This window comes from Sphaerospermopsis sp. FACHB-1094 (genome assembly GCF_014696195.1).
Lineage (GTDB): Bacteria > Cyanobacteriota > Cyanobacteriia > Cyanobacteriales > Nostocaceae > Sphaerospermopsis > Sphaerospermopsis kisseleviana.
The window spans coordinates 1-41,546 of the sequence record NZ_JACJPT010000041.1; the positions used below are offsets into that span (position 1 = coordinate 1).

Sequence of the window (41,546 nt, forward strand, 5' to 3'; positions counted from 1 at the left end):
CCGGTATACCCTTCAAAACCCTTGCACTAATTTCTGTGTTTATCAGCCTCTAACCTTTGATATATCAAGGTTTTAGGTTTATTCAGCAAACCCTAATTAGGCTTATTGAGTCGTTTTTAGGTGAAACATTCTGCTCTTTTTTCTCGTTTCTCGTTCTCATACTCTGTATTTCTCATTCCCAGTCGGAGACTGGGAACGAGAGAGCCAGACAAAGCTTTTGCGTGAGAATATGGTTCTACAGACTTTGGAAATATTTATCCAAAGCTTCGTGTACTAACTCTGTCATGGGTTTATTGAGTTTTTCTGCGGTTTCTTTGAGTTGGGAATAAACATCATCTCGTAAACTCACCCTATGACGTGATTTTCCGCTGCTGGTGGGTTCTCCCGGTGTATAAGTGGCTGAAAATTCACGGATAGCATCAAAACCAATGCGATCGCAAAAATCACCAAAGCTTTCTTTTCCTTTCCGTGATTTTTTAAAGAAGACAAAAATCGGCTCTAAAAAGCTTTCGATGTCGTTGTGGTGCAATTTTTCAATGATCGGTTGTGCTAACCGCGTTTGATCTGGTGAACCACCTAACCACACTTGATAAGATTCCGGCGCACTACCTACAAATCCTAATTCTGCCATATAAGGACGAGCGCAACCATTGGGGCAACCTGTCATCCTTACCACAAAGTGGTCTTTTTGTAAACCGACTTGATCCAATAAAGTCCGAATTCTTTCTAAAATACCAGGAATTGCTCTTTCTGACTCGGTAATAGCTAAACCACAGGTAGGTAAAGCGGGACAAGCCATAGCATAGCGGGTTAAAGCTGCAATTTGACTAGGATCAGCAATAATACCGCATTTATCTAAAATTTCTTGAATTGCTTCTTGATCTTCTGGTGCAATATCGTAGAAAATCAGGTTTTGATTTGGTGTGAGACGAATAGGTAGGTTAAACTGTGCAACAATTGTCCGCAAAGCGGTTTTGAGTTGAAAAGAACCTTCATCTTTTACCCGACCATTATCAATGGAAATACCTAAGAACAGTTTACCGTCCCCTTGTTCATTCCATCCCAGAAAATCTTGATATTTGAATTTGGGTAATTGTTTAAAAGGTTCGACAGCTTTACCAAAGTATTCTTCCACCTTGCTGCGGAATTTTTCCACACCCCAATCATTGATTAAATATTTTAATCTAGCGTGTCTTCTGTCGGTGCGATCGCCATAATCTCTTTGAGTGGCAACTATGGCTTTGACGATATCATAAACATCATCTTTTGCCACATAGCAAATGGGATCAGCTAGTCGCGCAAAGGTTTCTTCTTTATTGTGGGTTCTTCCTAAACCACCACCAGCAAAGACGTTAAAACCTTGGAGTTCCCCTTTTTTATTGGTCATTACTACCAATGTTAAATCTTGGGAATACAAATCTACAGAATTATCACCAGGTACAGTTACGCAAACTTTAAATTTGCGTGGCATATAATGAGTACCATAGATTGGTTCTACGGAATCATGAAAAATAGTCCCAGTGCCATTTTTTTGTCGTGCTGCTTTCACATCTGGGTGTTCTTCAGCACTAATGGCTTTTTCCCCATCCAACCAAATTTCATAATAAGCACCGGTTTGGGGTGAAAGCAAATCAGCGATATTTTGGGCATATTCCCAAGCATACTGATATTCTGAGCGATTTTTAAAGGGTGCAGGGGGAGCCATAACGTTACGGTTGATGTCACCACAAGCACCCAAAGTAGAACCGAGATTTTTTACAATAGTAGCGATCGCCGCTTTGAGATTCTTTTTCAAAATCCCATGTAGCTGAAAACCTTGGCGGGTAGTGGCTCTTAATGTATGATTACCATATTCATCCGCCAATTTATCTAAAGCCAAATATAGCTGCGGTGGTACCAACCCACCAGGATTTTTTGTCCGCAGCATCATTTGATAATCTTTTTCCTGTCCCTTAACACGATTATCACGGTTATCCTGTTGATAAGATCCGTGAAACTTCAGAATCTGTATAGCATCTTCACTAAAATGGGTTGTATCCTGAAGTATTTCAGTCGCTACAGGTTCACGCAAAAAATTACTATTTTCTTTGAGACCTTCAACTTTAGAAGGTTTACGGGTACTAACGGGAGAAGGCGCAGAGTTAATCATTACAGTAGTATGTTTGTCAATAATGCAGCAGTTAAAGAATAATTAAAAATTTAGCTACACTTTTTCTGCTGGTAGAACACCAAAAATCCGCTCGGAATTATGAATAATAACTTAATTTTAACACAGTTAAAAGCCGGCTTCATTAGTGATATCACACTTAACAAAACCAGCTATTTCAGTATTTTAGATGTAAATCAACAGTCAGGAGGCAGGAGTTCAGGAGTTCAGGAGTTAGAAGAATAAATAACTAATGTTTCTTTCCCAGTCCCCAGTCACCAGTCCCCAGTCCCCAATCACCAATCACCAACTTACTTAAAGCGATAACCGATACCACCATTAATGCTCACAGCAGAAGCATCACTACTTTGATAAGCACCGAGTCCTACTTTAGCGTTAGTGTAAACCAGGAAGTTTTTAGTAACTTCAGATTCGACTCCAGCACCGACAACTACAGAATCTTTATTACCCAAGGGAGTGGGTTTACCGTCATTTTCTACGAAAGAATAGCCACCAGTAACAAAGACATTGGTTTTATTAGCAATGGGTAAATCTACAGAAACTTCAGGGATGATAGCAGCTGTTTCATCACCCCAGAGGACGTTACCCCGTGCGGAAAAAGGAGTATTTCCCAATTTTAAACGACCTGTGACATTGCCGCCAAAGGTAGCATCATCGTTACCTTGTCCACCACTGGTAACACCAGCAGCTACACCAACACCAATATAACTAGCATCTGTGCCTTTTTGAGTTTCGGCAGCAGCTTTACCCACGGAAAGAAATGCAGGAGTAATTACTAAGGAAGATAAAGCAGAAATTGTCACTAAAGACTTGAGTAAGCGTTTCATAAGTTTTACCACAATTTAGAAGTTTTACTGTTAAATTCTAAGTCGAATCGGAAGTTGAAATGTTCCAGATGATTTGAAAATTTACTAAATTCATTGTTACTATTAATGCAAGATGTTGAACTTATCGGTATTTAGTAAACTTTTGCATCCTTGGTTATAGTTACACTGCCATCTTTGAGTATTCCAGGTGATCAGGTGACAGTTTACTAATCGTCACTGAGTAATATAAAATGATGATAAAAACTACAAAGGTATTATCGGGTTTGCTGGGTGTGTGTGTTGGTGATGCTTTGGGTGTACCGGTGGAGTTTACAAGTCGTGCAGAACGCCTAAAATCTCCGGTCACATCTATGTTAGGTTATGGTACGTGGCATCAACCACCAGGAACATGGTCTGATGACAGTTCTTTAACTTTGTGTTTGGCAGAATGTTTGTGTGATGGTTTTTCCCTAGATGCTATAGCTCGTTCCTTTTCCCGCTGGTACACAGAAGGTTATTGGGGCGCTCATGGTAAAGTTTTTGATATTGGTGGAACTACCAGACAAGCTATTATTAATTGGCAACAAGGAGCAACACCCCTAAAAGCAGGTGGTACTGGTGAAAATAGTAATGGCAATGGTTCTTTAATGCGAATTTTACCAATGGCTTATTTTGATCAAACCTGGAGTTTTCCAGAACTGATAAAAAGAGTCCATCAAGTTTCTTGCATTACTCATGGCCATCTGCGATCGCAAATGGCTTGTGGCATTTATATTAGTATTGCTGTAGAGCTATTGGCAGGAATAGAACCCAAAGCAGCTTATTTGCAAGGGTTGGACAAGATTCAATTACTCTATTCTAGTGGGGAATATGCCTTGGAAAAACCCCATTTTGATAGAGTTTTCAGTGGAAAAATTGCTGATATACCCATCAAAGAGATTAATTCTGGTGGTTATGTAATTGATACCCTAGAAGCATCTTTATGGTGTTTTTTAAATAGCTCATCCTACGCCCAAGCTGTACTTCAAGCCGTTAACTTAGGCGGAGATACGGATACTACTGCTGCGGTGACAGGTGGGTTAGCGGGAATTTATTATGGCGTGGAAGGTATTCCTTCAGAATGGCTGGATCAAATTGCTCGGAAACAAGACATTATAGACTTGAGCAGTCGTTTGTCATTATTTATAGGGAATAGGGAATAGGTAGGGTTTGCTGAATAAACCTAAAACCTTGATATATCAAAGGTTAGAGGCTGATAAACACAGAAATTAGTGCAAGGGTTTTGAAGGGTATACCGGAAAAAGTGTGCATTTTTTGGGATTTCAAGAGATGGCAAAGAAATTTTCCAATCTCCTCCTGACTCCTGACTCCTGACTCCTGACTCCTATGCCCTCACGGAAAGACTTTCTCAGCAACCCCTAGGTAATAAATGAACTCCTGATTTCTGACTCCTGACTCCTGTAAGGGCGAAGCATTCGGGCGAACAATTATTAATTTTTCTCCAAAGCTATTTTCCGAATGCTTCGCCCCTACTTTGCCCTTACGACTTCTGACTGCTGACTGCTATACATAACGAAAAGACTATTCTATTTTTACCTGTTCATTGATCCATTGTTGGTAGTCAGTACCAGCAAGGAGAATAGGTAGAGCGATAATTTCTGGCAGTTGATAGGAATGAATTTCTCTGATTTTGGCTGCTAATGTAGAGAATAACGCCAAATTAGTCTTAATCATTAACTGCCATTCATTCTTTTTGTGAATTTCTCCTTGCCATCGGTAAATAGAGTAGACGGGTGACAAACTGACAGCAGCTGCGAGTTTAGCTTCGATCACAGTTTGAGCGATCGCCTTAGCTTCCTCTTCAGTGGCAGTTGTCACCATAACTACACCATAACCAGTTGGTTGCTGCAACATTGCTAAACCAGAGACAGAGAGTAGACTTGACCATCAATTAACAAGCGAGTGATACCTTTGGCTTGGAGATGGTTACTAGCCTTATGCAGCATTCTACTGTCAGGAACTTTAATCACGCGATCGCGTTTGGTAGAAAAGCGTTTGGCCACGCGATGATTATCAAACACTGGCAGAGTTTTCTGCTGGGTTTCAATAGTAGGAATAGCTCCCAAGTCCCCAAAATCCTTGAGTGGTCTAGTAATTAATTCCGCAGAGCGATCAATTACCAGATAACAAGTTTTCGGCAAAGATGCCACCGACAAGGGTAAAACTTGAACTGCTCCTTCTCCTGGTCTACGTCTGGTAACTAGAGGTGTAGGTTCTTCAAAATCTTCGTCTTCAAAATCCTCCTCATCTTCAAACAAATCATCGTCTAAATCATCCAAATCATCAGACTCATCCAGTAAATCATCATCGAACATATTGCTGATGACGTTTTCTTCTGGCTCCTCATCCTCTAGTATGGTTCTGGGGATGCTGGGTATTTCAGGTGGCCGATGTCGGACGATTTCTATTTCCCTAGCTACCGGCAATTCTGGTTTTTCCGTGGCAGAAGAGCGTGTTTTCACCCTTCTAATAGCCGGGATAGGAGGTGGAATTTGTTCAGACTTAGGAGCCTCTTTCACCTCTTTGATGACCGTTTTAGGTGGTTCAACCTTGGGCAACTCTAAGCTAGGTTGATCACTGCTTACAGGTGCTGTTTCGATTTTTGGTTGTTGACTCAACAGGGGTAACTGCTCGTAACTTACCTGCGCTCTGCCTTCAGGGGTTCTGGCAGCGCGTTTTAAAGAAACAAGATATTCGTAATCTTCTTCGGGTAAGGTACTTTTAAGCAGTCGGCTAATGGTTGAGTTACTTACTCCATAGCGTTCTGCCAAAGTCGAGGTAGTTTCGGCAGTTTCTCTATATAACTTGAGAATTTCTTGCTTGTCAGAATCTGTTAATTTTCTCACGGTAGACACCAAAATTTGTTAACTGCGTTTGCGTCCACTGGTACGCCGCTTGAGGCTCAATGATGCTTCGTATTCCAGAGCAGCGCCCATACCAAATAACACTCCACTAAACACCTAGAACACTTCTAGTATGTCTCCACTTTGATAATTTGGAAGATAGTTAGTGGCATATTTAAACCACATATCTGCAATGTAGAGCGAAAATGCTGCGGCTGCAATCATTCTCCATGACCGGGAAACTTTTCCTCCCCAAAACGCTAATAACATGATTGTAGCGATAATTAATAACAACACATCACTAATTACATAAAACCAATCTAAAATCAGTTTTATTTGCATCAAAATACCAATTGTTTGAGCGAATGGTGCTGCATTTTGCTGAGAAATGAACCAAGCCACAAAACTTCCTAATGCACCAACAGCAAACACAATTAACCATTGCCATTTTTCTAAGTTGATGCGTCGGGAGAACAAAGCTAGAGCCATACCTCCACCCAGGAAGATATAAGTCATGACAAAAAACACATCTGCTATAGACACATCCGGTTCTTCGCCTAAACCTATTTCTACATAGCCAAAAACTATCCCACCGATAAAATAAGCCAGCATACCTAAGCCGATAAACAGCCAAACCTTTCGGCTGCTGATAATTTGGGTACTTTGCCAGTTTCGCCAACAGAGAACAGCAGAACCCAAGTAAGCTGAAGCTTCAAAGATATTGGTTCCTAATAAATACCAAACTTCACGAATTTCTTCGCCGTTGGGACTACCAGGGATTTTGGCGCTGAACAACAAGAAGTATAACAGGGCTAACATTACCCAGCCAATACTAATCAAAATGATTCTTTGAGTCGTGAAAATGGTTTTTGCTTTGTAAGAATCGTCGTAGGATTTACTCATAGGTTTTCACTAGGTAAATGCACTGTACTACTATTTTTGACATAATTAAGGTCTTATGTAATTGAAATAGTATTAATTGCTCAATGTGATACCTGAAGTTGGGTAACACTGAAATCATTTGTGAGCCAATAATATTCATCCTACTGCCAAAGTTTACTCAGTGGAGATTGATTTAACCAACCGATAAATATTAATAGTTCTTCTTCTGGCATATCTTGTAGCCTATCCTCTAATTGATGAGCAAAGTTTATATCACCAAAATATGTTTTTCCTAGTCGGTGCAGTTCTTCCAGGAGAATAATTACATGAGTTTCTTGCCAAGGAGGCAGTTTGGGCATTTGTGAGGGTTCAACAGTTAGCAGAGCTTTGGTTGACTCTGGGGAAGATGCTTGGGGAAATTGTTTTTGCTGTAATATCCCTGTGATATCTTTTTCAAATAAACCTGCTTGTCGATTACCTAATAAATCTTCAATATCCATATAAACGGCTTGCAGGAGTAAAATACTCGCCAATGTCAAAATCTCAATATTGCTATGGCTACCTGTATCACTGTCTAGCTGTTCCAAGCGAATTTTGCCCCAGACGCTAAAGCGTTCGGGTTCTTCCAGCAAGACACAGGCTTTACCTCGATTGTCAGTCAGCGATCGCCACATCCTTTATGTCGACAACCTTTGACTAGCTTTAAAAACACTTATCAGGCGAAAGGTTGGCCCCTGATAATGGAGGATCGGCACCTTCTGATCCCGCGTTGGGTGCTGAACGTTAGATATTTCAACATCCTGGCGTTTAAGAATAAACATGGCACTAGCAACTAACTCCTCACAGGGGCTGTTTTGATTTGGGATTTGTCTTTCATTTGGGCAAAATGGCCTCAAGTATAATAATTTATATTATGGTGAAATAAAATTAGACGTTTGCCAAATACTTTACCAGATATCTGCCAAATATCTGTATGAGAGGATTAGCACTCAAGGTAAAGTTACCCCTTGACATCTGCTATATATCGTAAATACCTACTTGGTTTCGTTTTTTAGTTTACATCTACTGGTTCATGAGGTGATGGTTCGTCATAAAAATTGTTAAATATTTAATTCTATCTTGCTTTTTACTAGGAACAGCGTATATAATAATCAAGGATGGTTTGTTCAAAAGCCAGATACGAGTCTTGGGCGCGTAGCTCAGTGGATAGAGCAATTGCCTTCTAAGCAATCGGTCGCAGGTTCGAACCCTGCCGCGCTCGTTTTAATTCAATATCAACTCTCTTGCTTGTAACTATGAGCCAGAAGTCGTGGTTAATTATTCTTAATTGAACAAGGTATGTGCTGCACCATAGACATATAATTTTTCTTTATGCTTTAGCGAATAACATTTAATTAAGTATGAAGATGAATTAATTTTTTTAGAACCTAGTACCGCTTCGCGGAAGTTAAAAGTCAAAAATCAAAAATAATAGGTCGTAAGCTTTTTAGCGATTGAGAATGGTTGGTTTATTTACGCCGTGCTGTACTAGTATCCTTAATCATGCTAGGATAACGAGTTTGGTAATTTCAGTCACATAAAATCAAACTTAGTAAAAAAGGTAACTCTGAAATGTTGAAGAATGACAAGTGGATCATTGAGCAAGCAAAGAAAGGCATGATTGAACCATTTGAATTTAGCTTAGTTCGCACGGTAAAATTGGAAACTGGCACAGAAGTCCCAGCTTTGAGCTATGGTTTATCTTCTTATGGTTATGATATACGGTTGTCACCTAAAGAATTTTTAGTGTTTAGGCATATTCCTGGCACGGTTGTTAATCCTAAAAGATTTAATCCGAACAATTTAGAATCTGTACCTTTACAGCAGGATGAAGATGGAGATTTCTTTATAATTCCAGCGCATTCTTATGGGTTAGGAGTTGCGTTAGAAAAATTACAAATGCCTCCTAATGTAACTGCAATCTGTTTAGGCAAAAGCACTTACGCCCGTGTTGGACTAGTAGCTAATGTTACTCCGGCTGAGGCTTCTTGGAATGGCTCGCTTACTTTGGAATTTAGTAACTCATCAAGTGCTGATTGTAGAATTTATGCGAATGAAGGTATCGTTCAATTATTATTTTTAGAAGGAGAACCCTGTCAAACTACCTATGCAGATAGAGGAGGTAAATATCAAAATCAGCCGGAAAAAGTGACTTTAGCTAGAGTATAGTTATTGTTGATTATTGACACATAAAATATCAATTTCACCAAGTCACAAACGAGGGAAATGAGGCGATCGCATTCTGTGTCTATTAACCCAAGTTGCTAGTTAAGAATAGGAGTCAGGAGTCAGAAGTCAGAAGTCAGGAAAAAGAATGAATTATGATTGTGTTCCCTGCTTTATTGCTATCTACTTATCCTTGTTACTTCGATTTGAGAGCCTTTCTTGTATAACTAGCAACTTGTTTACAGTAGTTACAAATACCCAAAGGAAGGTATGGGGTGATCTTGAGTCAAAAATTGTGTAGCTAACTGTAATTACATAGGGGTTGCTGAGAAAGTCTTTCCGTGATGGCATAGGAGTCAGGAGTCAGGAGTCAGGAGGAGATTTGAAAATTTCTTTGCCATCTCTTGAAATCCCCAAAAATGCACACTTTTTCCGGTATACCCTTCAAAACCCTTGCACTAATTTCTGTGTTTATCAGCCTCTAACCTTTGATATATCAAGGTTTTAGGTTTATTCAGCAAACCCTACATAATCCAAATATGATACTATAGTGCATTAGCACTATAAATATAGCAGCTAGGTTAAAAATTGACAGAAATTGAGATAAAAACGAATTATAATTAGCCGATGGAAAATTATGATAACTCCATAAAAAGTCTAACTTTCATACAAAACTTATATATGTTTATATTGCCAACCTAAAGGAATTAGATAATCTTATGATAATCGGGAGAAATAAGGATTATGCTGGATAAACTCATCAAATATTTTGTCTATGCGACAAAAGGATATATCACAAAAACACAGCTAATTAAATTCTTGTATTTGGCTGATCTTTACACTGTCAAATGGACAGGAAATCAATTAACTGATTTAGATTGGTGCTATTATCGTCATGGACCTTGGAACGAGGAAATAGATAATGTTTTAAGGACAATGAATGGAAAAGAGATTATTCAAGAATCTCAAGGTAATACAATACTGATTAAACTTGGTACGGAATCAGGTAATGTTGATGATTTAGATTTACCTTTAAGTCTCAAGCTAATTCTTGATAACATTAGAAGAGAATGGGCAGGTGCAGGACAAGATAAAATAAATCAATTACTAGAGTATGTGTATAGCACTGCGCCAATGGTTGAAGCTCAAAAAAACCATCAACCAGAAGAAAAAGTAAAACTAAATCTGCAAGCAGAAAGAGCAAAATTAATCAGTGAATTAGGATCATAAAAGTGGCTGGACAAAAACCTAGACAGGGTTGGATTTATTGGATTAATCCTTACAGAGTATCTCTTCGTTGCAAACTGGGTCATGTTCATATTTATAATTTAGATGAACCAGGAGAAGTAGAATGTCAAACCTGTAAAGAGAATATTAATTCCAGTAGGGTTTTTAGAGGAACACATCCCTATATCATCTGGACAAGTGATCAATTTCAAGATGAATCTGGATATATAGCAACTTTTTCTGTGATTCCTCTAACTTCACAAACAACATTTAATGGTTTACCAACCACCTATCCAATTAATCGTACTGCTAGAAATGGTCTTGATAAAAATTCCTATGTCCTAGTTCATCAAATATGTACAGTTGATGCTAATTCTTTTAAAGATTCATCGGAAAATTGGTTAAATCGAATTGGACAATTAGATAAACCAGATAAGGAAGCTATAGAGGAACGATTAAAGTATTTTTTGAATATTCAAGATAATCCTAGTGAAGATTGGTTTGCTCAAAATGCGTCTCCCGAAATTGTTAAAAAAGTTTTTGATTATTTATCGGAAGAAGATAAAAGTTCAGTTATAGAAGAATTAATTAACAATTTAAACTCTTAATCAACAAGATATTTGAAACAAATCATTTAAGGGTTGCCAAAAATCTTTTCAATTAATTGATGAATTTTTTGGGAATTAATACTACCATAAGGACTGTCATTGGTATAATCGTCTTCACTTAATATTAAAACCCCATTTTTACCAACACCTTCTTCATAAAGAAATATATCATTTTTTCTATACCAATTTTTCTTTTCTTCCCACTTATGACTATATTCAGAATTGTTTAACATTCCAAGATGTTCCCAATAATAGGTTACTCCTCCTTCTTAACTTCATCTGCAAAGGGTGGGAGTTGTCTAGGATCTCCGACTAAAATTCCACGTTTGGCTTTTGAGATAGGAACAAGAGCTTCTGTTACTGTTGCTTTTGAGGCTTCATCTATAATGCACAAATCAAAATCAACATCTTTATATTCTTTTCTAGCGATTCCAATACAAGTTGCAGTCATCCAGAATAATTTGACGAACCTCTTGTAAAGAATTTACTTGCAGAATATGTTGAGCTTTCTGTGACCAATCTTTATTGGCAAAATCAACATAACAAGTTTCTTTCTTGCGTGTATCTGGAGTTTCTTTTTGCTTCTGAGCAACTTTCAAATCTGCCAAAAGGATTTCCGCCGTATCTGGTCTATCTTCTGGATTAAAAGAAACACATCTTTCAATAATTTCTTTTATTTCTTCTGGAACTTGAAGTTGATTAAGAGATTTAGAAATATCATCATAATCTGCTAATTCTACATCTGTTAGGCAATAAAGAACTAATACTCCGAAACTATAAACATCTCTCTTATAGTCATATATTCCCCCTGTATGTTCATTGGGTTTAGGTGTATAAGGTTCACATCTTCCAGATGCTAAAACAGTACGACTAGGTTCGAGATATTTCTTAAACTTAGATATGCCAAAGTCAGCAAGTTTAATTTTGCTATGACTACTAATGAGAATATTACTAGGTTTAATATCACGGTGAACAATTTGGCGACGGTGAGCAAAATCCAGAGCTTCTAGTATAGGTAAAGCTATATCATGCCAAAAATCATCCCAACCTTTATCTTTATAAGAATTTTCTTGTAAATACTCAGATAAATTTTTTTCCATCCACTCAAGGACAAGAAACTCATGACCGGTTTCTTCATCTTTGCCATCATCAATAAGTTTAACAATATGGTCGTGTTCTAATTCATTCAGTGATTGTTTTTCACGTTTATATGATTCAGCTAAAATTTCTTGATCTAAATTACGATTTTCAAAAAACTTAAATGCCACTTCTTCGTCAGACTCTAGATCACGCGCTTTATAAACATTAGCCATTCCTCCTTTTTTGGCATCATCTTTTAACCAGTATCTTTCGTTAATTATACGACGAGGTTTAGACTGCGATTTACTTGTGTTTTTTCGTTGCATAGATTCTCTAAATCCTTACTTAATTAATTTTTGATTCAATTTTTGATAAATAACATCTAACCACACTGGAATAACAGCCTTACCTTGATCAAGGTGTGCGATCGCTATTTTACTGTCGAATTATAATATAGAACGTGAACAATAACAATTTTACAAAGTCTAAAATTACTGCGAAATAATTATACCTTGCTATAGTTAATCATTAATCAGATCCCCGACTTCTTCAAGAAGTCGGGGATCTATCCATCTTTGATTTTAAGGTGCTAATCTGCCTTTACCCAAGCGAGATTTTTTGTACCATTCAGCTATTGCAGGAATCCATTCTTCAAAATGAGGCCACATTAATTCACATAACTTTTGAATTTCTAGTTGAGCATCTTTCTTATTTCTTAAGTCAGCAAAATGTAAGAAAGACCTGACATTAAAACTCACAACAAAATGCTGACGATAATCAAAAGGCATTTTACCTCTGATATGTTCCTCAGACATTCCTGCTTCAAAGTCAATTTTGTATTGTTTGGCAGCTTCTAAACACCATTGTAAGTCTGCTGCTCTTTTTTCTGGTGAATAATAATATTTTTTACCTTGTCTATCTGTGTAATAGCCCACAGGACGTAAGTAGAAAACATCTTCTATGTCTTTTTTACCTTCTACCACTTCAATAAACTGGTTGCCAGTATACCGAAAAGATTGCACATCAAATGATATACCTACCCTGTGTGTGCGTGCTTGCTGCATGACGCTATGAGGAAAGTAACCACAGTTAAACATTATTTGCGGATGTTCTAATGGTCCGTAATGTCCTCTTTCTCCTGCTAGGAGTTGCTTGACGATAATTTCACCACATTTGGACTCGGTAGGCCATTTGTCTCGCTGATCATATACAAACCCGTCTGTATAGTCTTGGTGCATCGCAGCATAAATGACTTGTTGGGGGTTTGGTGTTTTGGCAATAACTTCTACTCTAAATTTATCCATAACTACTCAAAATTAAGGTTTTTAATAAAGATAGCAATTAACCAGTTAGCAAGTTGATTGATGAGAAGGTAGAGAAATCAAACTCTCTGGATGATCATACATATATCCCAGATATTCAGATACTTTACAAAAATTAATTTATCTGTTACAGTTCTTAATATAGAGAAAAGTTAAGGAGATAACATAATGGCTACAAACGGTTCTATGATTGACGATCAAGGCAAAATGAATAACTTTGCAGTTGAACCTAAAGTATATGTAGACGAACAAGGCGATCGCACAGGTTTTACACCTTATGCAGAATTACTCAATGGTCGTTTAGCTATGATTGGTTTCATTTCTCTGATAGCCTTAGAAGTATTCACAGGACACGGTGTTATCGGAATTTTAAAAAGCCTGTAGAAAATAATTAAAATCTGCTTACATAACAGCTTACATAACAATTGATAAACTAGAGAGACGGGAAAATTCTCGTCTTTTTAATTTGGGAATGTGGGCAAAAAATTTATGGTATGTTGTTAGCATTAAGCAAAGGGGAATCTATGGTTTTAACTGCTTCAACAATGTTACCTCTAGGTACTAAAGCACCAGAATTTCATCTACCAGAAGTAGTATCTGGAGAAAATATTTCACTAGCTAATTTTGCAGATAAAAAAGCATTATTAGTGATGTTTATTTGTCGGCATTGTCCATTTGTGAAGCATATCCAACAAGAATTAGCCAATTTAGGAAAAGATTACTTGAATAGTAATTTGGGAATAGTTGCTATTAGTGCTAACGATGCTCAAAACTACCCAAATGATGCACCTGAATCCTTAAAAGAAATGTCCACAGAGTTGGGATTTAAATTTCCCTTTTGCTACGACGAAACCCAGGAAACAGCACAAGCTTACACAGCAGCTTGTACACCTGATTTTTTCCTATTTGATCAAGAAAGAAAATTAGTTTATCGCGGACAATTAGATGATAGCCGTCCTAGTAATAATAAACCAGTAACAGGTGCAGATTTACGCGCAGCAATTGAAGCCGTTTTAGTTGATCAAGCTGTCACCAGTGAACAAATTCCTAGTGTGGGTTGCAATATTAAATGGAAACCAGGGAACGAACCTAATTACTTTGGTTAAGAAAATTTTAATCATCTCCAGATTATTCACACATTCTGATTTCTGAACAGGTGGGAATTTCCCGCCTGACTCCTGAATTATTAACCCTAAAAATCCACAAATAATAACTAACCTATGAGGGGTGAAATTCTATTTTTCTACCATTGATTGGTTGTACTGGACGAGCATTTACTTGATAGAATTTTTGGAAAGCTGCAATTTGTTCTTCAGAAACTTGAGTTGTTTCTGTTAGTATATTCCATTTGACATTTTCGCTGCATGGTGGTGTAGTTAGTGAACCGATATAACTGAAAAAATCTTTATTTTTAGGTAGTAAATTGGCAGCGTTAATCGTATAATTTTCAATGTCATTGATTTTTCCCACTGCGGGAATATGCTGCCAAATCTGATCAATTAAGGGATTAGCTGAACCTTGATTCATCATCACTCCCACAACTGCTAATTGGTTTTTAACATTGCGGTGTACCAAGTGCATTTCCAGAGCAGATGCTTTATTATTAATAGTATGTTCGCTAGGTGTATGAAAATGAAACTGGATGAGTTCATATTCCTCATCGTTAATTTTCATAGTGCTACCTGGGTTGTAATTGATTTGGACAGTATGACCATTATTAACAACTAATAAAGGTGTGGGTTGATAGTTAAACTCTATTTTAATAGGAGTTCCTTCTACTGCATGATTTATATTGATGGGAGATTGATTTTTCCCTAGTTCACAAAGCGCAAACTCAGAACTGATTTCTCCCCAATGAGTAGGATTTGCTGCACCTGCATAACTCCAGTCTGGTGTATTTTCCTCAGCTATGACTGGTGTAGGAAATACAGCCATTAATCCTATTAAAAATACTACAATTACTATAATATTTACAAACAAAAGGTTTTTTATTTTCCAGCTTAGTTTCATTCTACTAAAATCTATACCTCAACAAAATATAATTCAAAATGCAAAGGATCACAATTCAAATTTCCCAAATTCAAGAGACAAAAATTTTATTAACACCCCAACAACAACATTATTTATTGCGAGTTTTGCGATTACAAGATGGAGATAAATTTATCGCAATGGATGGTATGGGTAAATGGTGGTTAACCCATTTAAAAGGAGAAACAGGAGAGATTTTAGAATTACTGGAAGTGAAAACAGAGTTACCTGTATCTATAACTTTGATGGTAGCTTTACCAAAAGGAAATGGTTTTGATGATGTTGTCCGTTGTTGTACTGAGTTAGGTGTAACTTGTATTGTACCAGTTTTGAGCGATCGCACCCTCATCAACCCCAGTCCCCAAAAATTAGAACGTTGGCGACGCATAGCTGCTGAAGCAGCGGAACAGTCAGAGCGTGCTTTTGTCCCTACCATTTTAGAACCTGTAGCTTTTAGCACCGCTGTAAATGCAAGTGCAGCAAATCAGCGTTATAAGCGTTATATTTGTGAAGCGCGGGGAAATTATCCACATTTAACAAAAGTGCTAAATAACCTCTCTGGTGAAATTGTAGGTGAAAATATAGGTGAAAATATAGGTGAAAATATAGGTGAAAATATAGGTGAAATTGTCATTGCCACAGGACCAGAAGGAGGATGGACAGATAAGGAAATTGAAATGGCTATAAAAGCAAAATTTCAGCCTGTTTCCCTGGGTTGTCGTATTCTCCGCGCTGTCACTGCCCCAATTGTAGCATTATCCTTGATTACGGCTGCTTGTGAGGCATAAACCGCAATACTTTGTGATAATTATTCAGAAGTGAATGTAATTTGCCGAATGTGGGTATAAATGATATATCTCACGCACCAAGATAAAGATAGCGCTGTTTGTGTCTTTACTTCTAGAACACCGATTCATTAATCGTCAGGGCGAAGCATTCGGGTGATAACCTATCGCTAAAACCATTGATATTCTGTCCGAATGCTTCGCCCCTACAAGGTAAAAACAGATTACCTAGCATTACTGAATCGACGCTCTAGGCGTGAGAAATTCATTTAAGTTTATATAAAGTCATGTTGGAAGAAGTTATCGCCGCCTTTGAACGTAAAGACTATCAAACCGCCGTTACATTAATTAAATCATATTCAATTATTTAGGAGGGAAAATACTAATTGGGATGCAGCTTTTCAGTTGTACAGTGGCATTGTGTTTCTGAAAAACTGGTCAAGTAATTGATAAATCGGTAAGTTGGAGATTTTGGATTAAAGGTAGGATTTGTCTTTGTGTTTGTAGTAAGGGCTTCAGCCCTGATTTTGAGGACTAAAGTCCTCACTACGAGCAATATATTCTATATTAAACAAGTTAATTAATCCAAAATCCAAAATCCAAAATCCAAAATCCAAAATCCAAAATCCAAAATTGATTTATCCAGGTACTTTCACTTGACCTGCCATATCCAGAAAACTACTCATGTTCGCACCTGGACGACGACGACCACCAGAAGATGGAGTAATTAAATATTTAGTTGCAAAATTTGTTTCAGTTGCTACTGCGGGTTTTGCGGGTTCTGCTTTTGCTGCTTGAGCGGGTTCTGCTTTGGGGGTTGGTGCTTGAGCGGGTTCTGCTTTTACTACTGCTGCTGGTGCTACGGGTGCTGCTGCTGGTGTAGTTTCTCCAACTTCTTCTTTTAGTTCCAAGTAGTATTCATCTTTTTTGCCAAATAACCCACCGATGAAGCCAAGAATACCACCGATTAAATTTTTGATAAATCCAAACATGACAATTTCTCCTGTTTTTAAATTTTTGTCATATCACCATAATTGTAAATTATTTCAAAATAATTTTACATTTTGTTGCCATAATCATTGCGGTAATAAGCAGTAATAACTTTAGGGATTTTTACTAAATCGCCTTGTAGTCATTCTATAGGCCAATTGTTATGACTTCATTACAACTATTAGCGACTGATGAAGACCAGCGAAATCATTATTAAATCTTACCGTATCTATAAGCAAGATTCTGAGATATTCCTTAACAAAATTTAACAACATTGGTTAATTGCAAAAACTGTCATAGCCTCTGGGTTGATAGCTCTGATACTTGGTTATATTTTCTACAGAAATAACTCAAATCAGGGTTTGCTGAATAAACCTAAAACCTTGATATATCAAAGGTTAGAGGCTGATAAACACAGAAATTAGTGCAAGGGTTTTGAAGGGTATACCGGAAAAAGTGTGCATTTTTGGGGATTTCAAGAGATGGCAAAGAAATTTTCAAATCTCCTCCTGACTCCTGACTCCTGACTCCTGACTCCTATGCCCTCACGGAAAGACTTTCTCAGCAACCCCAAATTAGATTTGATGAATACTGACAATTTTTTACAAACCTATTTCAAAAGTATTACTATGAATGATAAAGCAAACAAGCGTAATCCTGTTTTATTGGTACACGGAATTAATGATACTGGGGCGGTTTTCAACAAAATGGCGCGTTACCTGGGAAAGCAAGGTATGGTAGTTTGTACACTTGATTTAATTCCTAATAACGGTTCTGAGCTTTTAGATAATTTAGCACAGCAAGTAGCAGATTATGTAAACATGAACTTTGCACCAGAACAACCATTAGATATAGTGGGTTTTAGTATGGGGGGAATAGTCAGCCGTTATTATATTCAAAGATTGGGAGGAATAGAAAAGGTAAAGAGGTTTATTACCATTTCCTCACCCCATCGGGGAACAAATATTGCATATTTAACTTGGTTAAAGGGTGCTTTACAAATGCAACCTAATAGTGATTTTTTAAATGATTTAAATTCTGATGTAGAAATGTTGAATAAGTTAAATTTTACATCTATTTGGACACCTTATGATTTAATGATTTTACCTGCGGAAAGTTCAAGAATATCTGTTGGTAAAGAAGTTATTTTACCCGTTGCCCTGCATCCTTGTATGTTAACAGATAAAAGGACTTTTAAAGTAGTAGCAGCAGCATTAGATGAACCAATTAATTATTAGTTATTAGTTATTAGTCATTAGTTATTAGTCATTGGGCATTGGGTTATTCATCCTCCCAGTCACCAGTCACCAGTCACCAGTCACCAAATTACCAATTACCTATCACCAATTTCTGTATAGTCAGAACTGCCAAAAATTGCTTCTGGATAACGATAGTATTTAAATTCCATTAAGTTATAAAAAGGATCTTCTAAAAAGAAAGTGTGATGTTCTAGAGGAGAACCAACAAAACGGTTTTTGGGTTCTTCTCGAAAATTCAGTTGTTTAATTTTGGCTGTTTCTAGTAATTGTTGCCAGTCTTTTTCTTGGGTGAAAATTAAACCGAAATGTCGGGGATAAATGCCTTTTTGGGGTGTTAAAGGTTCTTTAGTGATGTGGGCAACTAATTGATGTCCGTAAAGGTTGAGAATTAAAGCGTGGGGGTTTTCTCTTCCGGGGATGCAGCCTAAACCGTCGACATAAAAGGCTTTGGTTTGGGGGATGTTGGTGACAGGGAAGGCGAGGTGAAATATGATTTTGTTCATGGTGGGGGTTGAGTGCCAAATTATTTGACCACTTGACAAATTAATGTCCACAAAAATATTAACTCCTAAACCCTTACTGTGTAAGGGTTTTGTTATTTTAACCTATATTTAGCCCCTTCAACATTAATTGACAAAATAACTGTCCGAATTTAGATATTTGACAAATTAATTGTCCTATATTGAAAATCCCCATTTTTCCAACTTTTGCCAGACTTGACAAATTAATTGTCCTCCGATACAGTACAATACAACTATGTTTGTAAAAGACATATATGCTGGAAATACAAGATGATCAACCCAATGATAACGAGGTTTATCGAGTTCTACAACCTATTATCGAAGCACAAGAGCAAAAAGCCAATGTTAGAAGTCGTGGTTGGCGTGGTTCTAGATTATCACTGAAAACTCGTGACTAGGTTTTAAATTTATTCAACTGAAGATATACTATTAGTAGGCGTAGCAATTATTTTGAATAGTAAATGGTGACATCTAAAATCAATCGGATATGATTTTTCTGGAGGAACTATTCGCTGGTGATCCGAGGTTTTGTGATCACGATCTGGAAAATCTGGATGATCATTTAATGTACATGGTACTTTTTTTGCAATATTGGTAAAAGCTTTGTCAGGATCACCAGAAAAAAGATAACCCAGCATTCCTCCTTCATAAGAAAAGGGTGCATACAGGCAAGTTACAAAATTGTCATTTATCTCTTTTACATATTCACCAACTGCGCCATCTGTTTTCAAAACTTTAGCTTCTAAAGGCCATATAATCCTTCTATTAGCCCTAAGAATAAATGCAATGTCATACTCTTTTGGTTGTGCTGGTGCAACTTGACGAGTTTCCCTTTCATAAGAACCATGTTGAACATAATATGGCTCATCCCCTGTCATAACGCTGTGAATTTCTGGCTCAAGCAGTTGAGTAATATCTCTTTCAATATCATCTTCAGCTTGACTACAATCAATTTCTGAGAGTACCTCCTTTAGTAATAAATCATATCCTTTCCATACGAAAGTAAGTATATTGATTGATGCTGTTTCACACCAATCCTTAGAAATTGCCATGAATTCATCTGTCTCTGGCCATCTTAATTCTGAAATTGTCTGCCGTCTTCTAACCAAAATTTAACTCCTGTACTACTAATATTTTGTGTTTGAATTTAGTTCATTTGATATATATCTAATATCTAAGTCATAATATCTGCGGCTACTTCATCAGCATCTCTTAAAGCCATAGAGCGAGTCCAATAACGAATTTTGTCAGGTTTGATTAAATAAATAGTAGGAATTTTTACTCCATTCAATTCTACTGAATCATAAATTTTGGCAACACGCTGATAAAAGATGTCACCATTTTCTATACTTCCTGTTTTCAAATATGATTTATTTAATTTCTCCAATATTTCTATTAAATTAGGGGAGTCAATAGGTTCAATGTGTACACCATAACAATCAGGTCTATTCAGATAAATTGCGACTAAGCGAACAGGAAAAATATTGTTATTTTGTTCCTGAAAAATGGTGGCGCAAACTTGTTTATCTTGTCCAAATCCTGCTTTAAGAACTCGCAAGAAATACTCACAATATGCAGTAAGTTCAGGTTCAGTATTATTCTGAGATTGACTATTATCTACACGGTGAGTTATTTTGCGTCCTGGAGAAGCACCATCTCCTTTAAAGTCTGGTAGAGTGTAGTTGAATAAATCATTAATTAGCACCCATTCACTATCTTTGAATTCAAAAGCTTGTCGTATACGCTCATCTATATCATCAATTGTTTTTATGTTCTGCAAATCTCCTACTGATAATTCAGGTATTGGGACACGCAGTAAATCATTTACATTAACTTCTGGGATATAAGAGGCAAAACGACCACTAGAAAGTAGTAGATAATAGACAGCTAACTTACTATTGTATGCTAGACAAGCAGCATTCAATTGTGAAATATAACTTTCAGGAATATGTATGCTCACATAACTTTCAGAGCAAATAATTCCTTGATTTGTATTATCAGGACTAATTATTACTGAACGGAATCTACCACTTTTTTTCTGCCAACTGAGCTTTAAAATCATTTGTGGCAGTTGAAACGCAGATAGACTACTCAATCCTGTACCAGAGTCAATGTATGGATCATCATTTATAGGAAGTTTTTGAGCATTTAGGTAGATAAAACTTTGGTTAATAAATTTGGTTGATTTCAAAATTCGTTTATTTATTAGATTGTTTTCCAATTTTTTCCTATCACCTTTTGGCACACCTTGACGAGTTTTAGCAATACCATTAGATTTAAGTTTTTCAAGACTTGATTCTTGATTTAATCTTCTGACTAAGGATAAATCACGTCTCCCTCCCCACATTAAAGCTGTCCAAACTAATGGATTTGATATCGCCTCTTGGGGGTAAATTACATTAATATCGTATGGTTCAATTACTATATGATAGTCATCTTGATTAGGCATTACTGGCTTGGGACAAATGTATGTCAAAGGTTCACCATCAGGAGGTGTAATTGACATTGTGATAATACAAGCTGGAGAAATAGCATCTTTGAAAAGTCCAAAACGTAATGCAGATAAATTAACTATCTCTTCAATCTTGAACTCTGAAAAGAGAGTGTTACGGAAGCTCTTAGCAGGTTTATTTTGATTAAAAATCAAAGCCATTGCAGGTTGCATCATTGCTACTTGTCCACCAGGTTTGGTTAAAGCAGCAGCTTTTGGTAAAAAGAAAAGAGCAATATTACCATAAGAGGTATTCCATTGGCGATTTTCTGGTCTATTCTTCCAAGAATCTATATATAGAGATTCTTTTATAGTATTTTTACCCCAAGGTGCATTACCTACGACTAAATCATATTTACCAGCATCCTGAACAGAACGAAAACCTTCTTTATCTTCTTGAAAAAAATCAGCAGCAATTAATTGACGTTCACGTAATCTAGGAAAGCGAAACTCATTCTCCCAATAATATTGAGGTTCAACTTTATCTAGCATGGTTAAATACAGACTAAAAGATGCCACTCTTACAGCTTGAGCATCTACATCAACACCAAATAAATTGTTTTGTAGTAAATTTTTTAAATCACTTGGTTGAATTATTTTTCGATGAGCTTTTTCCCATCTATAAATTAAACGTTGGAATGCTTTAACTATAAAAATTCCTGAACCACAAGCAGGATCAAGAATCTTCATATCCCATTCTTCACTATCCCAAGGTAAAACACCATCTAGTACAAAATCAACTATATGTTCTGGTGTGTAATGAACTCCTGTGCCAGATTCTTTACTGACAAATTCTTCATATATACTGCTAATAAAATCTAAAGGTATAACATCAAAATGATAGTATGGCCATAGGCTTACTTGTCCAGTTTTCATGTGTACATTACCACTGACAAAATAAGCAAGTATATTTAGGTGATCTTCTTTAACTTTTTGTTCTTCTGTTTGCCATTCAATTTCTCTTTCTTCTGGAGTATTTCCTTTACCTGGGAATAAATCACCATTAAACTTTCTATTAAGCCAACGAAAAAATTTATAAGTATCTCTATGATTTCTTAATATGCCAGCTAAATGAGAGTATTTAGCCGATAATTCTCCAATTTGATATAAATAATCTAGTAAATTTGTGTTTAAAGTGGGATTACCTTTAGATTCTTGACGATCAAAAAGGAATTGAATGAAAATAATTCTTGCTAATAAATCATGAATAGTATCATCATCAAGTTCATTTTGTTGAAGTCTTTCACGTACACTTTTTAGATTTTTCAATAACATTTGGTCAGCAGCTTGACTACGTTGAAATCGCTGACTATGTTCTTGGAAAAATTGACCGGATACTAGATCAGCCCAGTGTAAACGCAAAGTTTCAGCAGCTTGATCGGAAAGAGATAACTGATTAAATGACTCAATTTCCTGTTTAGAAACATTAACTACAGGCTTGATAATATCATCTTCTTTTGGAGGCTCTTCATAGCACGTCCAAATTCTTAATCGGTTAGGTTCTGTTGTAATGAGTGACGGTGTACGAGAAAAACTCCAAGCAAGTCTATAAGTTTTCTTTAATGTTTCCTCTGATACTTCTCCTGGAAAATCGCACACTAAAGCAATGGGTGTTTCTGTTGAATTCCCTTGAGAATTTGCCGCCAGCACTCCTATTAGCACACCATGACCATCTGAAAGTTTGCTGATAGTTCTACCTAATTTTTCTCTAGCGATTCGTGCATAAACACTTGGACCAGCACCAGATGGCTCCAAAATTTCTTTTGGAGTCGGCCAGTGAAGCTTTTGATGTGCTAGTTCAAGTAGTCCAGACTGTGACATTGTGTGATTTAAGCTGCATGAAAATAGAATTTTATATTTTAACCATTACATGGTCATGACATTGATTGATTCAAGAATACATTAGTATTGTTCATCAACACTAGCAAAGGGCAGATATAATTACAGTAAAATAAAAAACATGGACGTAACTGGATTCGAACCAGTGACCCCATCGATGTCAACGATGTACTCTAACCAACTGAGCTATACGTCCTTAACCAAAGCGATTATTATCATAGCATATATATTTTAAAGGTCAAGAGAAAAATGCCAATAATGGCACTCATTATTTTTTCGCCCTCGAACCTTCCACCACTTCCAACAAACTCCGCAACATCCAATAAGCAGAAGTTCCTCCCGGATCTTGATGTCCGATACTGCGATCGCCTAAATAACTTGCTCTGCCTTTCTTTGCTAACATCGGTATAGTATCCTTTAACCCTTGTTCCGCGGCAGTTACAGCCATCCGCAAAGCTTCCACACTACCCTTACCTTCATTTACAGCTTTTTCAAAAGAAGTCACAGCGGGATACAGCACATCTACCATAGTCTTATCTCCTAATTGCGCCTTACCTCGTTCAACAACTCCATTTAAGCCAGATTGGAGTAAATTCAACATATCTTTTTCAGTTAATTCTTGCTTACCCGCAGTTACAGCACTCGCTCTTAAAAACCACGTTCCATATAAAGGACCACTTGCACCCCCCACACTAGATATTAAAGTCATGCTGACAGTTTTCAAAATACTGCTGATGTCCTTCCCTTCAATACTCGGTAAGATAGTGCTGATCTTTTTAAAACCTCTATCCATATTGATACCATGATCAGCATCACCAATGGCTGCATCTAATTCCGTCAATTCTTCTTTATGTTTCTCAATAACAGAAGCAAATACATATAACCATTGAAAAATTTGCACCTGAGTAACCATTTCAAACTCCCCAGCGTAAACTTGCGGTTTTAACTGGTGCATCCCATAGCTGTAACATTTCCTCGTCTAACTTCAGCAGCGTGATGGAACAACCTTGCATTTCTAATGATGTCATGTAGGGTCCAATTAGATTACGCACTATTTCCAGTCCTTCCATCTGACAAAGTTCTGCTAGTTTGCGGTAGACAAGATAAAGTTCAGAAATCGGAGTCCCACCCATACTATTAACAAAAGCTAAGAGGCGATCGCCTTTTTGCAACGGTTTATTTAATAGTTCCACATCCTGCCATTCTTCCTTGGTTTCGTCCCATTCCCGCACCGTGCGACAATAGGCAGTATCATCAAAGAGCGATCGCCATAAAACTTCAGTAATTTCATCCCCTGACATCATAGAAACCCGTTCTCTTCCTGGTTCTCCATGAATGCCAATACCTAATTCTATCTCATCATCCCCCAAAGCAAAAGTTGGTGTACCCTTAGCAGGAACTGTACAAGAACTTAACGCTACCCCCACACTACGACCATGCAGATTTACTTTTTTACACAAATCAGCTATCTGCTGTAAATCATAGCTTTTTTCTGCCGCTGCACCACAAATTTTTTCTGCCAGTACCGTTGTTCCCACACCCCTTCTTCCTTGGGTATATAAACTATCCTTCACTGCCACATCATCATCAATAATAATATTTAATGTACGGATACCCTCACTTCTGGCTAACTCCGTAGCCATTTCAAAATTCATTACATCGCCACTGTAATTTTTCACAATATAAATAATACCCGCACCCCCATCAACCTGCTGTGCGGCGGCTAACATTTGATCAGGAGTGGGAGACGTGAAAACCTCTCCAGGACAAGCAGCATCAAGCATTCCCATCCCCACAAAACCCGCGTGCATTGGTTCATGTCCACTACCACCACCGGAAATAATTGCTACCTTACCCTTTACAGGTGCATCTGCTCGATAAACAAAAGTTGGCTCAAAATTTACCTTAATTAAACCAGTATGAGCAGCAGCCATACCTGCTAAACTTTCCCTAACAAATGCTTCTGGTTGATTAATCAGCTTTTTCATAATTTCTGTTGGCAAAGGTGCTAAGATTCAGGATAAACTTTTACAGCGCCAAATTTCAGCATTTTTGCTTAAAGAAGGGAACAGGGAACAGGGAACAGGGAACAGTTAGTCAACTAATTAACGATAAAATTTCGACATCAAAAGATTTTCAAATCTGTCACCTGTCACCTGTATTGAATTTCAAGAAACTATCAAAAGCGTACCAAGCTAAAACATACCAAGGGATTACTTCTAATTGTAAACCCTTAATGATTAACTGTCTTACTGCTAAAGTACCAAGTCCCAAGGGAAACAGAAAACGCAAATCTACAGAACCATTTGTAGCACGTTCAACTCGTTGGTTTAAATCAATCACTGCATGAGATATTCCCGATGCTGCTTCAGTTTGACCTTGGGTAATATCTGTAAAAATTATGCCTATATCTTTCAGTGTTTCCAAAATTTCTGATAAAGTACCAGTTTGATGATCATGATGAATCAAAATACTACCATGATGAATATTAGTTCTCACCTGACTAATGTGAGGTTGTGCTGTTAAAAAATTGGCGATATGTTGCATTTTCTCAACTTTACGGTTTTCCGGTGCAACTCTTAACCTGAGTCTTCCTGGAGTATCACTGACAATTTTTGTAGCAATGGGATTAAAGGATTTATTTAAATTTGCTTTATCTGTAATTTTTAACATATAGCATCCAACTTGATTTATAAATTTTTATCAGAGTCAGGGAATAGGGAACAGGTAGATGAGGAGGAAAATTTTAGATTTTAGATTTTAGATTTTAGATTAGAGTTTATCAATACAATTCAAAATCTTTGCATCCAAAATCTAAAAGAACAACTTCTGACTTCTGACTCCTGACTCCTGACTCCTGTACGGGCGTTCGCGAAGCGTGCTGGAAGCATCAGCATTCGGGCGAACAATTATTAATTTTTATCACAGGTTATTTTCCGAATGCTTCGCCCCTACGACTCCTGACTCCTGAATTCTTACTTCATAATTCAATTACGAATTACGAATTACGAATTACGAATTATTAGGAATTATGTTGATTTTCCGAAGCAGTTTCAAATGCTAGTGTGTGTTGTTCTTCTGCTATTTCTGCTCTAGCTTCAGCAACGATATCTTCCCAAGTTTCACCCAATTCAGCAAAAACTCCCTTGCTTTTTTGGTAAGCAACAATACCACCTTTAACTATTGATTTAACTATGGGTTTACCCACTCCAGCAACAACAGGAATGACCACAGGTGCAAGTAAAACAGCACCAATTCCGACGATAATTCCAGGAGCGCCGGCATCTTCTACAAAATCAGTAATTTTTGGCATATTCAATCAACCTCCTATAAATTAGAGAATCTTCAATAAGCCTTTTAATTTACTCTAATTTTAGTCATTATTTCCTCTTACTACTGGTAGAGGTTTTTTATAATTCAAACTCAACCTTATGTAGTAGGGCTTGTATTTGGCGTTGATTTCGGGGCATAATTTATCACAATCTTGGTAAAAATCAGAAAAATGACACGCTTTATCCATGACCAATTTTCCCAGCTATATCTAGATAGGACTTACGCAAGATGTGACTGAAAACCTTATTCTTGCGTAGGGGTAATTCATGAATTACCCCTACTTTCTTTCCCTTTTGCGTAAGTCCTGTAGATTTAGAAAATAGTTGTTGATAATTTGTTGATAATTTGTTGATAAAATTAAGGTAAATTATATCCCCGATTCTTCACAAAGATAAATCATTTATTGATTGTTTATAAGTATTCCACAATAGCACTTGTTGATACCGAGATCCACGACTTCTGCAATCAATTCACAATTTATTGACAAGCTCATAAAAGAAGTCGGGGATCTGATCACTCTATTCCTGAATGCTTACGATTTTTTCAAATAGAATATCGGGGATTTTTATTAAATTCATGGAAAATTATCAACTCTTCTCTGCTTTAACTATCCGTTGTTGATATTCAGTTTCAGTCATTAATTCTTCAGTAGATTCTACTCTGTCTAAAAATACCATACCTTCTAAATGATCATATTCATGTTGAAAAATTCTCGCCACAAAATCAGTTAATTCTTGTTGTTGTAAATTTCCATTTCTATCAGTATATTCAATTTCAATTGTTTGATATCTGGGAACTAAACCCCTAATTCCGGGAACACTTAAACAACCTTCCCAACCTTTGACAACCTCGGTTGAATGACTAATAATTTGCGGATTAATCATTGCTGTTGGTTGCATTTCTGGTGCATCTGGATATCTGGCATTTGGACGAGAAGCAACAATTAATAAACGTAGTGATTCAGCTACTTGAGGTGCAGCAATTCCCACACCATTAGCTTGAGCAACTGTAGCTATTAAATCATCAATTAATTTTTGAATTTTCTCATCTTGAATATTTTCCACCCAAGCTGCTTTTTCACGTAATTTAGGATTACCTAATTGAATAATTGATGATTTATCGGTCATTTTGCAAACTCCTGTAAAATAGAACTAAAAACTTGATTCTTGTGTAGGGGTAATTCATGAATTACCCCTACTCTTATTACTGTCAACTATTACCTATCACCTCTAATGGGTAAAGGTGCGGGTTTAACTATTAATTGAACAGTTGTTCCATTGCGTTCTACTTGAACCTGTAGAGGACTACCAACTTGACTATTTTCTACTAATTTTTGCACTTCTTCCACTTTAGTTACAGGTTGATTATTAATACTTTGAATTACATCCCCTGCTCTGAGTCCACCAATGGCTGCTGGTGATTCTGGAACAATTCTCACTAATAAAACTCCTTGTTCTGCAACTAAAACTTTATCCCCAAATCTAGTATTTATTCTTTCCTTAACTTCTGGTGTCAGCGCCACCATTTGTACACCCAAATAAGGATGATCTACCCTACCTTTGCTAATTAATTCTTGAGAAATTTTTTGCACGGTATTAATAGGAATTGCAAATCCTAAACCTTGAGCGCCTTGAATAATCGCTGTATTCATTCCTATGACTTCACCACGAGCATTTAGTAGTGGACCACCAGAGTTACCAGGATTAATTGCTGCATCTGTTTGTAAATAATCTACTCGTTTATCACTAGCACCAATATCACTACTAGAACGATCTGTAGCACTCAAAATTCCTGAAGTAACTGTATTATTTAAACCTAAAGGATTACCAATAGCAATTACCGCTTCACCTGGTTGTAATATATTAGAATTACCTAAAGCTATAGCTGGTAAATTATTAGCATCAATTTGAATGACTGCCACATCTGTAACTGGGTCTTCTCCTAATACTTTACCCTCAAAAGTTCGCCCATCTTTGAGTGTTACCGTAACTTCATCTGCTCCATCTACGACATGAGAATTAGTTAAAATTTGTCCAGAGGAATTAATAATAAATCCAGAACCACTACCCCTTTCTACTCTTTCCCTTGGCTGGGGTATTCTATCACCAAAAAATCTGCGGAAAAATGGATCGGAAAATTCTGCTGGTATTTGAGATGTGACTGTTTTAGCGGAATCAATGCGAACTACCGCACCACCTACTTTTTGTACTACTTTGACAACAAAATTAGGGTCGCCAGAAGATGCGATAATTGCAGGAGGCACAATTCCTACAGTTGTGTTTGTAGTCTTTTCTACTTGATTTGTCCCTGGTTGCGCTTCTAAGATTCTATTATTTAAGTTAGAGCAGCTACTAAGAAATAATGCGGACAACCCAGTGATTAACATCCAACCTCTGATTTTCCGTCTTCCGTGCTGGATCAAACCCTTAGTATCAATATCTTGGGAAGCTAGATGATAATGATTTGTCTTCATGATGTTATTTTTTCTCCGTGTTAGTCGCTAGGTGGTAGGATATTAGCTACCTGGGTTCAACCAGAATGGTTACAGTTTAAAGTTAAATAATAAGCATTCAGCCGTCAGTAAACAGCTATCAGCATTCATAAATAAATGATCAGCGTTGATAGACTAAATTACAGATTGCTTTTCGTATCAGTCTACTTGATTCAAAAAGCTAAAAACTCAGTCACCAACTTAGTTTTAGCTGATTTCTGACTGCTGATAGCTGAATGCGGACAATAATTGTTTGCTCATATCTTCTTCTATTGTGGCAATTAGCAGCAAAGGTAGTAGATGATGGAATTTACCCTAGACAATCTGTGGCATCAGGTGTTAGAGCGTTTACAGTTAGAGTTATCTCGTCCTACCTTTGAAACTTGGATTAAAACAGCTAGTGCAGTACAGCTAGAAAATAATTGCTTAGTTATATCTACGCCTAATTTATTTGCGAGAAACTGGTTGCAAAAGTATTACATCAATACTATTGCGCGTGTGGTGCAGGATATTTTAGGTTATCCTGTAGTAATTTACATTACTGCTGTTCAAGGTGATGAAGTTTCTGGGTTAAATCAACAAGATGTTAATTGGGAAGTTCCAGCAGCTAATACTATTCAATCAAATGTTCCCAAAAATCAACAAAAAAGTACAGAGTTAAATTCTAAGTACGTTTTTTCTAGATTTGTGGTTGGCGCTAATAATAGAATGGCTCATGCTGCTTCTTTAGCTGTGGCAGAATATCCCGGTAGGGAATTTAATCCTTTATTTTTATGCGGTGGTGTGGGCTTGGGAAAAACCCATTTAATGCAAGCTATTGGTAATTATCGTTGGGAAATTTATCCTGATTCTAAAATATTTTATGTTTCTACTGAGCAGTTTACTAATGATTTAATTACTGCAATTCGTAATGATAGTATGCAGAGTTTTCGGGAACATTACCGGGCTGCTGATATTTTATTAGTTGATGATATTCAATTCTTGGAAGGTAAGGAATATACTCAAGAGGAATTTTTTCATACTTTTAATACTTTACATGAGGCAGGAAAGCAAATTGTCATTGCTTCTGATCGTCCTCCTTATCAAATTCCGAGTTTACAAGAGCGTCTTTGTTCGCGGTTTTCTATGGGTTTAATTGCCGATATTCAACCGCCGGATTTAGAAACCCGCATGGCAATTTTACAGAAAAAAGCTGAATATGAAAATATTCGTTTACCTATAGATGTAGTTGAATATATTGCTTATAATTATACTTCTAATATTAGAGAATTGGAAGGGGCGTTAATTCGGGCTTTGGCTTATATTTCTATTTGGGGTTTACCTATGACGGTGGAAAGTATTACCCCTGTTTTAAGCACTTCTAGCCAAAAAACGGAAGCAACACCAGAAGTTATTTTAAATGTGGTGGCTGAGTTTTTTAATCTTTCTAGTGAAGATTTAAAAGGTAGTTCTCGCCGTCGGGAAATTAGCTGGGCTAGACAAATTGGAATGTATTTAATGCGTCAATATACAGGATTAAGTTTACCAAGAATTGGGGAGGAATTTGGCGGGAAAGACCATACAACGGTGATGTATAGTTGTGAAAAAATTACCCAACTTCAGGAAACTGATAAAAGTTTAATGCAAACCTTACGACAGTTGAGCGATCGCATTAATATGAATACTCGTTATCAAAAGTAGTAAGTAACTCAACCTTAAAAAACGTAATACCCAGATACCCGACTTGTTTAATAAGTCGGGTATCTATTCACTGTCACCTGTCACCTGTCACCTAATATTAAGCAAAGTATAAAAAATTGTTAAATTTAACTGCGATTGTGGAAAAAATATTACCTTTTGGGGAAAAAGTTGTGGAAAACTTAATAATTTTGTAAGAAAAATACATTAAGTATAATTACTTTGTGGAAAACTAAGCGAGTTTTTCCACAGCTTTTCCACAGAGGGAGAGCTTTTGAACAGTCCTATCTCCTCAGTCCAAAATTTGTTACCATTGTTTTTCGCTTGTTAAGTCCATATTGATAGCGGTTGTCAGTGTGATGAGAACAAACATATCTCCTCAAACTCAACCCTATTCCCCATTCCCTATTCCCTATTCCCTGCTCTATGAAATTAGTTTGTTCTCAAAGTGATCTCAGTACCAACCTTTCCCTAGTCAGTCGTGCAGTACCATCGAGACCAACTCATCCCATCCTTGCTAACGTACTCTTACAAGCAGATGAGGAAACTAACCAAGTCAGTTTAACAGCGTTTGATTTGAGTCTGGGTATCCGTACCAGTTTTAGCGCAGAAGTGATTGAAGGTGGGGCGATCGCTCTTCCTGCTAAACTACTTTTAGATATCACCTCTCGTTTACCAGAAGGGGAAATTTCCCTAGATGATGAGTCAGCAGACAACACCGGAGAAGGTATAGTAGTCACCCTCAAACCCAAAAGCGGTAAATATCAAGTCCGCGCTATGGGTGCAGAAGAATTTCCCGAATTACCTGTAATTGAAAGTTCGGAATCAATTCAACTCACCACCGCTGCATTAATTGAAGGTTTAAAAGGTTCTCTTTTTGCTACTAGCACCGACGAAACTAAGCAAGTGCTGACGGGCTTACATTTAACCGTTAAACAAGACACCCTAGAATTTGCAGCTACAGATGGACACCGTTTAGCAGTGTTGGAAACCGCTAACGAGCGTCCCTTAGAAGGTAGCGAACAGTTAGAAGTCACAGTACCAGCAAGAGCATTAAGAGAATTACAAAGGATGCTTGCCCATAGTTCTTCTGAAGAAGCTGTATCCTTATATTTAGATCAAGGTCAAATAGTCTTTGCTTGGCAAAATCAACGTTTAACTAGCCGCACTTTAGAAGGACAATATCCCGCCTATCGGCAATTAATTCCCCGGCAATTTGAACGCCAAGTAGTATTAGAACGCAAACAATTTATCAGCACTTTAGAAAGAATTGCGGTATTAGCTGACCAGAAAAATAATATTGTCAAAATCAGCATTGATAATGAAAATCAAGAAATTACATTATCTTGTGAAGCGCAAGACGTAGGCAGTGGTACAGAGTCAATGCCAGCGCAAATTTCTGGGGAAGATATAGACATTGCTTTTAATGTCAAATATCTCATGGAAGGTTTAAAAGAATTACCTTCTACAGAAATTCAAATGCACTTAAATCAAAGTTTAACACCGGTTATTTTTACTCCTTTAGGTGGGTTAAAAATGACTTATTTAGCTATGCCTGTACAATTGAGAAATTAATTGGGGACTGGGGACTGGGGACTGGGGAAAAAAATTTTAGATTTTAGATTTTAGATTTTAGATTGGAGTTAACAAAAACAATCCAAAATCCAAAATCCAAAATCCAAAATAAATAACTCCTGACTCCTGACTCCTGACTCCTGACTAATGACTAATGACTAATGACTATATGTTTAATAGGAATTTCAATCCAGAATTGTGTACCTACATCCAATTGAGAATCACATTTGAAAATTCCGCTGTGTTTTTCCACTACAATTTGATAACTAATTGATAAACCTAAACCTGTACCTTTTCCTATGGGTTTAGTGGTGAAAAATGGATCAAATATTCTTTGTCTGATAGTTTCTGGCATTCCTGGTCCACTATCTCTAATCTGAATGACTGCACTTTTTTCATTGTCATTCATTACTCCTACAGTGGTAGAAATAGTAATTTTTCCTGACTTGGGATTTTCTTTAGGACTTTCTGCTGTATGTTTTCTGTAAATTTCTAAAGCATCAATGGCATTACTCAAAACATTCATAAAGACTTGATTGAGTTGTCCGGCAAAACATTCTACCAATGGTAAATCACCATATTCTTTAATAATTTCAATACCAGGAGATTCAGGTCTGGCTTTTAAACGATGCTGCAAAATTAATAATGTGCTATCAATGCCTTCATGAATATTTACTTCTTTCATTTCTGCCTCATCAAGACGTGAAAAATTCCGCAAAGATAAGACAATTTGCCGGATTCTATCTACCCCTATTTTCATAGAAGATAAGGTTTTGGGTAAATCTTCTAGGAGAAATTCTAAATCTAGTTCTGCTGCTAGTTCTATAATTTCTTCGCAGGGTTCAGGATATTTCTGCTGATAGATATCTAGCATATTCAGCAAATCTTCAGCATATTCATTGATATGAATGAGATTTCCAGAAATAAAGTTAACTGGGTTATTAATTTCATGGGCAACACCAGCTACAAGTTGTCCTAAAGATGACATTTTTTCCGTTTGAATTAGTTGGGTTTGAGTGGCTTTTAATTCATGCAATGTTTGTGTAAGTTGATCCGCTTGCTGCTGAGTTTTTACTAATAATTCAGCTTGTTGAATAACTACTCCCAACTGTGAGGCTATTTGACTAATAAAATTAACTTCTGAAATTTTCCATTGCCGGGGACCAGTATGTTGATAGGTGCAAAGTAAACCCCAGAGTTGTTGTCTAATAAATATCGGAGCTAATACAAAAGCGTGAATTTGAAACTGCTCTAAAATATCGACATGACAGGGGGTAAATCCCATTTTATGGATATCATCTACTGCAAAGGTTTCATTGTTGCGGTATCTTCCACCTTGAGTATCTTGTAAGTAAGTATCATTCCAAATTGTATTAATTCCTAGTTTAGTTTCATTAAACCAGTTGGGATTAGTAGCTTCAAAGTCACCAACAAATTCTCCACCCCAATCTTCTGTAAATTTATAAACAGAAACTCTGTCTGCTTTGATTAATTTGCAAACTTCCTTAGTTGTAGTTTTAAATATAGTATCAGTATCCAGGGACTCCCGAATTTTATTGATGACTCCAAATACAGCTTGTTGTTGTTCTGCTGTTCTTTGCATTTGCAGTGTCCGTTTATGGACTTGTTTTTCTAAATTTTCATTGAACTTTTGCACCTGTTGATAAAGTTCATATTGTTGAATCGCTGAAGCAAAGTGTTTGCGAATTTCTCCAGCTAGTTCTATTTCTTCATTTGTCCATTTTTGCGCTTGTGCTTTTTTTGATTCTCTCCACAGTTCAAAGGACATCCGGGGATAAAGTTGTCTATTGTCTGGATCAAATTTCCCCGCCCACAGGGTTTCTGTTTCTATTTCATTACGAAAAATGCTTAAATATCCCACTAATTCTTGCCGATAGTGCAGGGGAATCATTAAAATACTGCGAATTTTTGTGGGTTTAAATGCTAGTTGAATAATTCTTAAATTAGAATCTTGGTAAATATCATTAATTGCCCAAATTTCATATTCTCCAGATTTATAATGTTCCTGCCAAACGCTATATTGTTCTAAAAATGGATATATATTTGGGTTGGGAATAACTGGTTGCTCTCCACATACATAAAGCTGGAGACAATTACTACCAGGAATTAAACATTCTCTTAAAGATTTAAATTGACTATGTTGTAAGTCAAAGGCATTATGTCTAATACATAATCTACCACCAATACCATTAAAGGCTGCAACTGTAGCTTCTAAAGCTGGTTGTAAAACTATTGTTGGTAGTGAATGCAGTAGTGTAGCAATACGATTAATAATAGCTTCTCTTTCTGCTTTGGCACGGGCTTGGGTGAGAAGATTACTTTGAGCGATCGCAACAGATAATTGCTCAACTACCATCTGTATTGCATCTAGTTCATATTCTGCTACTTCACGTGCTTGAGAATGATGAGATGTTAATAATCCCCACAGTTGATTTTGATAAATAATTGGTGCTACTACTGAAGATTTTACCCCCATAGCTGTCAAATATTCTATATGACATGGATCTACAGGACGGTAAAGAAGATCCTCAGAAATAATTTCTCCTGTTTCTAGGTTACGCACAGGACTTTGGCCAATTTCTTTTGAGTCTACATTGACTACAGAACGCACCCGCGACTTAATAAATAATTCCCGTGCATGAGGAGGAATATCATCAGCAGGAAAATTCAACCCCAACAATGACGGTAAACGATTTTCATAAATAGATTCAGCAATAACCTCACCACTACCATCATCATGAAATTGATAAATCATTACTCGGTCAGTTCCCAACAAAGAACGCACCTCGGCTGTGGTTGCTGTAATAATGTCTTCTAGTTCCAAGGACTGACGGATACGATTTGTAATCCTACGCAGTAACGTTTCTTGAGCCATGCCTGTTCGCAGGTCTAGTGGAGGGACGGAAACCATTTTTTATACAACCATTCATACATTAATTATAGTCTATTCTTATTTTTAATTAAATTTAAATTGTTTTTTGATAACTTTGTCTTCCGTGGGAGTACGGTCAAGGTATGGGCTTAACGATTATTCATTTTTTGCTGAACTTCCGCAGAATTATCGTTAAGGAATAGGTGACAGGTTACTGGTGACAGGTTACAGGTGACAGGTGACAGGTGACAGGTGACAGGTGACTGGTGACTGGTAACTGGGTAATCAATTTTATGTTTCCCGATCAACTATCAACTATCAACTATCAACTATCAACTATCAACTATCTCCTAAACTCTCACACCGTCAGCAAAGCGGATTTTCAGATAATCATTATCCATTTTTGCCCCTGCTGGTTGCAATGCGGCTAAAGCCTGGGGTAAAACTAAGTTACGGCGATGATTACCAATGGTAATGTTTAATTCGTCCCCGGTTTTGCTCAGTTGAATCTGGCTTTTAGGAATGTTGGGTAAATAAAGTTCTAAGCTGTATTGGTTATTTTCCTGCACAACTCTAATAGTGGTTTCTTTGTAATAAACCTGAGTTGGATCTTCATCTTTATAGAGAGTTTCTTTGAGTCTCTCTAATGCAGCTAAACCACACATTTCTTCAGAAAATAAGGGTACTTCCTTCACAGGTAAAGGGAGGAAGTTTTCATGAATTTCTTGGCGGTATTGTTCTTGATTTTCTTTCCAACGTTGGAAAAATGGATCTTCAACTTCTTTGGGAATAATACGGTTAGCTACAACTAAATCTGTGGCTACATTATATAAACTCAGATAAGCATGAGCGCGGAGCGATTCTTTAATCACCATTTTTTCTGGGTTGGTGACAAGTCTAACTGAGGTTTGTGTATTGTCAGTTAATACTTTTTCTAGTGCTTCTATTTGTTCATAAAATTCATAGGGTGCATCCATTACTTCTTTATCTGGTAAAGAAAAACCAGCAATGGGTTTAAAAATCGGTTCAACTAGAGGTCTAAGTGCTACGGAGATGTTTTGAAAAGGTTTATAAAAACGCCGCATATACCAACCACCAACTTCTGGTAAACTCAGAAGACGTAATGCAGTACCTGTGGGGGCAGAATCAATAATTAAAACGTCAAATTCTCCTTCATCATAATGACGTTTCATTCTCACTAAACCGAAAATTTCATCCATTCCTGGTAAAATTGCCAGTTCTTCCGCTTGTATTCCTTCTAAACCCCGTGCTTGCAAAACTTGGGTAATATAACGTTTTACTGCACCCCAGTTTCCTTCTAATTCTTGCAGTGCATCGAGTTCTGCACCCCACAAATTTGGGCGCACTTGTTTTGCGTCGTGTCCTAATTCTAGATCAAAACTGTCTGCTAGGGAGTGAGCAGGATCTGTACTTAAAACTAATGTTTTATAACCGAGTTCTGCACAACGAAGTCCGGTTGCTGCTGCGACGGAGGTTTTACCTACTCCACCCTTACCAGTCATTAAAATTACTCGCATGGATGATTCTGTCCTACCTGAATTTTGTTTACATTTATTTACATTATCCTTTGTTTCTGGAAAATAGGTGTTGCTTTAGTACATCTAATTGGGAACAGTGCCAATAGTCAATGTGGGAAATTATTAAACCTTCATTATTGAGACGGAGTTCACTCCAACCAGAAATAGATATCCTTGGTTTCCAGGGTAATGCAGCATCCCAGCTAAGTGTCCACTCGGTTTTAATTGTGTTTTCTTGTTGTTGAATATTATGTAAATCCATTTTTAGGTTGAGGAAAAATGTTTGAATGAATTTAATCATCCATTTATAAAGTTCTAAACCCCGAAATTTAAATACAGCATCTTGAAAATAAACATCCTTTGCATAAATGCTGTAAGTTTGATTAACTGGAAATCTTTGATAGTCGGCTTTAAGTGTTTCTAAAATATCCATGATTAGTAATTGGTAATTGGTGATTGGGTTTAATTTTCAATTTTCAATTTTCAATTTTCAATTTTCAATTTTTCTTGGGTTATTTCTACATAAATATGCTCTAAGCGTACAGGTTGACGGGAAATAGAATCAATGGGTATACTATCAAATTTAGCAAGGATTTCTTTTAATTCTAACGGTTCTGGGAGTAAAAAAGCTAAATCATTACCATAACGTCGGGGTATGAAATTATATTCTTGAGCTAGGGCGATCGCCTCTTCTTCTTGTGTTGTTTGTAACATGACAATTTCTTGTCCGGGAATTAAAGTTTTTAACTCGGATAAACTACCCTCTGCTAAGATTTTACCATCTTTTAAAATACCAATGCGGTTACAAAGTCTTTCTGCTTCATCTAATAAATGGGTAGTTAATAAAATTGTCATTCCTTGATTTTTAAGATTACGAATTAATTCCCAAATTTCATATCGTGCTTCAATATCTAAACCTGTAGTGGGTTCATCAAGAATGACTAACTGGGGTTGATGTACTAAAGCAACAGCAATATTTAACCGTCTTTGCATTCCGCCGCTGAGAGTTTCTACGGGACTTTTAGCTCTATCTAATAAGTTTACAGATTTGAGAGTTGCTTCTATTTGTTGTTGTTTTTTTTCTCGTTCTAAACCGTAAATGTCAGCGAAAAATTTGAGATTTTCTGCACAGGAAAGGGTTTTATATAAGAGGTTTTCTTGAGGGGCAATACCAATTAATTTTTTTGTTGCTTCCGAAATCGGTTGATGATTGATTGTAATATAACCACTATCAGCATTTAGTAAATTACAAATAATATTGATTGTTGTTGTTTTACCTGCTCCATTTGCACCGAGTAAACCATAAACTTCTCCTGGCTGAATACTGAATGTTAAATTTTGCAGTACTTTTCGGCTTTTGTAGGACTTGTTTAAATTTTTAATTCTGAGCATATTTTCAATTTAAATCTGTTGTTTGATATACTTATAGATTACATAGCGGATTTTTTTCTTTTTTTTCCTTCAAAGGGGAGGTTTTAAACCGTATGGCTAACGCCACGCTACGCTATCGGCTGACGCTCACGGCGGAAGCCTTGAATGAAACAATTGTCAATTATCAATTATCAATTATCAATTATCAATTGCTTTAAAGCTTCCTTTCCACCATCAACATTCGTTGATAAGATACCCATCCACAGGCTAACATAATCATGGCAAACCAGAATAAAAACCACAAATGTAAAATGATATCATGAAAATTTGCCCCCTTAGCCCACACTCCTAAAAGAGCTTCATTCATGTGATAAATGGGATTAAATCTCGCAATATCTAACAGAGTTTGGGGAAATAAAGAAGTTGGTAAAAATGCTCCACCCAAAATTAATAAAGGTACACCAAAAGCAGCCACCAAAGCATTAACATCTTCAATGCGTCTAGCTAATTGTGTACCTAAAATAAATCCTAAACCAACATAAGCAATGATGCTGAATAAAATGATGATCATTCCTAAGAAAATCGAACCTTGAAAAGTAGCACCCCAAAAAGCAGCAATAGTATACACTAAAAGAGTTTGTCCAATACCAATACAGCTATGAGCGAGAAAAATTCCCAAAAAATAAGATGTACCACTTAACGGAGAAATAAACAAGCGTTTGAGAGTTTGCTGTTCTCTTTCTGCGACTACAGTAGCAACACTTCCACCCAAACAACTAAAAAACAGTGCAGCACCTACCAAAGTTGAAGGTGCAGCATTTTCCAAAGCTTCAGACATGGTTAATTTTGCCCGTTCTGCCAAAATAAATCCATTGAGAATTAAAATGGAGATGGGGAAAATACTCCAAAAAATTAAGCTGCGTCTGCGTCGTAACAGTTCAATTAAGATGCGCTGAGTTACAGCTATAGTTTCACGCCAATATTTCATCTTGATAATTTGATTTACAAATCAATACCTTGGTCAAAAAAAGAGTATGAAGAGAGGGCTGATGTAGTAGAGTTATAATCTTCCAAAAAAACAACTCGAAAGTCACAAACAGCCCATGTTCGATATCCTAACATTGTTGCAATGCTTATAACTAGTGGTAAAAGGCTAGATGTCAATATAGCGTTTCCCAGTCTAATGAATTACACACCATGTTGCTCACAAGTGTGCTGTGTAATATTGAGTTACAGATTATACCAAAAAAGCTTTTTTACTACCTCTCCGACTTTTCAAACATCCTCTTCAAGGTACTTATCCCTCGTAATTTGACCAAGGGATTGCAAATTTAACTATAATCTATATTATACTAAGTCTACCCTGTGATCTATACAGAGTAGCCAATTAATAGATCATATATTACACTATCAAAGAATCTTGTAATTTTCACATTGATGGCGTTTAATTTACGCTTTTACAAATCGGGAAAATTGAATTGAGAATTTAATTGTGTCACCAATGAGCCAACTATTTAATTTACCAGAATCATCTACCATTTCTCGGCGTACACTGCTACAATTATTTGGTGTGGGTACGATAGTGGGAGTTACAGGTTACTCTCGTTTTAGTAAACCACAACCGTCAGTTTTTCAGCAAGATAATCTAGATTTACCCAAGATATTAAATACTAACAAAACTGTTGCTGTAATTGGTGGGGGTTTAGCTGGTTTAGCTTGTGCATATCAATTAGTGCAACGGGGTTTTACTGTCACATTGCTAGAAAAATCTCCGCAACTGGGGGGGAAAATTGCCAGTTGGGAAATAGAAGCTGCGGGTGAAACGTTTAGAATGGAACATGGGTTTCATGGTTTTTTTCCACAGTATTATAACTTAAATAGTGTAGTTTCTGAACTGGGGATAAAAGATAATTTTCAATCCTTAAATTATTATTCTGTAGTTTACCACAATTCTCCATATCAACCGGAGGTATTTCGTCCTAGTCATTCTGCTTTTCCTTGGAATATTATCGACTTAGCTATTGCTTCTCCTAATCGCTTACAATGGGGAATAAATCTCACCAAAATTAAGCATTTACAAGTGTTTCAAGCAATTACAGGTTTTCAAAGAGATAAAAATTATCAGCGTTTTGATCATATATCTGTTGCTGATTGGGTGAAGAGTGAATTTCCCCAAGGTTTATATGATTTGTATTTTCTTCCTTTTGCTAAATCTAGTTTAAATGCACCAGATTTAATGAGTGTTGGGGAATTAATGCAGTTTTTCCATTTTTACTTTTTTGGTAATCCTGAAGGACTAGCTTTTAATGGGACAAAAGACGATATGGGGACAAGTTTAGTCCAACCTATTGCTGAGGCAATTTTGCAAAATGGAAAAATTATTACAGATGCAAATGTGAGTGAAATTGTGGCGAATGAAGGTAAAATATCGGAAGTTAAATATTTTGTAGGTGACAATAATCATACAGTGCCTTTTTGGGTGCAGCGTAATTCAGTTGTCAAGGATGAAAAGATAGAATATTTTGGTGCTGCTGATGAAGTTTATGCTGTCAAAAAAGACAATCAGGAAGCAATTTCTTTAACTTGTACCCATCAAGGTTGTACAGTGAAAATAGCTGAGGATGGACAATTTCACTGTCCTTGTCATGGTGCTATATTTACCGCAGATGGAAAAGTGGTTAAAGGACCAGCAAAAAGAGATTTAGCTAAATTTAAAGTAGTACAAAAAGAAGATGATAATTTACAACTTTTAGCAGTTAATCCAGAGTCATCATCACCAGAAATAATTAACGCTGATTATTATGTTTTAGCTACGGATGTTCCCGGAGTAAAACAATTATTTAAACGTATGATTGGGGATGTAGATAAAAACGTGAAACAAGTGCGATCGCAAATTGAAAAATTAAGTATTGCTGATCCTTTTGCTGTTTGTCGTTTCTGGTTTGATCAAGATTTTAATTGGGAACATAGCAATTTTACATCTTTATCTGGTTACAAATTAACTGACAGTATTACTCTTTATCATCGCATTCAAACCCAATTTATTGAATGGGCAAAAAAAACCGGGGGAAGTGTAGTAGAATTACACGCTTACTGTTACAAAGAGAAAGAATTTCCTAACCAAGAAGCTTTGTTAACAACTTTTGAAGAGGAACTTTATGATATTGTTCCTGAGTTAAAACAAGCCAAATTATTACATCGAGAATTAGTTAATCAACATAACTTTTCTGGATATCCACCTAATAGTTATACAGAACGTCCAGAAACTACCACAACTTTAACTAATTTATTTTTTGCAGGTGATTGGGTAAAAATGCCTTTTCCTTGTGGTTTAATGGAACGGGCTGTGAGTAGTGGTTTACTAGCTGCTAATGAAATTTTACACCGTGAAGGTTTGCAGCGTCGTCCACTTTTAACAGTTAACCCAGAGGGAATGTTGCAAATTTAATATAGGAGGAGTCAGGAGTCAGGAGTCAGGAGTCAGGAGTCAGGAGTCAGGAGTCAGGAGTCAGGAGTCAGGAGTCAGGAGTCAGGAGTCAGGAGTCAGGAGTCAGG

At 36.7% G+C, this 41,546-nt stretch carries 38 protein-coding genes, 2 tRNA genes and 2 pseudogenes; 14 read left to right on the forward strand and 28 right to left on the reverse strand.

The features are described 5' to 3' along the window. Positions 1-235: 235 nt before the first annotated feature. A complete protein-coding gene (gene sir / locus H6F47_RS14075) occupies positions 236-2,149 on the reverse strand; it encodes a sulfite reductase, ferredoxin dependent (protein ID WP_096571535.1) in 1,914 nt (637 codons plus the stop codon). Positions 2,150-2,248: 99 nt separating this feature from the next. Between sir and H6F47_RS14080 the strand changes: the two genes are divergently transcribed. Then, entirely contained in the window at positions 2,249-2,392 is a 144-nt protein-coding gene (locus H6F47_RS14080; RefSeq protein ID WP_162501934.1) for a hypothetical protein, read from the forward strand. Positions 2,393-2,457: 65 nt separating this feature from the next. Here H6F47_RS14080 and H6F47_RS14085 read toward each other — a convergent pair whose 3' ends face one another. Beyond that, on the reverse strand, positions 2,458-2,994 hold the full coding sequence (locus H6F47_RS14085) for an autotransporter outer membrane beta-barrel domain-containing protein (RefSeq protein ID WP_137668822.1): 537 nt from the start codon (positions 2,992-2,994) through the stop codon (positions 2,458-2,460). Positions 2,995-3,227: 233 nt separating this feature from the next. Here H6F47_RS14085 and H6F47_RS14090 point away from each other — a divergent pair, with 233 nt between their 5' ends. Further along, positions 3,228-4,175, forward strand: a complete 948-nt coding sequence (locus tag H6F47_RS14090; RefSeq protein WP_190346253.1) for an ADP-ribosylglycohydrolase family protein — start codon at positions 3,228-3,230, stop codon at positions 4,173-4,175. A gap of 379 nt (positions 4,176-4,554) precedes the next feature. Here the strand turns inward: H6F47_RS14090 and cutA are convergent, their stop codons facing one another. The 4 genes and pseudogenes from cutA to H6F47_RS14110 form a co-directional block, all read right to left on the reverse strand. Further along, complete coding sequence (gene cutA, locus H6F47_RS14095; RefSeq protein ID WP_190649654.1) at positions 4,555-4,887, reverse strand: divalent-cation tolerance protein CutA; 333 nt, start codon at positions 4,885-4,887, stop codon at positions 4,555-4,557. Between the two features lie 2 nt (positions 4,888-4,889). Beyond that, entirely contained in the window at positions 4,890-5,879 is a 990-nt protein-coding gene (locus H6F47_RS14100) for a transposase (RefSeq protein ID WP_096571539.1), read from the reverse strand. Positions 5,880-5,897: 18 nt separating this feature from the next. Further along, positions 5,898-6,779 (reverse strand): annotated as a pseudogene (locus H6F47_RS14105) (hypothetical protein). Positions 6,780-6,919: 140 nt separating this feature from the next. Further along, positions 6,920-7,579, reverse strand: a pseudogene (locus H6F47_RS14110) (Npun_F0813 family protein). Between the two features lie 367 nt (positions 7,580-7,946). Here H6F47_RS14110 and H6F47_RS14115 point away from each other — a divergent pair. From H6F47_RS14115 to H6F47_RS14130, 4 genes are all read left to right on the forward strand, one after another. After that, a tRNA-Arg gene (locus H6F47_RS14115) sits at positions 7,947-8,019 on the forward strand. A gap of 350 nt (positions 8,020-8,369) precedes the next feature. Next, the gene (dcd, locus tag H6F47_RS14120; RefSeq protein WP_137668820.1) at positions 8,370-8,966 is read left to right on the forward strand and encodes a dCTP deaminase; all 597 of its coding nucleotides are present in this window, start codon (positions 8,370-8,372) and stop codon (positions 8,964-8,966) included. Positions 8,967-9,707: 741 nt separating this feature from the next. Beyond that, positions 9,708-10,193: a type II toxin-antitoxin system antitoxin SocA domain-containing protein gene (locus H6F47_RS14125; RefSeq protein WP_190649657.1), complete on the forward strand. Its 486-nt coding sequence runs from the start codon at positions 9,708-9,710 to the stop codon at positions 10,191-10,193. 2 nt (positions 10,194-10,195) lie between these two features. Next, complete coding sequence (locus H6F47_RS14130; RefSeq protein WP_190346186.1) at positions 10,196-10,798, forward strand: type II toxin-antitoxin system PemK/MazF family toxin; 603 nt, start codon at positions 10,196-10,198, stop codon at positions 10,796-10,798. 26 nt (positions 10,799-10,824) lie between these two features. Here the strand turns inward: H6F47_RS14130 and H6F47_RS14135 are convergent, their stop codons facing one another. The 4 genes from H6F47_RS14135 to thyX form a co-directional block, all read right to left on the reverse strand. Next, positions 10,825-11,031, reverse strand: a complete 207-nt coding sequence (locus H6F47_RS14135; protein WP_190346185.1) for a hypothetical protein — start codon at positions 11,029-11,031, stop codon at positions 10,825-10,827. Positions 11,032-11,054: 23 nt separating this feature from the next. Continuing rightward, positions 11,055-11,249: an AAA domain-containing protein gene (locus tag H6F47_RS14140; protein ID WP_137666844.1), complete on the reverse strand. Its 195-nt coding sequence runs from the start codon at positions 11,247-11,249 to the stop codon at positions 11,055-11,057. Further along, positions 11,221-12,204 (reverse strand): serine/threonine-protein kinase, encoded by a 984-nt coding sequence (locus H6F47_RS14145; protein ID WP_190649659.1) that lies wholly within the window; start codon positions 12,202-12,204, stop codon positions 11,221-11,223. The genes H6F47_RS14140 and H6F47_RS14145 overlap by 29 nt, the downstream gene beginning before the upstream one ends. 255 nt (positions 12,205-12,459) lie before the next feature. Next, positions 12,460-13,182 carry an FAD-dependent thymidylate synthase gene (gene thyX / locus H6F47_RS14150; protein ID WP_137666842.1) on the reverse strand — a complete coding sequence of 241 codons (723 nt, stop codon included), beginning with the start codon at positions 13,180-13,182 and terminating at the stop codon, positions 12,460-12,462. A gap of 186 nt (positions 13,183-13,368) precedes the next feature. Here thyX and H6F47_RS14155 point away from each other — a divergent pair, with 186 nt between their 5' ends. Together H6F47_RS14155 and H6F47_RS14160 are read left to right on the forward strand one after the other, a co-directional pair. Continuing rightward, the gene (locus H6F47_RS14155; protein ID WP_137666841.1) at positions 13,369-13,584 is read left to right on the forward strand and encodes a chlorophyll a/b-binding protein; all 216 of its coding nucleotides are present in this window, start codon (positions 13,369-13,371) and stop codon (positions 13,582-13,584) included. Positions 13,585-13,724: 140 nt separating this feature from the next. Further along, complete coding sequence (locus H6F47_RS14160) at positions 13,725-14,306, forward strand: thioredoxin family protein (RefSeq protein WP_190649675.1); 582 nt, start codon at positions 13,725-13,727, stop codon at positions 14,304-14,306. Positions 14,307-14,418: 112 nt separating this feature from the next. On the opposite strand, the gene H6F47_RS14165 is transcribed toward H6F47_RS14160, so the two are convergent. Next, complete coding sequence (locus H6F47_RS14165) at positions 14,419-15,180, reverse strand: carbonic anhydrase family protein (RefSeq protein WP_242027399.1); 762 nt, start codon at positions 15,178-15,180, stop codon at positions 14,419-14,421. Positions 15,181-15,248: 68 nt separating this feature from the next. On the opposite strand from H6F47_RS14165, the gene H6F47_RS14170 reads away from it, so the two are divergent. Then, positions 15,249-16,016, forward strand: coding sequence for a 16S rRNA (uracil(1498)-N(3))-methyltransferase (locus H6F47_RS14170; RefSeq protein ID WP_190346183.1), 768 nt, complete (start codon positions 15,249-15,251; stop codon positions 16,014-16,016). A gap of 635 nt (positions 16,017-16,651) precedes the next feature. Here H6F47_RS14170 and H6F47_RS14175 read toward each other — a convergent pair. Next, on the reverse strand, positions 16,652-17,005 hold the full coding sequence (locus H6F47_RS14175; protein WP_096571556.1) for a hypothetical protein: 354 nt from the start codon (positions 17,003-17,005) through the stop codon (positions 16,652-16,654). A 627-nt stretch (positions 17,006-17,632) separates the two neighbouring features. Here H6F47_RS14175 and H6F47_RS14180 point away from each other — a divergent pair. Further along, complete coding sequence (locus H6F47_RS14180; protein ID WP_190649662.1) at positions 17,633-18,241, forward strand: alpha/beta fold hydrolase; 609 nt, start codon at positions 17,633-17,635, stop codon at positions 18,239-18,241. Between the two features lie 95 nt (positions 18,242-18,336). Here H6F47_RS14180 and H6F47_RS14185 read toward each other — a convergent pair whose 3' ends face one another. Next, positions 18,337-18,765 (reverse strand): VOC family protein, encoded by a 429-nt coding sequence (locus H6F47_RS14185; RefSeq protein WP_190649664.1) that lies wholly within the window; start codon positions 18,763-18,765, stop codon positions 18,337-18,339. 272 nt (positions 18,766-19,037) lie between these two features. Between H6F47_RS14185 and H6F47_RS14190 the strand changes: the two genes are divergently transcribed. Further along, positions 19,038-19,181, forward strand: coding sequence for a hypothetical protein (locus tag H6F47_RS14190; protein ID WP_236104016.1), 144 nt, complete (start codon positions 19,038-19,040; stop codon positions 19,179-19,181). 9 nt (positions 19,182-19,190) lie between these two features. Here the strand turns inward: H6F47_RS14190 and H6F47_RS14195 are convergent, their stop codons facing one another. The 9 genes from H6F47_RS14195 to H6F47_RS14235 form a co-directional block, all read right to left on the reverse strand. Next, complete coding sequence (locus tag H6F47_RS14195; protein ID WP_236104015.1) at positions 19,191-19,835, reverse strand: hypothetical protein; 645 nt, start codon at positions 19,833-19,835, stop codon at positions 19,191-19,193. Between the two features lie 122 nt (positions 19,836-19,957). Beyond that, positions 19,958-23,095 carry an N-6 DNA methylase gene (locus tag H6F47_RS14200; protein ID WP_190649666.1) on the reverse strand — a complete coding sequence of 1,046 codons (3,138 nt, stop codon included), beginning with the start codon at positions 23,093-23,095 and terminating at the stop codon, positions 19,958-19,960. A 140-nt stretch (positions 23,096-23,235) separates the two neighbouring features. After that, positions 23,236-23,309, reverse strand: a tRNA-Val gene (locus H6F47_RS14205). Between the two features lie 72 nt (positions 23,310-23,381). Further along, entirely contained in the window at positions 23,382-24,026 is a 645-nt protein-coding gene (gene dhaL, locus H6F47_RS14210) for a dihydroxyacetone kinase subunit DhaL (RefSeq protein ID WP_096571562.1), read from the reverse strand. Between the two features lies 1 nt (position 24,027). Beyond that, positions 24,028-25,101: a dihydroxyacetone kinase subunit DhaK gene (dhaK, locus tag H6F47_RS14215; RefSeq protein WP_190649668.1), complete on the reverse strand. Its 1,074-nt coding sequence runs from the start codon at positions 25,099-25,101 to the stop codon at positions 24,028-24,030. Between the two features lie 157 nt (positions 25,102-25,258). Continuing rightward, a complete protein-coding gene (locus H6F47_RS14220; RefSeq protein ID WP_190649670.1) occupies positions 25,259-25,786 on the reverse strand; it encodes an HMA2 domain-containing protein in 528 nt (175 codons plus the stop codon). A 349-nt stretch (positions 25,787-26,135) separates the two neighbouring features. Further along, complete coding sequence (locus H6F47_RS14225) at positions 26,136-26,426, reverse strand: DUF5132 domain-containing protein (RefSeq protein ID WP_096571568.1); 291 nt, start codon at positions 26,424-26,426, stop codon at positions 26,136-26,138. A 607-nt stretch (positions 26,427-27,033) separates the two neighbouring features. Further along, positions 27,034-27,573 carry a peptide deformylase gene (gene def, locus H6F47_RS14230; RefSeq protein ID WP_137666833.1) on the reverse strand — a complete coding sequence of 180 codons (540 nt, stop codon included), beginning with the start codon at positions 27,571-27,573 and terminating at the stop codon, positions 27,034-27,036. Positions 27,574-27,662: 89 nt separating this feature from the next. Beyond that, complete coding sequence (locus H6F47_RS14235) at positions 27,663-28,919, reverse strand: HhoA/HhoB/HtrA family serine endopeptidase (RefSeq protein ID WP_190346178.1); 1,257 nt, start codon at positions 28,917-28,919, stop codon at positions 27,663-27,665. A 321-nt stretch (positions 28,920-29,240) separates the two neighbouring features. On the opposite strand from H6F47_RS14235, the gene dnaA reads away from it, so the two are divergent. Together dnaA and dnaN are read left to right on the forward strand one after the other, a co-directional pair. Beyond that, positions 29,241-30,617 carry a chromosomal replication initiator protein DnaA gene (gene dnaA / locus H6F47_RS14240; RefSeq protein WP_137666847.1) on the forward strand — a complete coding sequence of 459 codons (1,377 nt, stop codon included), beginning with the start codon at positions 29,241-29,243 and terminating at the stop codon, positions 30,615-30,617. A gap of 423 nt (positions 30,618-31,040) precedes the next feature. Continuing rightward, positions 31,041-32,189 (forward strand): DNA polymerase III subunit beta, encoded by a 1,149-nt coding sequence (gene dnaN, locus H6F47_RS14245; protein ID WP_096571574.1) that lies wholly within the window; start codon positions 31,041-31,043, stop codon positions 32,187-32,189. Between the two features lie 151 nt (positions 32,190-32,340). Here the strand turns inward: dnaN and H6F47_RS14250 are convergent, their stop codons facing one another. The 6 genes from H6F47_RS14250 to H6F47_RS14275 form a co-directional block, all read right to left on the reverse strand. Continuing rightward, positions 32,341-35,085 carry a GAF domain-containing protein gene (locus H6F47_RS14250; RefSeq protein ID WP_137666831.1) on the reverse strand — a complete coding sequence of 915 codons (2,745 nt, stop codon included), beginning with the start codon at positions 35,083-35,085 and terminating at the stop codon, positions 32,341-32,343. Positions 35,086-35,231: 146 nt separating this feature from the next. Next, positions 35,232-35,390, reverse strand: a complete 159-nt coding sequence (locus H6F47_RS14255; RefSeq protein WP_190649672.1) for a hypothetical protein — start codon at positions 35,388-35,390, stop codon at positions 35,232-35,234. Between the two features lie 42 nt (positions 35,391-35,432). Continuing rightward, positions 35,433-36,620 (reverse strand): TRC40/GET3/ArsA family transport-energizing ATPase, encoded by a 1,188-nt coding sequence (locus tag H6F47_RS14260; protein ID WP_096571579.1) that lies wholly within the window; start codon positions 36,618-36,620, stop codon positions 35,433-35,435. Positions 36,621-36,663: 43 nt separating this feature from the next. Then, positions 36,664-37,053, reverse strand: coding sequence for a DUF2358 domain-containing protein (locus H6F47_RS14265; RefSeq protein ID WP_096571581.1), 390 nt, complete (start codon positions 37,051-37,053; stop codon positions 36,664-36,666). A 50-nt stretch (positions 37,054-37,103) separates the two neighbouring features. Next, a complete protein-coding gene (locus tag H6F47_RS14270) occupies positions 37,104-38,012 on the reverse strand; it encodes an ABC transporter ATP-binding protein (RefSeq protein ID WP_190649674.1) in 909 nt (302 codons plus the stop codon). A gap of 193 nt (positions 38,013-38,205) precedes the next feature. Beyond that, positions 38,206-38,979, reverse strand: a complete 774-nt coding sequence (locus tag H6F47_RS14275) for an ABC transporter permease (protein ID WP_190346177.1) — start codon at positions 38,977-38,979, stop codon at positions 38,206-38,208. A 513-nt stretch (positions 38,980-39,492) separates the two neighbouring features. Here H6F47_RS14275 and H6F47_RS14280 point away from each other — a divergent pair. Then, complete coding sequence (locus H6F47_RS14280; RefSeq protein ID WP_190649679.1) at positions 39,493-41,439, forward strand: FAD-dependent oxidoreductase; 1,947 nt, start codon at positions 39,493-39,495, stop codon at positions 41,437-41,439. Positions 41,440-41,546 lie beyond the last annotated feature (107 nt).

Excerpts from the sequence above, each read along its gene's own strand:
- sir (WP_096571535.1), bottom strand. The coding sequence starts at position 2,149 with ATGATTAACTCTGCGCCTTCTCCCGTTAGTACCCGTAAACCTTCTAAA.
- H6F47_RS14080 (WP_162501934.1), top strand. The coding sequence starts at position 2,249 with ATGAATAATAACTTAATTTTAACACAGTTAAAAGCCGGCTTCATTAGT.
- H6F47_RS14085 (WP_137668822.1), bottom strand. The coding sequence starts at position 2,994 with ATGAAACGCTTACTCAAGTCTTTAGTGACAATTTCTGCTTTATCTTCC.
- H6F47_RS14090 (WP_190346253.1), top strand. The coding sequence starts at position 3,228 with ATGATAAAAACTACAAAGGTATTATCGGGTTTGCTGGGTGTGTGTGTT.
- cutA (WP_190649654.1), bottom strand. The coding sequence starts at position 4,887 with ATGTTGCAGCAACCAACTGGTTATGGTGTAGTTATGGTGACAACTGCC.
- dcd (WP_137668820.1), top strand. The coding sequence starts at position 8,370 with ATGTTGAAGAATGACAAGTGGATCATTGAGCAAGCAAAGAAAGGCATG.
- H6F47_RS14125 (WP_190649657.1), top strand. The coding sequence starts at position 9,708 with ATGCTGGATAAACTCATCAAATATTTTGTCTATGCGACAAAAGGATAT.
- H6F47_RS14135 (WP_190346185.1), bottom strand. The coding sequence starts at position 11,031 with ATGTTAAACAATTCTGAATATAGTCATAAGTGGGAAGAAAAGAAAAAT.
- H6F47_RS14140 (WP_137666844.1), bottom strand. The coding sequence starts at position 11,249 with ATGACTGCAACTTGTATTGGAATCGCTAGAAAAGAATATAAAGATGTT.
- H6F47_RS14145 (WP_190649659.1), bottom strand. The coding sequence starts at position 12,204 with ATGCAACGAAAAAACACAAGTAAATCGCAGTCTAAACCTCGTCGTATA.
- thyX (WP_137666842.1), bottom strand. The coding sequence starts at position 13,182 with ATGGATAAATTTAGAGTAGAAGTTATTGCCAAAACACCAAACCCCCAA.
- H6F47_RS14155 (WP_137666841.1), top strand. The coding sequence starts at position 13,369 with ATGGCTACAAACGGTTCTATGATTGACGATCAAGGCAAAATGAATAAC.
- H6F47_RS14160 (WP_190649675.1), top strand. The coding sequence starts at position 13,725 with ATGGTTTTAACTGCTTCAACAATGTTACCTCTAGGTACTAAAGCACCA.
- H6F47_RS14170 (WP_190346183.1), top strand. The coding sequence starts at position 15,249 with ATGCAAAGGATCACAATTCAAATTTCCCAAATTCAAGAGACAAAAATT.
- H6F47_RS14175 (WP_096571556.1), bottom strand. The coding sequence starts at position 17,005 with ATGTTTGGATTTATCAAAAATTTAATCGGTGGTATTCTTGGCTTCATC.
- H6F47_RS14180 (WP_190649662.1), top strand. The coding sequence starts at position 17,633 with ATGAATGATAAAGCAAACAAGCGTAATCCTGTTTTATTGGTACACGGA.
- H6F47_RS14185 (WP_190649664.1), bottom strand. The coding sequence starts at position 18,765 with ATGAACAAAATCATATTTCACCTCGCCTTCCCTGTCACCAACATCCCC.
- H6F47_RS14190 (WP_236104016.1), top strand. The coding sequence starts at position 19,038 with ATGCTGGAAATACAAGATGATCAACCCAATGATAACGAGGTTTATCGA.
- H6F47_RS14195 (WP_236104015.1), bottom strand. The coding sequence starts at position 19,835 with ATGGCAATTTCTAAGGATTGGTGTGAAACAGCATCAATCAATATACTT.
- H6F47_RS14200 (WP_190649666.1), bottom strand. The coding sequence starts at position 23,095 with ATGTCACAGTCTGGACTACTTGAACTAGCACATCAAAAGCTTCACTGG.
- dhaL (WP_096571562.1), bottom strand. The coding sequence starts at position 24,026 with ATGGTTACTCAGGTGCAAATTTTTCAATGGTTATATGTATTTGCTTCT.
- dhaK (WP_190649668.1), bottom strand. The coding sequence starts at position 25,101 with ATGAAAAAGCTGATTAATCAACCAGAAGCATTTGTTAGGGAAAGTTTA.
- H6F47_RS14220 (WP_190649670.1), bottom strand. The coding sequence starts at position 25,786 with ATGTTAAAAATTACAGATAAAGCAAATTTAAATAAATCCTTTAATCCC.
- H6F47_RS14225 (WP_096571568.1), bottom strand. The coding sequence starts at position 26,426 with ATGCCAAAAATTACTGATTTTGTAGAAGATGCCGGCGCTCCTGGAATT.
- def (WP_137666833.1), bottom strand. The coding sequence starts at position 27,573 with ATGACCGATAAATCATCAATTATTCAATTAGGTAATCCTAAATTACGT.
- H6F47_RS14235 (WP_190346178.1), bottom strand. The coding sequence starts at position 28,919 with ATGAAGACAAATCATTATCATCTAGCTTCCCAAGATATTGATACTAAG.
- dnaA (WP_137666847.1), top strand. The coding sequence starts at position 29,241 with ATGGAATTTACCCTAGACAATCTGTGGCATCAGGTGTTAGAGCGTTTA.
- dnaN (WP_096571574.1), top strand. The coding sequence starts at position 31,041 with ATGAAATTAGTTTGTTCTCAAAGTGATCTCAGTACCAACCTTTCCCTA.
- H6F47_RS14250 (WP_137666831.1), bottom strand. The coding sequence starts at position 35,085 with ATGGCTCAAGAAACGTTACTGCGTAGGATTACAAATCGTATCCGTCAG.
- H6F47_RS14260 (WP_096571579.1), bottom strand. The coding sequence starts at position 36,620 with ATGCGAGTAATTTTAATGACTGGTAAGGGTGGAGTAGGTAAAACCTCC.
- H6F47_RS14265 (WP_096571581.1), bottom strand. The coding sequence starts at position 37,053 with ATGGATATTTTAGAAACACTTAAAGCCGACTATCAAAGATTTCCAGTT.
- H6F47_RS14270 (WP_190649674.1), bottom strand. The coding sequence starts at position 38,012 with ATGCTCAGAATTAAAAATTTAAACAAGTCCTACAAAAGCCGAAAAGTA.
- H6F47_RS14275 (WP_190346177.1), bottom strand. The coding sequence starts at position 38,979 with ATGAAATATTGGCGTGAAACTATAGCTGTAACTCAGCGCATCTTAATT.
- H6F47_RS14280 (WP_190649679.1), top strand. The coding sequence starts at position 39,493 with ATGAGCCAACTATTTAATTTACCAGAATCATCTACCATTTCTCGGCGT.